Genomic DNA, 57,671 nt, shown 5'->3' with positions numbered 1-57,671 from the left:
GTCGTCCTCGCCGTCGCCGACGAACTCGGCCTGGACGAGACGACGATCTGCCCGCAGGGCGGCGCGATCGCGATGGGCCACCCGTGGGGCGCTTCCGGGGCGATCCTGCTGGTTCGCCTGGCGAGTCAGATGCTGGCCGTCGACGGACCGGCACTCGGCCTGGCCGCGTGCGCGATCGGCGGCGGACAGGGTATCGCCGTGCTGGTGGAGCGGGTGTCGTGAGCGAGATCGTGTTCGAGGCGGTGAGTCACCGCTACGGCGAACGGCACGTCCTGCGCGATATCGATCTGCGCCTGAGCGAACGCCGCATCGGCGTCATCGGAGCGAATGGATCGGGCAAATCCACCCTCGCGCGGATGATCAACGGCCTGCTGACCCCGACCTCGGGCCGGGTCACGGTCGACGGCGTCGACGCGTCCAAGAAGGGCGCGCAGGTCAGGCGGAAGGTCGGATTCGTCTTCACCGACCCCGACACCCAGATCGTGATGCCGACGGTGGGGGAGGATCTCGCGTTCTCGCTGCGCCGCAGCGGGTCGAGCAAGGCGGAGATCGCCGCGCGGGTCCAGGAGATCCTCGAACGTTTCGGACTCGAACAGCACGCCGAACATCCCGCCCACCTGCTGTCGGGTGGGCAGAAGCAATTGCTGGCACTCGGCGCGGTACTCATCCGCAGGCCGTCGGTGATCGTCGCCGACGAACCGACCACCCTGCTCGATCTGCGCAACGCCCGCATCGTCGCGAACGCGCTCGACGCCGTCGATCAGCAGGTGATCGTGGTGACCCATCAACTGGCGCTGCTGGACACCTTCGAACGCGTCGTTGTCGTCGACGAGGGCGCGGTGGTTTTCGACGGCACCCCCGAGGACGCCGTACCCGCCTATCGCGGGATCGTCGAATGATCGGCTACTACCAGCCGGGACGGTCGATCGTGCATCGGCTGCCCGCGGGCACGAAACTGATACTGCTGATCGTCTCGATCGTGGCGGCCACGATATTCGTGCGGACCCCGGTCCAGGCGCTGGCCGTCGCGGGAGGTGTCGCGGTGCTGTTCGCGGTCGCGGGCATCGGCTGGCGCGTCGCCGCGGCGCAATTGCGGCCGATGTTCTGGATGTTGGTGGTGATCGCGGCATTCCAGGTGCTGATCACCTCGTGGTCGCGGGCCGCGGTGGTGTGCGGCGTGCTGATCGTCTCGGTCGCGCTCGCGGCGCTGGTCACCCTCAGCACGCGGGTGAGCGACATGCTCGACGCGGTGACGCGCGCGCTGGGTCCGCTGCGTCGATTCGGCGTCGACCCCGAACGCGTCGGACTACTTCTCGCACTGGCCATCCGGTGCGTTCCGTTACTGAGCGGGATCGTGCACGACGTCGCGCAGGCCCGGCGTGCCCGCGGCCTCGAATGGTCGGTCACCGCGCTGGTCACCCCGGTACTGGTCCGCGCGCTGCGGACCGCCGACGCCATGGGCGACGCGCTCGCCGCGAGAGGAGTCGACGATGACTGATCTGCTGACCGACCGCATCGCCGCGCAGGTCGCCCGCGACCCCGACGCGCTCGCCGTCGTCGCGGCCACCGACAGCGTCGACTACGGACACTTCTGGTCGCGTGTCACGCGCTGCGCGGCGGGTCTGGACGGCATGCGCCGCGTCGCGGTGTTGCCGACCTCGGATATCGAATCGCTGGTTGTGGTCGCCGCGGCGATGCGTGCCGGGGTGAGCGTGGTGCTGCTGCACCGTCATCTGCTGCCGGAACAGCTCGCGCGCGTTCTCGCCGTCGCGGCACCGGGCGCGGTGGTCGCCGCGACCTCCCAGCACCGGCGGCTGCACCGTCTCGGCCGCGACGACGTGATCACCGCGGCGGATCTGGAGAACACGGGACCTTCCGGATCCGCGACGCCGGATTCCGAACTGCTGGTCGGTATCACCTCCGGCACCACCGGCGAGCCCAAACTGTTCGTGCGCGATCAGAAATCGTGGTCGGCGACACTGGACCGCTCCGATCGGACCTTCGACATCGGCGCGGGTGACCGCGTTTCGGTGCCCGGCGTACTCGACCACACCCATTTCCTCTACGGCGCCCTGCACGCCCTCACCCGAGGTGCCGCCGTCGACCTGCGACCCGTGCTCACCGCGCTCGCCGACGAGGTCACGCACCTGTACTCCGTACCGACGATCGCCTGGGACGTGGCCCGGTCCGGGATCGCCCCGGTCGCCGGTGTGCGCGAGGTGCTGTCCTCGGCGGCGCGCTGGCCGAAATCGGGTCGTGAGGCGCTGCGCCGTGTCCTGCCGAACGCTTCGCTCGTGCACTTCTACGGCGCCTCCGAACTCAGTTTCGTCTCCTACGACCGCGATCTGGGAGCCGACGACGAGAACGCCGCGGGCGAACTGTTCGACGGTGTCGATGCTCGGATCCGCGACGGGCTTGTACACGTCCGCAGCGATATGTTGTTCGACGGATACCTCACCGACCACGGAATCACCGGGGGACCGGTCGACGGCTGGATGACGGTCGGCGACCGCGGCCTGGTCGACGGCAGACGACTGACCCTGCTCGGTCGCGACAGCGAAATGCTCATCCGGGCGGGCCTCAATGTCGAACCGGCCGCCGTCGAGACGGCGTTGACCGCATTCCCCGGCATCACCGAGGCCGCCTGCATCGGCATACCCGACGCCCGTATGGGACAGGTCCCCGTCGCCGCCGTCGTGGTCGGGGACGCCGCGCCGAGTTCCGCCGAGATCTGGCGTCACCTGCGCGCGACCGTCCCGAGCCCGAGCATGCCGGTGCGCCTGGTGACGGTGACCGAACTGCCACGAACACCGCGCGGAAAGCTCGACCGCCGCGCGCTCACGGAACTCCTCACCGCCGACTCGCGTACAGAATTGGGCGGTCCGAATCCCGCACCGGCACTTGCCGATCGACACCGCATCGCCCATGTGAGTCGATGACCCGAGGTCCGGGCGAACCGGCGAGTCCGGCACGGGAATGGTCGGCAGCCCCAGGATCGCGCCGGCTTCCTCCGGGGTCGGCGTCGGCAGACTGCCGCGTCCGTGGATGAAGCCGATACCGAGATACACCATCACGCCCGCGCGCAGCCGCGCCTGTTCGGGGCCGAAACCCAGGTCGAGCATCGCCTGCCGATCTGCGATTCCACAATGAGACGCCCAGTTGGACGCCGGGCAAGGGCGAGACACGTTTCGGGGCCGAGAATTCGTTCGGGTGGATGGTCGGCGCACCGCGCGCCGCCGTGAGCGGCACGATCGAGCTCGACGGCGCGAGACACGAGGTCACCGGGCGTGGGTATCACGACCGCAACTGGGGCGTCGGCGATATGAAGAAGATCATCGACCGGTGGCACCGGGGCCGCCTGTACGTCGACGACTACTCGCTGCTGTTCGCCTCGGTCCTGACCCAGCGGAGCCAGGGCGGGCACGAGATAAGCCCGCTGATGCTCGCCCGCCACGACGATATCGTGTTGTCTACCGGCGAGACGATTCTCACCGAAGGCCCCGCCATCTTCGATTCCGTCGCCGGTCGCACCTACCCGGAATGGGCGGAACTGGAAGTGTCGGGCAGCGTCGAATTACGCCTGGTGGTCGACAAGGTGATCCACGCCCACGATCTCCTCGATGACGTCCCCGTCATCCGTTCGCGCCTGATCAAACCGCTGGTGCACCGTCTGGTCGGGCATCCGGGCTATTTCCGGTTCGAGTCGTCGTTCGAATCGACCGTGCACACCGACGGCGGTCCGGACAAACGCGGCGGGTCCACACTGCACGAACTCGTCGCGCTGGCGTGACCGTCTCTCAGATGGCCACGAACGCCGCATTCTGGATGATCGACGGCGTGAACAGCGTCCAATCGTTGATGACGTGCGCGCCGGTGGAAACCCAGAGATTCTTCGTGCGGATATAGGCCAGCGTGAGTACCACGCGCGCGCCGCCGATGACGATGAACGCCTGCGCGACATTCCAGTCGTAGGTCGGCAGGTGCGCCGCGCCGAACCACAGTGAACTCACGATCCACGCCACCACGATCGCGGTCCTGCGCGACACCTTCACCTTCGCGAAGAAGATGTACAGCACTGCCAGCAGCGGGATCATGGTGAAGATCTCCTCACCGACCAGTTGAATTCCGGTGCCCACGTAGAAGGCGATCACATCGATCACGCCGAGGCTTCCGACATCGTCGGTGGCCTCGTTGGCCGCGGTGTCGGAGAACGCTCGGACGATCAGCGCCAGCGACGAACTCACCGCGAGGGTGAGCACCGCGAATCCGAACATCGTCAGCACGTCACGTCGGGTGACCCGCCGGAACAACGCCGTCCAGTACGGCCGCGTGATCAGCGCCAGCGTCACCAACGGGATCACCACGAACAGCGTGCGAGGTATCAACGCGACGAGGTTGTTCGGCTGCGGAGTGAACATCAGCACGGCGATGCCGACCGCCACCGAAACCCACGCGAGGATCCACTGGGGCACCGACAGCGTGGTCGGCTCACCGTCGTAGAAGGGGAAGTCGGCGTCGTCGCGACGTTCGATGAGGTGCCCGAAGCGTTCCGCGCCCGGCGCGGGGGATAGGTCGGGGTCTGCGGTCTCACTCATCGATGACGTCCTTCGTCGAAGCGGAACAAACAATCAGCGAACTCGTACAGCCCGTATCGCTCTTCCTGTGAACCCGGACTCGCGATGCGGACTGTTTGCCGATCCTCGCATATCGAGCCCGAGCCCGAACGTCGTAACATCGCGGCCCTGGTCGGACCCTCCTCGCGAAGAAGTGGTCGTGCCGATGTCCGAGTGCTGTCGATTCGCGCAGGCCGCGCCATCGCACGAGGTGGCGTAGGACGGAGGCCGCGCCGACGCCCGAAGACATCGTGGAATCTGCCGTGCCCGCCTTCGGGCACGGGTTGCCGCCTGGGGGATCGCCGAAAACCGATCGATATGGCCTAACCTCTGGTGGGCACCGATGAGTTTCGAGCGCGTAGGAGGTCTACCCGTCATGAGGAAACTGATCTACGGGTTCGGCGTGTCCTTGGACGGCTACGTCAACGACCGCGACGGCGGCATCGACTGGACCGACCCGGACGACGAGTTGCACCAGTTCCACAACGACCGCTACCGCGATCTCGAGATCTCGCTGCACGGCCGCCGACTGTACGAGTTGATGGCCGAATACTGGCCGCACGTGGCCGAGGACGCGCCGCCCATCGAGCGTGACTTCAGCGAGCTCTGGACGAACAAGCCCAAGGTCGTCTTCTCCCGGACGCTCACCGAGGTCGGGTGGAACAGCACCCTGGTGCGTGAGAACGCGGTCGACGAGGTCCGCAGGCTCAAGGCCGAAGGCGACGGCGTCATGGAGGTCGGCGGCGCGAACCTGGCGGCCTCGCTGATCCCGCACGGGCTCATCGACGAGTATCAGCTGTACATCTCCCCCGTTGTGCTCGGCGGCGGCACACCGATGTTCCCCGCACTGGACAAGCGCATCGGGCTCCGATTGGTCGAGACGAGGCATTTCGACACCGCGGTGTTGCTGCGGTACGTCGTCGACTGAGCCGGCGGGACTACTCCGGCGCGCCGCCGAATCCGAACGAATTGCCGTCGGGATCGCGAAAGACCACCTTCCGGGTGCCGTTGTCGTAGGTCTCCACATCGGTCGGACGCAGTCCTCGCTCGGCCATGGCGGCGAGCCGCGAGTCCAGATCGCTGACGAACAGCAGGTGCACCGCGTGCCCGGCGTCCTCGGCCCCGATGACGATGTAGACGTACTGGTGCTCGCCGACCTCCCACACCGCCTCGCTCTCGTTCGGCAGGAACGAGGGTGGGGCGCCGAGGAGTCGCTCGTACCAGTCGGCCGCCGCTCGGTAGTCGCTGACCGGTATCCCGGCGAAGAGATCCGATGTCATCGAGCCATGATAGGTCGTGGCGTGCGGTTCACCGTGGGACGGTGACCGGGTCCGCGCAACTGGCGATCGCGTCGACGAACGAGCACGGCGCGGGTGCTCGCGTCGGCCGGTAGTCGGCGGGAACGCCGTTCTCGGCGGTGATCCGGGTGTAGGCGGCCACGGCGTCCGTCGGTCTGCGCGCGAGGCCCGGATCGGTCAGCACATCGACGGTGTACAGGCCGAATCGCGGTGTGTAGGAGCCCCATTCGTAATTGTCGGTGATGCTCCAGTAGTTGTAGCCCATCACGTCGATACCGTCGGCCTCGGCGCGCTGCAACCAGTAGACCGTGTCGCGCAGGTTGTCGGCGCGGGTGTAGCCGTCGGCCCGGGGCAGACCGTTCTCGGTGGGGATGCCGTTCTCGACGATGTAGAGCGGTTTGCCCGGGAACAGGCGCGCGTAGTGCTGCAAGGCGTAATAGATCCCTTCCGGCTGCAACGGGTTCTTCCACAGCTCGACGAAATTGACCGTGGTGGTGAGGGTGTCGGGTGAGAGACCGTAGTAGTAGTCGATGCCCACGTAGTCGAGGCGGTCGGCGATGCGGTCGACGAGGGTGGCGCCGTTGACGGCATCCTCCGCCGCCGGGATGTAGGCGACATTGCTGGTGACCATGGCGCCGGGTTGGACGAGATGGATGTGTTCGTAGATGCTGTTGTGCGCCTGCGCGATCCGGTCGAACATGGTCGGCACGGCGGCGGGGGAGAGGCCACCCTGGCGTGTTTCGTTGAGGACGTAGACGGCGGGTTCGTTGAAGGTGACCCACAGGGGGTCGGCGCTCGCGTATCGGTCGACGACGGTTCGGGCGTTGGCGAGCCAGTCCTCGACGATGCCGGGGTTCGCCCAGCCGCCACGGTCGACTTCCCAGCCCGGGTACACCCAGTGGTCCATTGTGATCATGGGCCGCATACCCGCGGCCTCGATGGCGGCTACGACTTCGTCGTAGAAGCGGAATCCGTTCTCGTCCCAGACTCCGGGCGCGGGTTGCACACGGGCCCATTCGATTCCGATGCGATACACCTCGACGCCGAGTCGGGACGCCAGCTCGATATCGGAACGGAATCGGGTGAAGAAATCCACCGTGTCGAGGTACGGGTCGGTCGTCTTGCCCGCGGCGACGTATCGGGACCAGTTGCTGTCCGGAGCGTGCCCTTCGGACTGGTATCCGGAAGCCGCCACGCCCCACAGGAAGTCGGGACCGAGTGGTGCGATCAGCGCCGGCGGGGCGGGACGGGCGTGCGCGGGCGCCGTCGCACCGATGAGGAGCGCGGTGGTGGCGGCCGCGAGGGCTACCAGGGGACGGCGTCGACTCTGTGACCGCATGCGAATCCTCTGTGGCTGTGATGATCGGAAAACCCGACGCCCTTCGTACTGCTGCGGCGTCGGGGGATATCAGGGGTCAGGGTAGTGGTCGGTCGTCGGGATCGGGACGCAATGCCCAACGTGGCGGGGGAGGGGAGCGGTGCCCGCGCACGGCGCCGATTCAGGTGGCGGGGGAGTCGTCTCGACTGTCGCTCCGGACGTGGCGAGGGTGGGAAGCACCGGGCCAGCTCCCAGGTTCCACGGACGCACCATAAAACATTCCGATACGTAGATATGCGCATCTATTAATGAATAGACCCCTCACCCATTTCCACACGTCAGACACCGAACAACAGATTCCAAACAAAGACGCTCAGAGCAGGAGAGGGATCAACCCTGGTCCACACGTGCCGCGACCACCACGTACCCCTTCGGGTCACGCCATTTCTCACCGGGGTGCGCCGCGAACCAGTCGTCGACGTCGTCGCGCAGGTCGTCGAGGATCGCGTCGCGTTCGGGATGGTCGGCAGGGACGCCGTAGAGGCCGAACAGCGATTCGGCGAAGCGGACGAGTGGTTCGGCGCGGTCGAAGACGAGGGCGTTGTCGGATCGGTGCACACGCACAGCGCCGAAGACCTCCGACATCAGGAGCGGGAGACTGTCGGAGTCGACCGAGGCGTGGAAAGTCTCGGTCTGTTCGATCCCGTAGGTGTCGGCGTGGGCGGTGACCAGTTCGACGGTGCGCGGACAGTTCCTGGGGTGGTTGACCACGACCGCCACGGTGCCGCCCGGCCTGGTGGTTCTGCGGAATTCGTCGAGCGCCACCCGGGGATCTTCCACGTGGTACAGCATGTGACGTGCGGTGAGAGCGTCGAAGGTGTTGTCGTCGAACGGGATCCGTTCGGCGTCGGCCAGTACCCCGAGGACGCCGGGGAGCAGGTCGGCGGCGGCGACCATGGCGGGGGAGTTGTCGATCCCCACGAGCCTGCCGTGGTGGCCCGCGGTCACCAGTTCGGCGAGGAAGCGGGCGTCTCCGCATCCGATATCGGCGAGATGTTCGGTGCCGGATAGTTCGAGTGCGGCCAGGACGTCGGCGGTGGGGTGGTTCGCGCTCTCGGAATAGTGCTCGTGGGTGTCGATCCGCACGCGTAGCGGGGCGGGGTCGGCGTATTCGGCATCGATACGACTGGTCATCGGTGGTCGTCCTTCGGTCCAGTGGCCGTGGTGACTCCGGTCTGCCGGGCCCCGTCGGGTCCGGTACTGGCGCAGAGCGTACCCGTCCGAATACGGTCACGAGCGCTTTTCGACCGAGCGGAAGCGTGCCGTTCGCACCGTAGATGTCATTACGGGGCGGTCACCGTCGATAGCTGTCGGAGCGCGCTACAGGATCAGCAGCATCTCGAATTCGGTACGTGGATCGTCGGGCGCGACCGTGCTCCGAATACCTGTGCGGCGGAACCCGTGGCGGTGGTACAGGCGTTCGGCGGCACCGTTGCCTTCGGTGACATCGAGTCGAATCCGGTGGTGACCGGCGGCGACGGCATGGTCTACGGCGGTCGCGACGAGCAGGTCGGCGACGCCGGTGCCTTGGGCTTCGGGCGCTACCCACATCGAGATCAGACCGGATTCGTCCGCCTCGGGTAACAGCCCGACGGTGCCGATACCGGCCTCGCCCGTGGTGGCGAGGAATTGGGTGCGGGTGGCGAGCATTTCCCGCCAACGCGGTTCGGTGTGGTGGCGGGCCGCGTTCAGGGTGGAACCGAAGGCGTACGGTGCGTCGGCGAGCGCGCGGAGCCGGATATCACGGAAAGTCGCCCAATCGTCCGCGTCGAGATGTCTGATGTCGACGGTCGCGAGATCCATCTCCGCATCCTGATGGAATGAGGTGGGCCACGAACGGCCGGGGTGCGGATCCGCGGCGCTACGGTGGAGGGATGACGACGCATCTCACGCACTGGGGCGCGTTCGACGCCGAGAGCGATGGTCGGCGTTTGACGTCGGTGCGCGGGTGGGAAGGCGACCCCGAGCCGTCGCCGTTGCTCGCGAATGTGGCGTCGGCGCAGCACGACCGGACCCGTGTCGACCGCCCGTATGTGCGGCGAGGCTGGCTGGAGTCGGGGCCGGGTGGTGTCGGCCGCGGCGACGAGGAGTTCGTTCCGGTCTCGTGGGAGCGGGCCGAGGAGTTGCTCGCGGGGGAACTGGCGCGCGTGTATCGGGAGTACGGTCCGGCCGGGGTGTACGGCGGTTCGTACGGGTGGGCGAGTGCGGGGCGTTTCCATCACGCGCAGAGTCAGGTGCATCGGTTCCTGAATTGCCTGGGTGGCTATGTGCGCAGTGTGAACAGCTACAGCCTCGGCGCGGCGGAGGTGTTGTTGCCGCATGTCATGGGGAGCATGGATTGGCTCGAGCGGCATTCGACCGCGAAGTCGGTGCTGGTGCGTCACACCGAGTTGCTGGTGGCGTTCGGCGGTATCTCGCCGAAGAATTCCGTTGTCGGCGTCGGTGGCGTGTCGCGGCACAATACGGCGACGTGGGTGGGTGCGGCGCGGGAGCGTGGGTGCCGTTTCGTGTCGATTTCCCCGTTGCGTGACGATATGCCCGCGAACGCGGAGGCGGAGTGGATCGCGCCGCGTCCCGGTACGGATGCCGCGTTGATGTTGGCGTTGGCGCAGGTGCTCGACGCGGAGGGTTTGGCGGACAGCGCGTTTCTGGACCAATACACGGTGGGCTATCCGCGTTTCATCGAGTACGTGCGCGGTGGGGACGGTGTCGTGAAGGATCCGGCGTGGGCCGAGTCGGTGACGGGTGTGCCCGCCGAGCGGATTCGGGGGTTGGCGCGTGAGATGGCGGCGTCGCGGACGTTGATCACGGTGAGTTGGTCGTTGCAGCGGGCGCGTCACGGTGAGCAGCCGCTGTGGCTGGGGGTGGTGCTTGCGGCGATGCTGGGACAAATAGGTGTGCCCGGTGCGGGATTCGGTCACGGCTACGGGTCGACGTGCGCGGTGGGGGAGCCGGCGCGTTCGTATTCGGTGCCGCGCTTGGCGCAGGGACCGAATGGGATCGACCGTTTCATCCCGGTGGCTCGGATCTCGGACATGCTGTTGAATCCGGGGGCCGATTTCGATTACGACGGTCGGCGGCTGACCTATCCCGATATCCGGCTGGTGTATTGGTGCGGCGGTAATCCGTTCCATCACCATCAGGATCTGGCCCGTTTGCGTGAGGCGTTCACGCGCCCGGACACGGTGGTCGTGCACGACGCGTTCTGGACCGCTACCGCGCGCCATGCCGATATCGTGTTGCCGGCGACGATGAGTATCGAGCGTGACGATTTCGGGGCGGGGCAGCAGGATCGGGTGCTGTTCGCGATGCCCGCGCTCACGCGGCCGCACGGTGCGGCGCGCGACGATTACTCGACTTTCGCCGGGGTGGCCGAACGTCTCGGTGTGGGTAAGGATTTCACCGAGGGCAGGTCGTCGGCGGAGTGGTTGCGTCATCTGTATTCGGAGTGGCGCCGGCCGGGTGTGCCGGATTTCGACGAGTTCTGGGCGCGGGGTTCGTGGGAGATTCCGGTGCCGGACGAGGAGCAGGTGTTGTGCGCGGATTTCCGTGCCGATCCTGAGGCCGCGCCGTTGTCGACCCCGAGTGGGCGGATCGAGATCTTCTCCTCGGCCATCGACGGTTTCGGTTACGCGGATTGTCCGGGGCATCCGGTGTGGCTCGAGCCCGAGGAGTGGCTCGGTGGTGCCGCGGCGCGACGTTTTCCGCTGCAACTGGTCGCGAATCAGCCCCGGGCGAAGTTGCACAGTCAGCTCGATGTGGGTGAGTTCAGTCGGTCGGCGAAGGTGGCGGGGCGTGAGGCGCTTCGTCTGCATCCCGACGATGCCGCGGCGCGTGGTGTGCGGGCGGGTGAGGTGGTGCGGGTGTTCAACGATCGTGGCAGCTGCCTGGCCGGTCTGGCCGTCGACGACGCGGTTCGCCCCGGTGTCGCGCAATTGTCCACGGGGAGTTGGTACGATCCGGATCCGTCCGATCCGTCGTTCTGTCGTCACGGCAATCCGAATGTGCTGACTTCGGATCGGCCTGCGTCGTCGTTGAGTCAGGGTTGTACGGGTCAGTTGGCGTTGGTGCAGGTCGAGGCGTTGCGAGGTGTAGTGCCCGCGTTGCGGATCGATCGTCCGCCGGTGATGGCCGAGTAGGGGTTTGTTCGCTCGGGGTGCGGACCGGGCGGTCTCGGTGATGATGGGGGTATGAGGTTTGGTGCCCCTTGGCGATCCGCGCATTGGATGCGTACTGCCCGTCGTGACGATCAGGAGCTTCCGGTCCCGGTGACCGCGAAATGGGAGTGGTATCGCAAGAGCGGTAAGCGGCATCGGCGTTCGTACGGGTTGACCGAGTTGTCGGCGATCGTCGGGGCGGCCGCTATTCCGGTCGTCGCGGTGACGGATCTACCGGCGCTGGTCGTCGCGCTGCTCGGTGCGGCGGTGCTGGTGGCGACGGGGGTGCGTACGGCGTTCGGTCTGCACGAGAGTTGGGTGCAGGACAGTCAGATCCAGTACGCGATCGAACGCGAGGTCGCGCTGTACCTGGTGAAGGCGGCGCCGTACGCGGACGGGTCGGCCGCGGTCCGTCTGGTGGAGGCGGTGGAGGCGATCACCTGGGAGGGGGGCAGGCAGTGGGCGTCGAGGAGATTGCAGATGGCGCCCGCTCCGGCGGTGTCGGTGGAGAAGGGGAGCTGATATCCCTCGGGACCGGCGTGTGGGTGTCGGTCCCGAGGGATGTTGTTCAGCCCGCGTCGATTTCGCTGCGGTCACCGCTCCACAGGGTGTGGAACTTGCCTTCGGCGTCGACGCGTTCGTAGGTGTGGGCGCCGAAGAAGTCGCGCTGGCCCTGGGTGAGTGCGGCCGGTAGGCGTTCGGCGCGCAGCGCGTCGTAGTACGACAGCGAGGAGGCGAACGCCGGGACCGGAATGCCGAGCAGGGTGGCCGTGGAGACCACGCGCCGCCAGCTGTCGATGGCGGTCTCGATGGCTTCGCGGAAGTAGGGCGCCAGGATCAGGCTCGGCAGGGCCGGGTTCTCCTCGTAGGCGTCCTTGATCCGGTTGAGGAATCGGGCCCGGATGATGCAGCCGCCGCGCCAGATGGTGGCGAGGTCGCCGGGGTGCAGATTCCAGTCGTATTCGGCGCTGCCCGCGGCGATCTGGTCGAATCCCTGCGCGTAGGCGACGACCTTGGACGCGTAGAGGGCTTGGCGGATGTCTTCGGTGAATTGCGCGACGTCGGTGGGCTTTTCGGCGAGGGTTCCGGAGGCCAGGCCGATGGCGGCTTTGCGTTGCGCGCGCGAACCCGACAGGGCGCGGGCGAAGACGGCCTCGGCGATTCCGGTGACGGGTACGCCGAGGTCGAGGGCGGATTTGACCGTCCAGCGGCCGGTGCCCTTCTGTTCGGCGGCGTCGACGATGACATCGACCAGTGGATTGCCGGTTTTCGCGTCGACCTGGTTGAGGACTTCGGCGGTGATCTCGACGAGGTAGCTCTCGAGGTCGCCCGCGTTCCACTGGGTGAACACGTCGGCGATCTGTTTGGCGTCGAAGCCGAGCGCGTCGCGGAACAGGTGGTATGCCTCGCCGATGAGCTGCATGTCGGCGTATTCGATGCCGTTGTGCACCATCTTGACGAAGTGTCCCGACCCGTCGGGGCCGATGTGGGTGCAGCAGGGGGTGCCGTCGACCTGGGCCGCGATGGATTCGAGCAGCGGTCCGAGTGATTCGTAGGATTCGGCGGGTCCGCCCGGCATGATCGACGGCCCGTTGAGCGCGCCCTCTTCGCCGCCGGAGATGCCCGCGCCGACGAAGTTGAGGCCGCGTGCTTTCATGGCGGCTTCGCGTCGGATGGTGTCGGTGTAGAGCGCGTTGCCGCCGTCGATGATGATGTCGCCCTGTTCCATGACGGCGGCGAGTTCCTCGATGACGGCGTCGGTGGGATCGCCCGCCTTGACCATGATGAGTACGCGGCGGGGCTTTTCGAGTGCGGCGACGAATTCTTCGATCGTCTCGGTGCGCACGAAATCGCCGTCGTCGCTGTGTTCGGCCAGCAGTGCGTCGGTTTTGGCAATGCTGCGGTTGTGCAGGGCGACGGTGTACCCGTGCTTGGCGAAGTTTCGGGCGATATTGCTACCCATGACCGCGAGGCCGGTGACCCCGATCTGTGCGCGCGCTGCAGAATTCGCCATCAATCAGCTTTCCTTCGTCGACAGGTGGTGTGGCATGCCCGCGCGAGGTGCTCGGCGCGGAACTGTCCGGGCGACCCCCGCTGGGCTGCCTGAACCTTATCTTTCTACTCCCTCTGCCATCGGGCCCTGACACCGCGCCGCCACTGGTGGATCACCGGGCTCGGTGGCGGTCGGTGAACCGCCGAGGATTGCGCATCGTTTGCGCATCGTCGTTTCGGGTACTTCGCGGCTGTCACTCGTAGTGCGTTCGGCACGATCCTCGGGAGGTCGATTCGTATGACCACGCAACTACCGACGCGGACGAGAACATTTCTCGGCGGTTCACCGTATTCGCCCGCGCGCCAGGCAGGCGGATTGATCGTGTCGCTGCTGTTGGTGATCGTCGTGGGCGCCGTCGGGAATCTCGCCGCGGTGTCCTCGGCCGATCAGTATCGGCGGTTGAACCAGCCCGGGTGGGCTCCGTCGAGTTGGCTTTTCGGGCCGGTGTGGACGGTGATGTATGTGCTGATCGCGGTGGCGGCGTGGTTGGTGTGGCGGGGTGAGCCGTGGCGGGCGGTGCGGGTGCCGCTGGCCGCCCATGTCGTCCAGTTGGTCCTCAACGCGGCGTGGACGCCGTTGTTCTTCGGCGCGGAGCTGCGCGGGCTCGCATTCGCGGAGATTCTGGTGCTCGTGGTGGCTATCGCGGTGACCTTCGTGCTGTTGCTGCGTCACAGCCGCGTGGGGGCGGCATTGTTGCTTCCGTACCTGGCCTGGACGGTTTTCGCCGCGGTGCTGACCTTCAGCGTGTGGACGATGAATTCCTGATTCCGTTCGCCGGTGCGCGCCGAGCGCACCGGCGAATTCGATCACTGCCCGCGGCGCAGGTTCTTGTCGATTCCCTCGGTCCGCGTGTTGCCGTAGGTCATCGGCGCTTCGTCGCCGGGGCGGATGTGCTGGGGCCGCTGGTTGGTCAGGCCGGTGTAGCGGGGGTCGATGCCGTAGTGCGCGAACAGTTCACGTTCGGTGTCGGGGCTGATGGCGCGGTCGTCGTCGTGGTGCGGTGCGGACTTGACTTGCTCCTTGTCGACTTTGACCTGGAGCATCTGGGCGTCGGCGTGGTATTCCGCGCCGGCGAGCGGGACCAGGGAGTCGCTGCTGAACAGGCCGGTCGACACCGCTGCCCAGGTGGGGGTGCCCGAGGCGTTGTCAAGGTAGATCTGCTTGATCTTGCCGATCTTGTCGTTTCGGACGTCGTACGCGGTGGCGCCGATCAGTGAATCCGACGTTGCCTTGGTCATGATCCCTCCTACCTGGTCGGGGTGCTCGCACCGGCCCGCTGTGCCGGACCGGCGGCAGCGCCCTCGGGTCGACTGCGATCACTCGTGGTGCCGTGAAAGTTCACGCGGTGGTGGCTACTGCTGGTCACCCTATCCATTTCAGCTATATATCGGCAACTATCATTTATGTCTCGAAACCGAATGTATTCCAAGGAATTACCAGGAGAAATTCGTGATGAAATAGAGATGTTCCATCTTTCAGCTATCGACGGTGAGATGAGACGTGAACACCGCCGCGCGCGAGGGTGTGCCGGGTCTGCGAGGATTCGACGGTGGTGTCCAATCCTCTGGCCGGCCCGGGTCGATGGCTCGGCACGCAGCCGTGGGTGATGCGGACGGCGCGTTTCGTGCTGCCCGCCGAACGGCTGGTCCGCGCGCTGAGCCGCGACCGGCTGGGTGTGCTCGACCTCGCCGGTCTGCCGTCGATGCGGATCACGGTCAGGGGTCGCAAGACCGGGCAGCCGCGCCGGACCTCGCTGCTCTACGTACCGCGCGGCGAGGATTTCCTGGTCATCGGCTCCAACTGGGGCAGCCCGCGCCATCCGGTGTGGTCGGCGAATCTGCGCGCGGTCGAGACGGCGCTGGTCGGGTTACACGGCGAGACGTTCCCGGTGCGGGTCACCGAACTGACAGGTGTCGACCGTGAGCGGGCGTGGCAGCGCGCGGTCGAGTTCTGGCCGGGTTACCGCGTCGAGGAACGGCTCGCGAGTGGGCGCGAGTTCAGAATGTTCGAACTGCGCCGCCTCTGAGGCCGTCACCGGGCGGGCGCGTTACCGTGCGGTGTTGCCGTAGCAGAACGCGGCCGCCGCCAGATACTGACGGCATTGCGGTCCGTGGCCCGCGTGGGTACTGCACAGGAAGCGCGCCAGATCGAGATCGAGATCGGTGGGGTCGGCGCCGCAATCACGGTGCCTGGCGCTCCACAGATCCCTGGTGTCCCGTGATGTCTGCATGATCCATCTCCAACCCGCATGTCGGTGGAGCGTGATGGTGTCCTGTGTCGTGTTTCGTGCGGCGTGACCGGTGCGAACGCGACGCGGGTCATTGCGTCACGAATCGCCATTCGTCGGGCACGCGTGCCGTGGTGACCTGGTCGCCTTCGGCTTCCAGATCCACGGTCACCGACCCCAGCCGCAGATCGCTGAGTTTGATGCGTCCCCATCCCCGCGGTACCCGGGGGCGGACGGTGAGGGTGCGTCCGGGGACATCCGGGTCGAGTCCGAGGAACGAACGCACCAACAGCAGGGGTGCCGCGCTCGCCCACGCCTGGGGCGAACACGATGTCGGATACGGCACCGGGACCGGGAACTGTTCGCGGGAGAAACCGCAGAACAGCTCCGGCAGTCTGCCGCCGAAAGACGCTGCCGCGTCGAGTAATCCGCCCGCGAGTTTCGTCGCGAGGTCCACCGCGCCCGGCAGGTGGCGGTAGCGCAGCAGTCCGGCGACCGCGATGGCGGTGTCGTGCGGCCAGATCGAACCGCAGTGATAGCTCATCGGGTTGTACGCGCCCATCGACGAGGCGAGGGTGCGCATTCCGAAGCCGGTGTTCATCTGTTCGCCGGACAGCCGTTCGATCAGTTCCTCGGCGTGCTCGTCGGTGACGATGCCGGTCCACAGACATTGCGCCGCATTGCTGGTCAGTGCGTCGACGGGGCGTTTGGTCCCGTCGAGGGCCACGGCGAACCAGCCGCGTTCGGGCAACCAGAACTGCTCGGCGAATTTTACCCGCAATTCGGCGGCGCGTTCGCGCATCAGTCCCGCGGTGCGCGTGTCATCGAACGCCTCGGCCAGTTGCGCGCGCGCCAGGTAAGCCGCGTACACATAGCCCTGGACCTCGCACAGCGCGATCGGCGCTTCGGCGAGATGTCCTGCCGCGTCGTTGATTCCGTCGAAACTGTCCTTCCAGCCCTGGTTGATCAGGCCGCGGTCGGTGGCGCGTTTGTACTCGACGAAACCGTCGCCGTCGCGGTCGCCGTGTTCGGTGATCCAGTAGATGGCGGCGTCGGCGGCGGGAAGCAGATCTCGGATCGCCTCCGGATCGGCGCCCCACCGATGCGATTCCGCCAGGAGCATGACGAAAAGCGGTGTGGCGTCGACGGTTCCGTAATAGGTGTCGCCGCCGAGGACCTGACCGCTCGCGGGCCCGCGGCGCATCTCGTGCATGATGCGGCCCGGTTCTTCTTCGGTGAGCGGGTTGAGGTCCTGGCCCTGGAGTTCGGCGAGTTGCTGCAAGGTGCCCACGGCGAGGTCGACCTCCAACGGCAGTGTCATCCACGCGGTCAGCAGGCTGTCGCGGCCGAAGAGGGTCATGAACCAGGGGGCGCCCGCGGCGACGAACGGGCGGCCGTCGCCGGTCTCGTCGTGGATCTGTAGCGCGCCGAGATCGCTTTCCGACCGGCGCAGCACCTGGGTCAGCGTCGGATCGGTGGCGATGATCTTGGTCGCCGTGTCACGCCACGCCGCGATCTTGCGACACGGCGCGCTGCGTCCGTTGTTCTCGCTGGACCCCGACGGACTCAGGGTGTGCTGATTGCCGACCGTCGGTTGGGCGATGATCTCGGTGTGCCAGCGGCCTCCGGGTGGCACGACCACCCGCCAGTGCAGGGTGCCGGGCAGCACGGCGGGTTCGACGGTCGAGGAGATCGAGATGCCGCGCATCCGATCCACCCGGTCGTGTAGCAGCAGTTCGCCTTCGGCGACGGTGATATCGGAGCGGGCGTGCCCGGCACGCCCCTCCTTGACCGCGAAGAGATCGACGAAATCGGCGTCGACGTGGAGTTCGAGCGCGACCGCCGTCGGCTCGCGGCCCATGTTCTCTAACGTGAGCCGCTCGTGCATGCCGTCGGCGATCAGGCGTTCCCGCACGACGAGCAGGGTGCTGTCGGCATACCCCGTCTGGGGCGGCCTGCGCAGCACGAAGCGTGCGGTGAACGCCTCGGGGCTCAGAACCGAAAGCGATTCCGCGGGTTTACCGTCCACCAGCAGTTCCCACCGGGACAGCACTCGGGCGTCCCGGAAGAACAGCCCGTGCGGGCGTCCCGGCTCGACGTCGCCGAGCCGGTTCGACAGACAGAAGGTGCCGCCTTCGACCAAGGTCACCGAACCACCGCAACCGCCGAGTCCGGTCGGCTCGCCCGCGTTCATGGGGGCGGGCGCCTGATTCGGCGTCGCGGGGTCCGGTGCCGTCCCGGGATCAGGGCTCATACGCGTTCGCTCGCCACCGTACGGATGGGCACCGTCTTGTCCAGGCGTGCCATGCGAGTCCTGTTGCGGCCGCGCAGGAGCTGGGAGTAGACCCGCTCATAGCCGCGGCCCAGTGTGCCCGAACCGAAGTTGGCCTCGACGTGGGCGCGGCACGCCGCGGGATCCATGCCGCGCACCTCCTCGATGGCGGCGGGCAACTCGGACGGGTCCTCGCAGATGCGGCCGGTCACGCCGTCGACGATCACCTCGGATACCGCGCCGCCGCGCAGGGCGACGACCGGCGTTCCGCAGACCATGGATTCGATCATCACCATGCCGAACGGCTCCTCCCACCGAATCGGGAACATCAAGCACCGTGCGTTGGCAAGCAGTTTGCGCTTGGCCGTCGCGTCGGCGAGCCCGAAGACGTAGTCGTTCGAGGTGAGCAGCGGACGGACTTCACGTTCGAAGTACGCCTTCTCGATGGCTTCGCTGCACTTACCCGCCAGCACCAGAGGAATATTAGCCTCGTGTGCGGCTTGCAGGGCCAGATGTGGCGCTTTGTCCTCGGTGAATCGCCCGAGGAACAGTGCGTAGTCACCTTTTTCGGCCTGGAACGGCCACTGGTCGGCGTGCAGCGCGTTGTGCACGCGGCCGACCCAGTTCAGGTCGGGGGCGAGTTCCTGCTGCCGGTCGCTGATGGCGACCAGTGACACCTCGGCGCCCAATTCGCGGTAGTAGGTGTAGCAGTCGCCCTGCACCGGGCCGTGCACGGTGAGCACGGTCGGCAGTCCGAGCCCGAAATAGGCCGGGGCGTTGAGTGGTCCGGCGAAGGTGTGATCGTGGACCAGGTCGATGCCGTCGGTGGTGGCGAGCTTCTCGATGGCTCGGCGCACCTTCAGCGCGTGGACGACTTCGGGGAACGGCTCGCCGAGACGTTCGGGTAGCGCGCGATCCCACACGGGAACGAATTTCGCTTTGGTGCCCGGTTCGCCCGCTCCGATGAGGGTGACATCGTGGCCCCGCGCGACCAGGGAATCGACCAGATCCGCGACGACGGCCTCGACCCCGCCGTAGGCCTTGGGCGGTACGTCGAAATACGGCGGAACGACCATCGCGATACGGAACCGTTCGCCTACGTGATCGGTAGAAAGCAAGTCGGACGAGGTGATATGGGTCGTAACCGACTCGGATAAACCAGCGCTCATGACCATCCTTCCAACCGTTTGCACATCCACCCAGCACTCGGTGCGCTGGGCGCCGAACGTGGTGGCCGCCGCGGCGGAGGTGAAGACTAGAGCCTGCACCGCCGTCCATAGGGCTTGGTTGGCCTGGTCACGCTGTCGGCGCGGCCAGGGGGGCCGAGAGAAACGTACCTCGAAACGAAGCCTCGAAACCAGCCGGATGGTCTCAGAATTTCTCTACTGGCAAACTTCGGGCGCGTTAGAGCAGCTCCAGGTCATGCGGTTATCCAAATGTAATTCGAGGATCGGGTGTCGACACAGCGAATTTCAGGCAACAGGGTGACCATCACGCGTCGCGCGAGGGTCCGGGAGGCTGTTCGGCAGGTGATGGACCGGTCCGCGACGACTCCGCGCGCAACGACTCGATCCGGGTGCGCAGATGGTCGAGCAGTTTCTCGACGGACTCGAATTCGCCGGGATCGATCGGTTCGCCGAATCGGATGGTGACCGGATGCCTGCGGTTGACCCGCGGCCCCGATCCGGAGTGCCCACGCAGCGGGAGAAGTCCGTCGGTGCCGGTGGTGGCGACCGGGACGATCGCGACGCCGGTCGCCATGGACAGTCTGGCGACACCGGGCTTGTAGGGTTCGGTCTCGCCCGGCGGCACACAGCGGCCCTCCGGATAGATCAGCAGCATGCCGCCGTGGCGCAGGACCCATTCGCCCGCGTCGAGCGCCTTGCGGCCCGATTCGGCGTCGCGGCGCACCACGGGAATGTGGCCGAGTCGGCGCACCAACAGTCCGACGACCGGCCAGGTCCACAACTCGGCCATCGCGACCGCCATGGCCCGACGGCGCAGCGCGCCCCACAGGAAGATCGCGTCGACCATCGAGAGGTGATTGCTCGCGACCAGCACCGCGCCCTTCGCAGGAACGATCTCGCGATCGATCACGGTGACCCGCACGAACCGCGACCACGCGAGAAACCGCAGCAGCCTGCGCACGAGATGGGTGGTGACCCAGGCCCGTTTGCCCAATCCGATCGGGCGTCGGCGAGTGCCCGAAGGTCCGGAATCATCATGGCGCGTCATCGAATTCCTCCTCCGGTCCGGCCGACACCGGTGTTCGCGTCCAGCCTATGGCAGTCGCGTTCGGCGACGGCCGGGGCGCGAAGTTGCACTGCGCCGCATGAGTGCCGGATGGATCATCGCGATGGTGATCGTCATCGTGGTCGTCGTGCTCGCGGTGGTGGTGTTCGTCGCCCGATTCGCGCTGGCCGGGATGCGTCGCGCGGGCAAATCGGTCGGCCGCGACCTGCTGCGTGGGAGTTTCGACGCCGACAGCGCCGCCTGGTACGTGCGCGATCCGGCGGGATGGCGCGAGGAGATCCAGCGCCGGTCCGCCGGCGCGTCCTGACCGCTTCCGGCGGGTCGGTGTCGGGAGTAAACTGCGAGGTTGCGCGTGGTTTCGATGCGGGGGGCGGCACTATCACGGGACTGAGTCATGCAAACCCACACCGATGAGATCGCAGACGGTATCTATCGCATCTCCACCTGCGTTCCCGAGATCGGACCGACAGGATTCACCTTCAATCAGTTCTTCGTCGACGCCGAAGAACCACTGCTGTTCCACACCGGCATGCGTGCGGTGTTCCCGCTGGTGTGCGCGGCGATCGAGCGAATACGGCCCGTAGAGCAGTTGCGCTGGATCACCTTCGGGCACGTGGAAGCCGACGAATGCGGCGCGATGAATTCGTTCCTCGCCGTCGCACCGCGAGCGCAGGTGGCACACGGCGAACTCGGATGCATGGTCTCCATCGACGATATGGCCGACCGGCCGCCGCGACGGCTCGCCGACGGCGAGGTGATCGACCTGGGCGATCGTCGGGTGCAACATTTCGACACCCCGCACGCGCCGCACAACTGGGAGGCACGGGTGCTCTACGAGCAGACCACCGGCGTGCTGTTCTGCGGTGACCTGATGACGCAATTGGGCGACGGACCCGCGCTGACCGACGACGACCTGGTCGAACCGGCCACCGTCGCCGAGGACCTCTTCCACGCCACATCGCTCGGCCCCGCCGTGCCCGCCACCCTGTATCGGCTGGCGTTGCTGCGCCCGACCACGCTGGCGATCATGCACGGATCGAGCTACAGCGGCGACTGCGCGACGGCCTTGCGCGACCTCGCCTCGGTCTACGACGATCGGATGAAGGTCTGAGCGCGCGTATTTCGCCTGTCACAGGCCGAGTTTGGTGACGGCGTTGTCCTCGAGCGGGTTGGCGGTGCGAATGTAGCCGTGCACGGTGCGCGGATTGGACCAGCGGCCCTGGCGCATGATCTCGCGGTCGCTCGCCCCGCCGAGCGCGGCCTGGGTGGCGAAACCGGCGCGCAGTGAATGTCCGGAGAACAGCGCGGGATCCAGTCCGGCGCGCGCGGCATATCGTTTGACCAGTTCGGCGACCGCGCGTCCCGACATCGCCTCGGTCCCGATCGTGCCGTGGCGGGTGATGGTGGGAAACAGGGGCAGTTCGGTGAGGTCCGCGAGGGTGGTTCCGGCGAATCCGTGGCATCGGTGGATGGCCGCGTCCGATCCCGGTGTCGTCGCCAGCCAGGAGCGCAGTCCCGAGATCCCTTTTCCCGCATGGATTTCGAGCAATCGGATCCAGTCGGCGAACGCGCAGACCGGACAGGTGCGCGGGCGGGTGCCGCGCGGGAGCGCTACCCGCTGTTCGGCGGCGCCGGTCGGATCGGTCTTGGTGGTCGGCAGGTGCACGATCAGTACCGGTTCGCCGGTGGTGTGGTCGAGATTCACCCGGACGTCGGCGATGCGCAGGGCGGCGAGTTCGCTGCGGCGCAGCGCGCCCGCGAAGCCGATGAGCAACGCGAGTCCGTCTCTGCGGCGGGCGGGTTCGGTGGGCCATCCCGATTCGGGCAGTCCCGCGAGCAACTGGTCGAGGGTGTGCAGCAGCACGGGACGTTTACGCGTCGGCGGTGTGCGACGGGTGCGCCGCATACCGCGCAGGGTCAACCGGACCACATCGCTTCGGGTCGGTGAGGCCAGACCGTTGGCCGCGTGCACCGCGGCGATCGCGGCCGATTTGCGCTCGAGCGTGGCCGGACTGAACGCCCATCGGCCGTCCTCGCGCCGCGCGTCCGCCGCCGCGGCCAGATACACCGCGACATCGAGGGCGTCGGCCGGCAATGCCTGGCGACCTTCGGCCGCGCACCAGCCCGCCCACGCGATCCAATCGGTTCGATAGGCGCGCAACGTATTCGCCGACTGCGAGGCTTCCAGATATCGTCGCAGCGACGCGGCCTGGACATCGTCGAATCGTTCCCGCACCAGACGCAACGCGGCGGCATCGACCAGCACGCTGCGCACCCCGCGCCGCAGTTCGGTGCGCACCGATTCCGGCACCGCGACCACCGCGTCCCGCTCACCCACGCGATCCACCTCACCCACCCGATCCGGCCATGTCGTCAGTAAGACTATGCCGTGGATTCGCCGTCGCGCGGTGTCAACGCCGCGGTCGTGTCAGCGGTTTGGCGTCGTAGGTTCGACGCGCGCGCTCGACCTCGTCCAGATTCCGTGACCAGTCGGCCAGTGCGGCGAACAGCGGCGACAGGCTGCGTCCCAGATCGCTGATCTCGTACACGACCCGGGGCGGCACCTCGGCGTAATAGGTGCGCACGACCAGTCCGTCGCGTTCGAGTTGCCGCAGCCGCTGGGTCAGCACCTTCGGGGTGATCGAGGCGATGAGCCGCTGCAACTCGACGAATCGCCGCGGCCCGTACTGGTGCAGCGCCCACAGGATCGGGGTGGTCCAGCGACTGAAGACCACATCGACCACCGGGGCGATCGGACACGCGTTCTCCGGCGTGACCCCCGTCGACATCGGCCACGCCACCTGGCTGTTCGCCGCGGAATCACTCATTTCCCATTACTTTCGTCTAGGTACCTAGTATCCCGATGATAGTAACGTTCGCGTCGACCGAACAGGCGAAGAGAGGCGAACGAAAATGATCGTGGTGACCGGAGCAACCGGCAATGTCGGACAGCCGTTGGTGCGCGCGTTGGTGGACGCGGGAAAGCGGGTGGCGGCGATCTCGCGGTCGGTGACATCCGCGGATGTCCCGGACGGTGTCGCCGTCCGTCGAGTCGACCTGGCTCGGCGAGAGGACCTGGGCTCGGCCTTCGACGGCGCCGAGGCGCTGTTCCTGCTGACGTCGGGCGATTTCGTCTCCGACGGCGGGGATGTCGAGGCGGTCGTGAATACCGCGCGCGGCGCGGGTGTCGAACGGGTCGTCCTGCTGTCCTCGCTGGGGGTGGGCACGGGGACGCACGGCACGGAGATGGAGGACGCCGTCGAGCGGGCCGGGGTGGAATGGACGATGCTGCGACCGGGCGGTTTCGCGTCCAACGCGCGGCAATGGGCCGGGACTGTTCGCGCGGAGCGAATGATCGCCGCGCCGTTCGGCTCCGTCGGGTTGCCGGTCATCGACCCGGCCGATATCGCCGCCGTGGCCGCGGTGACCTTGTTGGAGGACGGACACGGCGGCAGGGCCTACGACCTGACCGGGCCCGAGGCGATCTCGCCGCGGCAGCAGGCCGCCGATATCGGGGCGGCGCTCGGGGAGCCGGTGCGGTTCGTGGAACTGTCCCGCGCGCAGGCGAAAGCGCACATGGTGGAGTTCATGCCCGAGCCGATCGTCGAGAACACCCTCGACATCCTCGGCTCGCCCAAACCCGGTGAACAGCGCGTCGCTCCCGATGTCGAACGACTGCTCGGCCGGGCACCGGGAACCTTCGCCGAATGGGCGGCACGCAACGTCGCCGCCTTCCGATAGATATTCAGCTAGATATTCAGCGCAGCGTGAGCGAGGTCTCCGATCGGATGCGGGTCAGTTTCTCCGGGTTGCGGACGTAGTAGAGGCCGGTGATGCCGCCGTCGTCGACGCGGATGGCCATCACGCCGTCGATCTCGTCGTCCAGGCGGATGAGCAGGGCGGGGTTGCCGTTGACCACGGTCGGGGCGGCGGTGAGCTCGCCCGGGTACTTGCCGAGGCCGCCGATGATGAGGCGGGCGACCTTGTCGGCGCCGAGGATCGGGCGCAGTACCGCCTGTTTGATACCGCCGCCGTCACCGACGAGCACCACCTCGGGTGCGAGCACGTCGAGCAGCCCCTGGATATCCCTGGTCTCGACCGCGCGCTGGAACGACGCGAGGGCCGCGCGAATCACGCCGGGGGAGACGACTTCTCGTGGGCGGCGGGCATCGACGTGTTTGCGGGCGCGCGAGGCGATCTGGCGGACCGCCGCCGGGGTCTTGTCGAGCGCGGCCGCGATCTCGTCGTAGCCGAAATCGAAGGTCTCGCGCAGGACGAAGACCGCGCGCTCGGTCGGGGAGAGCGTCTCGAGTACCAGCATCAGCGCCATCGACACGCTCTCGGCGAGTTCGACGTTCTCGGCCACATCGGGTGAGGTGAGCAGCGGTTCGGGCAGCCAGGACCCGACATAGGACTCCTTGCGGCGCGCCATGGTGCGCAAGCGGTTCAGGGCCTGGCGGGTCGTGATCCGCACCAGGTAGGCGCGCCGGTCCGACACCTGATCCAGGTCGACCTTCACCCACCGCAGCCAGGTCTCCTGCAACACGTCCTCGGCGTCGGCCGCCGATCCGAGCATCTCGTAGGCGACGGTGAACAGCAGGTTGCGGTGCGCGAGGAAGATCTCGGTGGACGGGTCGGTGGTGTGGTCGTTCACTGCACGGCCCCTTCGCTCGGCGGTTCGCGTCGGCTGTCGACGGCCTGCTGGCATTGCATCATGTCGGGTTCTCCCGGAGTCGATCCGTCCCGTCATCGCAGTGGCGGGTCGGTGGTGATGGTCTCGTTCGGGCCCCGGCCGGATGCGTGAGACGTTGTCGGACAACGGGGCTCACGCATCCGGGTCGGGGGGCGCCGGAGTGGGCGCTGTTCTTCAGCGAGCGGCCTTCGCTCGGGCCGTCGCGTCGTCGAGCAGTCGCGCTCGCTTGCGGTCCTTGATCGCCCAGGTGAACGAGCCGGGGTCGCGTGCCTCGTCGGCCAGCTCCTCGACGATGTTCGTGCAGGCGTGCTCCTTGATACGCGCGGCGAGGCGACCGCCGAGGGAGAACCGGTTGGCGATGTCGTCCCTGGAGGCCAGCTGCACCGTGGCCGCGTGACGGCCCAGGCCGATGCACTGGCCGAACGAACCCACGTCGATGACGGCGGGTCGCATGCCCGCGATCCGTGCCAGCACCGTGTCCGCGGCGTGCGCGCCCAGCGGACGCGCGGTCTGGCAGCTCATCCGCAACGGCAGATCCGACGGTGCCGCCGAATCCCCGGCCGCGACGATGCGCGGATCGTCCACGCTGGTCAGCGTCTCGTCGGTGCGTAGCCGCCCGATGGCGTCGGTGCTCAATCCGCTGCGCGCGGCCAGGTCGGGCACACCGAAACCGGCCGTCCAGATGGTCACCGCGCTCGACAGGGTGTGCCCGCCACTGAGCCGCACCGACTCCGAGGTCACCGCCGTGACCTGCGCGTCAGGACCTTCGAGGATCGCGACACCGAGTGCGCTCAGCCGTCCGGCCACCGAACGACGCACCCGAGGATGCAGGTAGGGCCCGAGGACCCTGCCGCACACCAGGTTCACCCGGCGTCCCTGCTCGGCCAGTTCCGCGGCGACCTCGATGCCGGTGGCGCCCGCGCCGACCACGGTCACCGCCGCTGTCGGGGACGCCGACTCGATGACCGGACGCAACCGGCACGCGTCCTCCCACGTCGCCATCGGGTAGGCGAACTCCGCCGCTCCCGGCACGTCCGGGTCCGCGCTGCCGCTGCCCACCGCGTAGACCAGGTAGTCGTAGCCGATGGGGCCGGAGTCGGTCGTGGTCACCGCGCGCTCGGGCACGTCGATACGGGTCGCGGTATCCACGACCAACCGCACCCGATCGGACAGGATCTCCGCGAGGTCGACGACCGCCTCGTGTGATCCGGCAACCAGTTGGTGCAGCCGGACCCGGTTGACGAAGATCGGACGCGGATTGATCAGGGTTACGGTGACGTCGTCACGCTGGGTCAGGCGATTGGCCGCCAGCACGCCCGCGTATCCGGCGCCGACGACGACCACATCGGTGTTCTCGGTCATTGGTGTCTCCTTCGTGTCCGAGGGGTTCGGGCACAAGACACCGCGTGAACGGAAGTTGTGACAGGTTGTGCGAGGAATCGTCGTCGGCCGTGGTGATCTCCACGGTGATCGACAGCGTTCGCGGATGCTCGGAAGTTCGAGTGAGGAGAAGGAGGGAAAACACTCTCTTCCACTTTCAATATATAGCGGACCCGGGGCCTTGCGGCAAGACCCCGGTGGTGATGCACAATCTCCAGCCGAAGCCGGTACCTGCCGAAATGCGGTGACGTGAACGCGGTCGAACGGGACCGGCGGAGCGGAATGACACATCTAGCCGAATGGGGAATTCATGGTCGACGTGATCATCGCCGGTAGCGGACCGACGGGGTTGATGCTCGCCGCCGAGTTACGGTTGCACGGCGTGCGGACGCTGATCCTCGAGAAGGACGCCGAACCGACGAAGATCGTGCGCGCGCTCGGCCTGCACGCGCGCAGTATCGAGGTGATGGCCCAGCGCGGACTGCTGGAACGGTTCCTCGCCCTCGGCACGCGATACCCGCTCGGTGGGTTCTTCGCGGGTATCCGTAAACCGCAGCCCGAACGGCTCGATACCGCGCACGGGTACGTACTCGGCATCCAGCAGACCGTCAGCGATCGACTGCTGGCCGAACACGCCGTCGAAGTCGGCGTCGAGATCCGCCGCGGCTGCGAACTGGTCGGCCTGGATCAGGACGACGCCGGGGTGACCGTCGAACTCGCCGACGGCAGCCGACTGCGCGCGCGCTATCTGGTCGGCTGCGACGGCGGTCGCAGCACGGTGCGCAAACTGCTCGGCATCGATTTCCCGGGTGAGCCGAGCAGGGTCGAGACGCTGCTGGCCGAGGTCGCCTTGACCGAAGAGTTCGACACGATCAACGCGGTGATGACCGAAGTTCGTAAGACCCAGTTGCGTTTCGGCGTGATGCCGCTCGAGGGCGGGATGTACCGGGTGGGCGTGCCCGCCGCGGGCGTCGCCGAGGACCGCACCGTCGCCCCGACCCTCGATGAACTCAAACAGCAGTTGCTCGAGGTCGCGGGCACCGACTTCGGCGCGCATTCACCGCGCTGGCTGTCCCGATTCGGTGACGCGACCAGGCTCGCCGAGCGATACCGCGGCGGGCGGGTGCTGCTGGCAGGCGACGCGGCCCACATCCATCCGCCGACCGGCGGCCAAGGCCTCAACCTCGGCATCCAGGACGCGTTCAATCTCGGCTGGAAACTCGCCGCCGCGATCGACGGCTGGGCGCCGGAGGGACTGCTCGACAGTTACGAGTCCGAACGGCGTCCGGTGGCCGCGGGCGTGCTGGAGAACACCCGCGCGCAGATGCAGTTGATGTCGCTGGACCCGGGCGCCCAGGCGGTGCGCAGACTGGTGGCCGAGCTGATGGACTTCGAGGATGTCAACCGCTTCCTCACCGAGAAGATCACCGCGACCGCGATCCGCTACGACTTCGGCGAAGGACACGAACTGCTCGGTAAACGGTTGCGCGACATCGGGTTGAAACGCGGACGGCTCTACGACATGACCCACCGAGGCCGCGGGCTCCTGCTCGACCAGACCGGACAGCTCTCGGTCACCGGATGGGCCGACCGCGTCGATCACGTGGCCGACGTCAGCGAGGAACTGGACGCGCCCGCCGTGCTGTTACGCCCGGACGGCCACGTCGCCTGGGTCGGTGACGACCAGCAGGATCTGCTCGAACACCTGCCGACCTGGTTCGGCGCCGCCGTCGCCTGACGGGTCCGCCGCCGGAATCGCCTGCCGCCCGCCGTTGTCGGACGACGAGGATCGCCGGTACGCGAACCTGCCGCAGGATCGCGCGAAACCGGTGGCCGAGGCCGAAGCCGAGAAAACTGCGTTCCTGACGAAACAACCCGCGCGCCAACTCCTCGAGCAGCGCGCGATCGGCGAAACCCGCGAAATAGGCCGCCAATCCGGTGCCGGAGGTGCGTGGAGCGTCGTGCGCGCGCCCGTCGACACCCATGCGTTGCACGACGAGCCCGGTGTCGCGATCGCGGTGCACACCCGTGTGATCGGCCCCGGTCACACGGGTGTGCACCGCGATCGCGGCGGCCACGGCCGCCACGTCGGTGGGATAGGCCTCGCCGGGAAAGGTGTCGAGCAGCGCGGTCGGCGAGGCGAGCAATCGCCGTTCGTAGGAGCCGATCAGCGCGTCGTGCCACGACGCGAGGTCGGCCGGAAACCCCGGATCGACCAGCCGTGCCATCCCGAGCGCCAGCGTGGGATTCGAGCACCACGGCCTACCATCTGCTCGTGCGACGCGAGAGGTACGGCTGCTCGCTGGCCGAAGCCGCCGACCGGCTCGCCGCCGCGTACCGACGTGGCCCCAACACTCCGGCCGCGGCACGGATGGATCCGCATGTGGTCGCCGAGACACTGGTGCGCTGGTTGGCGGCCGAGTTTCCCGAAGGCAGAGCAGTGTCAACTGACTGGAGACGAAGCACTATCACTCGTCAATGTCCGGTTGTGGTTGCGGGTCGGGTGACAGTCGTTCATCCGTGGGAAGATCGTCAGGCTCCGGGCGATCGATGACCAAGACCCGCATCGCCCGCCGGGCCGCCTCCTCGGGGGAAAGCGGTTCGCTGCCGGGAGGATAGATCGGCTCCGGACGATCGCCCGACACGTAATCGCGGAAGGCTCGCAGGTACTCGTCCAGGTCACGCTGATCGGCGAACCTGGTATCGGTCGGATCGAACCACTCGTCCGGTGTCGGCTGCCACGCGATCATGAAATCGAGGGCTTCGCGCATCATGTCCCCGTAGGTCGGATCCGAAGCGCAGCGGTTGCGCACCACCGGGGCGGTCTGTCGCATTCCCCGGCCGTTCTCGGCGTGTTGCCTCTGGACCAGCGGCCACAGCAGGTTGTCGATGTGCGGGATCTCGTCCCACCACGTGTTCTTCGTGCGCAGGGTCTCACTGGCCCGCGCTCGCCGTGATCGTGTGGTCGGTGTCGGGTAGTCGACGGGCGCGCCTCTTCGGTCGATCGCGCGGGTCGGCCCGGCTTCGAGGTTCCGGGGTGGATACCACACGCCGCGCCACACCGAGACCCCGAGATAGTGGCGACTCACCGGGAGCGGTTCTGCCAGTGAGATGTCGACGGTAATTCGGCGCACGGGTGGCATCGGTCCGTCGCTGAACAGCTCGGCCACCATCGACAAGCAATCTCGCACGTCGAATCCGGTCACGCCGATGCCCTGCCACCACCATGCGTACTCCTGCGGTTCGAGCTCGATCCAGAACCGCCGCGGCGTACTCATCCGCGTTTCCTTCCATCGCCGTCAATATCGAACGCTGACTCGATGATCCCAGAGCTGATCAGCGCCTACCAGGTCGTTTGCGGACCGCCGCGGGGGAAGTGCCGTCGGTGACTCGGACTCGGGGATACCGAGGTGTGCCGTCTGTGCGCGTATGCCGGGTGGACGAATCAACTTGCCCACGAGACCGCGCGAGCCCTGGATAGTACGGCCGTACCACCGGCCCCAGTTTTCGTCATGATCCGTGGCAGTTACGTTACGTAGCGTGTGATCAAACGAAACGAAATAGAATCGAGCGCTGAACGGGGGAGTCGCGATCCTGACCCCCGATAATGTTCACTTATCGGCGGTCAGAAACGCGATCAGCGGTTTCGAGAGTTCCTACGACCGCGCATATTTCGTTGCGCGTCGATCCGTTGGATACAACGGAACAAACGCTACGATTCTCCGGTGTCCAGCGTATGTAACTACCCCGGCTGTGTCCGCCCCATCACTCGCGGCGGCGGCCCCGGGCGGCCCTCGGAATACTGTGATCACCCCGACCACACCCGATGGCGCGCATGGCGGGAACGTCAACGCCAACAGCAGGAGTCGGAGGCAGGCGACGCCACTGTCACTGTGACACTGCAGGGGCCGGTGACCGTCGCCCGATTACGCGCCGACGAACTGCTCGCGCAGTTCCGCACGCTCGCGGAACAACTCGGCACCAACCTGAATGCCGCGGTCGTGGAACTGTCCACGTTGGCCGACCCGTCCGTCGCCGAACAGCAGGTGCAATCGGTGCAGGCCGATGCCGCCCGGCGGATCGCCGAGGCCGAGATGGCCACCGTCACCGCCGAACAAGTACGGCGCGAAGCCGAAACGGCCCGCGACGCGGCCGAAGCCGTGGCCGAAGACGCGGTGACCGCGGCCGAAGAGGCCGAAAGCCGCATCGCCGAAGCGCACGCGGCCCGCGATGACGCCATGGGCGAAGTCGAACGGGTGACCCGCCGCGCCGCCGACGACGTCTTCGCCGCACGCAGCGAAGCCGAGGCCGAGGTCCGGGCCGCACGACGCGAAGCGAGCGACGATATCGCGCGAGCGCGTCAACAAGCCGAGGAAGACGTCGAAGCCGCGCGGCGCACAGCGAACACCGAGATCGAGCAGGTCAGGCGAGAAGCCGCCCAACAGATCACCGCCGCGGGCGCCGAACGCGATCTCGCGGTACAGCGCGCCGCGGATTCCGAGCGGGCCATCGAACGCGCCGAACAGGCGGTCGCCGAACGGAATCGAGCCGTGGCCGAAGCCCGCGACGATATCGACCGGCTACGCGCCGAACTCGAACGCTCCCGCACCGAACTCACCGACCAGCGCCGCGAGCACGCCTCCGAGTTGGCCGCACTGCGCGCGGAGTCGGCGGCGGCCCTCGAACGGGCGCGCGGCGAAGCGACACAACGGATCACCGCCCTCGACGACGCCCGCATCCAGACACTGGCACGCGCCGAACGCGCCGAACGTCAACTCGACGAATTACTCGCCGAGTCACGTCGCGAACCTGATCCGGTCGGATAGATCCTGGACTCGGTGCGATACGACCCGACGGGGTCATATCCGGATGCGGGTAGCCGCTCGGCGAGCGCGCCACGCCCGACAGCGAAGCGTCCGACCGAACCCAGCCGGTAGGCACGCAAGATCCCGGGCAGCACCTCGTGCTCGATCTCGCCGCGAGGTGTGGGCTCACCCATCCTGTCGGGCATCGGTCAACCCGTTCAACGCTTTTCGGCATCCCGGTCATCGAACTGAGCCACCGCGTGTACGCCACACGAATTACACAGTCGTGCTCGCGCGCACAGCGGTCGCGGCCAGGGTGGTGTATTCCATCGTGAAGGATCCGCCCAGCGAGTCGATGGCGGCGCCGACCGCGTCGAATATCTCGGCGAGTTGGTCGGGACGGAGACGGGTCAGGCCGCCGGTGGTGGGCAGCAAATCCAACCACTGATCGCGCGTATAGCTCTGCTGCCAGTCGAATCGCCACTGTTCGGGCTCGGCGAATTGCGCGGTCTCGCGGATCTGGTCGGTGATTTTCGCGTACCCCGCGAGGTAGAGGTCGAGGAGGCGTCGAGCCGGTTGACCGCTGAACGGGGAATCCGGTGCCACCCGTCGATAGGCGGCGGCGAACGGCTCTGCCACCTCGGCGGGAGGCTCGTAGGCGTGTCCGAAGATCGCCAGCCGTCCGCCCGGACGCAGCACGGCGGCCGCCTTGGCGGTACCGGCAACCGGGTCCACCCAATGCCACGACTGCGCGGCGACGACCGCGTCGAACATCCGATCACCGGGCTGCCACCCCTCGAAGGTCGCCACCTCCACCGGCAGATCGTGGGCTCGTGCGACGTCGGCCATCCGCACATCGGGTTCGACGCCGAGCACCGTGCATCCCGCGGCCTGGAACTGGCGGGCCGCGATGCCGGTACCGCAGCCCACGTCGAGTACGTCCGTCCCGGGGATATCGGTGAGGATCCGGGCCACCAATGCCTCGGGATAGCCGGGGCGGGCATGGTCGTAGCGCTGCGCGTCGGTGCCGAACGATTCGGCCGTGCGTCGGTCCTCCCGCAGGGATGGTTCCGATCCTTGTCGGGGCTGTATGGGCATGCGCCCACTTTAGTGGGCGTGTGCCCACTGAGCAATAATGCTGAGGAATCGACGCACGAAAGGATCCATCAGTGCCGACCGGGGTGCACCTACGCGACGCGCGGCAGCAACTATTCGACGCCGCCGACCGCGTCCTGTTGCGCGACGGTCCGAACGGACTGACCAGCCGGGCCGTCACCGACGAAGCGGGCTGCGCCAAAGGTGTTCTGCACCGACACTTCACCGACTTCGACGACTTCCTCACCGACCTCGTGCTCGACCGCGCCGCACAACTCGAGGCCCAGGCCGGCGAACTGCGCACCTGCGCGGGCACCGACACGGTCGCCACCAATCTGACCCGCGCGCTGACCATTCTGTTCGGGCCCGTTCCCGTCGCGATCCTTCCGCTCATCACCTTCCGTGACGAGCTGCGCGCACGACTGCGCCGTGCCAGACCCGGCGGCGGCACGGCGATCCTCGCCGAAGCGACGACCGCGATCTCCACCTACCTCACCGACGAGCGCGCACTGGGCCGCATCGCGGCCGACGCCGACATCGACTCGCTCACCCTCTCCCTGGTCGGCGGCGGCCACCTCCTGTTCACCGACCGCGACCTCGGTCCACCGACCGGCGCGGCCGTCGAAAGGTTCGTCGCAGCGGTCATCTCCGACACTGTGCGACGCCGACCGACGTGAATTCGACCGGCCCTGTCACAGATTCGGGAAACTCCGGCACCGGACCAAGAGGAAAGGATGAGTTGACGTGACGCGATCGTGGTGGGGCTGGGGGACTGTCGAGGACGCCGCTTCGGAATCCGAGACGAACGAACTGGTGGCGCGGATTTCGGCGTTACTCCCCGGACACGATCTGACCGACCATCCGCCGCCGGACCCGGCCACGCTCGAGGTGCCCGCGCCTCGGATCACACCGCCGGGCTCGTTGGCGCGGCGATGTTCGGCGGATCCGGTGGACCGGCTCGGGCACGCGCGCGGCAAGGCGTTTCGTGACGTGGTGCGCAATCTGCGGGGCGAGATCGGCAATGTACCCGACCTCGTCGCCCGCCCGCGCGAGGAACAGGAGGTCATCGACCTGCTCGATTGGTGCGCGGGCGCCGGGATCGCCGTTGTTCCGTACGGCGGCGGCAGTTCGGTGGTCGGCGGGGTCGAACCACGTTTCGACGGACCCGTTCTCACCCTCGAACTCACCGAGATGGACAAGGTGCTCGAGGTCGACCCGATCGGGCGGGCCGCACGAATCCAGGCGGGTGCGCTGGGGCCGAGACTGGAAGACCAGCTCCGACCACACGGGCTGACCCTGCGGCATTTCCCGCAGTCGTTCGGGTTCTCGACGCTCGGCGGTTGGCTCGCCACCAGGGCGGGCGGTCACTTCGCGACGCTCTACACCCACATCGACGATCTCACCGAATCGATGCGTGTGGTCACCCCGGCCGGGATCAGCCAGTCCAGGCGACTGCCCGGATCCGGTGCCGGGCCCGCGCCGGATCGTTTGTTCCTCGGGTCCGAGGGCACGCTCGGGGTGATCACCGAAGCGTGGATGCGGTTGCGGCAACGCCCACGCTGGCAACTCACCGCGTCGGTGTCGTTCGGCGATTTCGCCGCCGCGGTCGACGCGACCCGCGTCATCGCCCAAGCCGGGTTGTATCCGAGCAATTGCCGACTGCTCGACCCGGCCGAGGCATTGCTCAACGCGAACACCCACGTCACCGGCGGACTGCTGGTGCTCGCCTTCGAATCCGCTGACCACCCGGTCGACGCGTGGCTCGAGCGCGCGGCGCGCATCGCCACCGACCACGGCGGCCTCGTCCTCGGCACCCGCGCCCGCTCCGATTCCGGCACCGGCGACGCCGCGGGCAATTGGCGCTCGGCGTTCCTGCGCATGCCCTACCAGCGCGATGTGCTCGCCCGGCGTTCGATGATCGTCGAGACCTTCGAAACCGCCTGTACCTGGGCAGAATTCGAGAATCTGCACGCGGCGGTGACCGTGGCCGCCCAGCAGGCGATCGCGCGGGTCTGCGGTGGTGGCGTGATCACCTGCCGGTTCACCCACGTCTATCCCGACGGTCCGGCGCCCTACTACGGCATCTACGCCTCGGGACGGTGGGGCGACACGGTCGCCCAGTGGGACGACATCAAAACCGCTGTCTCCGAAGCGATCCACGGCGCGGGCGGCACCATCACCCACCATCATTCCGTCGGGCGCGACCACCGACCCTGGTACGACCGGCAACGCCCCGACCCGTTCGCCGCGGCACTACGCGGGGCGAAAGCGGCGCTCGATCCGGCGGGCATCCTCAACCCCGGGGTGCTCATCGATCCGATTTGAGTGGCATCGTCGGAACGCAGCGGGTTCACTATCTGTATGGCCCCCACCGATCAGGTTCGTAGCTCGGCCCCCTCGGTCCCGGGATCGCTGCGCGCCCCCGCCGAACTGATCGTGGTCACCCACGGCACCTCGGCGCCCCTCGCGCCGAACGTGTTGCGCGACAGTGTCGCCGCCGAGATCCGGCTGTCGGCGCTACTGCCCGCGGGCGCCAGGATGACGAGGATCTTCGGTCCCGCCGCCCGACTGCGCGGCAGGCTCGCCGACACCGGCGAGGAACCGGTCGCCGCGGAGTTCTTGAACTACTTCGCCGTGCGCGATATCGTCGCCGACCTCGGGGAGGTGGCGCAACGGTTGCGCGAGGACGACGCCGTGGACGGCGCCTACATCAAACCCGGTGCCGAACTGCCGATCGCGCCGGGATCGCTCGCGCGCCGCGCCTTCGCGGAAGCGCCCGCGGTGACCCCGAGTTTCGAAGCGCGCCAAGGATATCTGGAAGCCGCGCCGCAGGGGGTCGACGCACGGTGGGCATGGACGCGACCCGGCGGCCGGGGCGCGGGCGTTCGGGTCATCGACATCGAAGGGGCGTGGCGGTTCACCCACGAAGATCTCACCGGCAATCAGGGCGGGGTCATCGGCGGCAATCCGTCCACCGACGCGGGCTGGCGCAATCACGGAACCGCGGTCGCCGGTGAGATCAGCGCAGACGCCAACGCCCTCGGCATCACCGGCATCGCCCCGGAGGCCACCATCAGGGCGGTGTCGATCTTCGGCGGCGGCTCGGCCTCGGCGATCCGGGCGGCAGCGGACGCGCTCGCCCCCGGCGACATCATCCTGCTCGAACTGCACCGCCCCGGCCCGCGCTGGAACTTCCGGAACCGGCCCGACCAATCGGGGTATATCGCCGTCGAATGGTGGCCCGACGATCTCGCGGCGATCCGCTACGCGACCGCGCGCGGTGTCGTCGTGGTGGAGGCCGCGGGCAACGGCGGGGAAGATCTCGACGACACGATCTACAGCGCGCGGCCCGACGATTTCCCGTCGAACTGGAACAACCCATTCCGCGCGGGCGACGAGGGTTCCGGGGCCGTGCTCGTCGGCGCGGGCGCGCCGCCGCCGGGCACCCACGGGCGTGAACACGGTCCCGCGCGTTCACGTCTGGCGTTCTCCAACTACGGGTCCCGCGTCGACAGTCAAGGCTGGGGGATGGAAGTCACCACCACCGGCTACGGTGACCTCCAGGGCGGCGGCGACGAAGACTGCTGGTACACCGACCAGTTCAGCGGCACCTCGAGCGCGTCACCGATCGTCGTCGGCGCCATCGCCTGCTACCAGGGCATTCGCGCACAGGGTGCGGGCATGCGCGGCCCGGCCGAAATCCGTGCTTTGCTGCGGGAAACCGGTTCACCGCAGGCCGCGGCACCGAACCGGCCTACCGCGCAGCGCATCGGAACCCTGCCCGATATCCGGGCGATGGTGGAGGATGCCGAGGTTCCCGTAACCGCCGAAAGAACAACGGATATGGCGTAGCCGCCACACGTTCCGCACAGCACGTGTGGCAGCGTCTTCTGTTGACCGCCGCGCCACCCCACAGGGTTTCCCGCGTGAAAGCCGCTCTCGGCGTGGTGATGGATTCCAGTGCCCGTCTGCGGCCGAGTAGTCCGTCGGGGCCCTGGCCGTCAGCCGCGTCGCGAGGGGGGAATGTGTCACTTTGCCGCCGTAAACGGGGAAGACGCTGTCGTCGCCGTAGTCGCGGGCTCGCAGGTTCCGTAGTCGGTCCATGTCGCCGTCGGTGATCTCGAAGTCGACCCGGGCGTTGCTGCGCATGTGCTCGGAGTCGGCGGTCTTGGGCAGTGACACCCGGGCGGAGTCCACACGGTGTCACCGGGGCGCATCACGATGGTCCCGCCGTCACGGGTGACGACCAAGCCGGTGCCCAAAAGTCCCGAATCGGCCATGTGAGGCGCGGCTGTTCCGAAGCGAGGGGTCGCTAGGGTGGAGTCCCATGGACACCGCGCTGGTCGCCCGTTCGGAGCAGATACCCGCATCCGGCCACGCGCCACGATCCGAGAATTCGCGCGCGGGCAGGGTGATCGTCATCGTGGCCCTGTGCCTGATCCTGGCGCAGGCGGGCCTGCGCTGGTGGGTCGCGCGCAACGGCTATTTCTACTGGGACGACCTCGTCGTCGTCAGCCGGGCCGCCCGGTTCCCGCTGCTGTCGCACGATCTGCTGCTCTACGACCACGACGGCCATTTCATGCCGCTGGCGTTCGTCACCGCGTGGGTGGTGACCGCGGCGGCACCGCTGGTGTGGGCGGGCCCGGTGGTGACGATGCTGGTGGCCCAGCTCGCGGTATCGCTGGCGGTGCTCCGGCTGCTGATCGTGCTCGTCGGCAGGCGGTGGATGATCCTGGTTCCGCTGATCTTCTTCCTGTTCTCGCCGCTGACCCTGCCCGCCTTCGCCTGGTGGGCCGCCGCGCTCAACGCGCTACCCCTGCAATTCGCGCTGGCCTGGGTGATCGGTGACGCGGTACTGCTCGTGCGCACCGGTCGACGTCGCTTCGCGATGTCCGGAATCGTGGTCACGGCCACGGCGCTGCTGTTCTTCGAGAAATCGGTCCTCGTCCCGGTCGTCGCCTTCGCGGTGGCGGCGCTGGCCTGCTACGTCGACGGCGCGGGGGACGAGCGCGGCGTGATGGGCGAACTCGGGCGGTGCGCGCGGTCGGTGTGGCGGCGCGGCGCGGCGCTGTGGATCGGATCGCTGATCGCGCTGGTGTGCTGGTTCGCGATCTACCTGACCGTCATCGACACCTCGTCGGTGCACTACAGCACGAACGAAGTGCGCGGACTGCTGCCGGGCGCGACATCGTTCGGCATGGTCCCGACCCTGCTCGGTGGGCCGTGGACGTGGGAACGTTGGCTGCCGTCGACACCGTGGGCCGATCCGCCCGGTTGGGCGGTCGCGACGGCATGGGCGGGAGTGCTCGCGCTGCTGGTGTGGTCGCTGCGCGCGCGCAGGCGTATGGGGCCGGTGTGGTTGCTGGCCGCGGGGTATGTCGTGCTCGCGCAACTGCCGGTCGCCCTGGCCCGCACCGGACCGAATACCGCGGGCGAGCTGATGCAGTCGCTGCGCTACTTCGCCGATGTCGCCGTGATCCTGACCGCGGCGGCCGCGCTGTTCCTGCGTGCACGCCCGCGCGAGGGGTTCACCCCGCCCCGGGGGCGCACGGTGCTCGCGGTGACGGCTCTGTTCGTGGTGAGCAGCCTGTTCACCACCGTGACATTCGTCCGATCGTGGCGGGTGTCGCCGACAGAGGCCTATCTCGCGAATGTGGCCTCGGCACTGGATGATTGGGACGGCGTCCCGCTGCTCGAGCAGGAGGTGCCGTGGAATGTGCTCAACCCGCTGGCCTACCCGGACAATCTCGCGAGCCGCGTCCTGGCGCCCATCGCGCCGCCCGGCCTGTTCGCCGAATCGACACCGCGACTACGCATGATCACCGACGGCGGCGATATCGTCGACGCTGTCGTGTGGTGGAATCGCGCGATCGTGCCGGGACCGGAACCCTCGTGCGGCTACCGTCTCACCGGCACCGAGCCGATCGACATACCGCTCAACGGCCCGATGCTCGAACACGAATGGACCGCGCAACTGAACTATCTCGCCGAACGCGACGGCCGGATCACCGTCGCGCTCCAGACCGGGACACCGGTCGTCGCCCCCGTGCGGCGAGGACTGAACACCGTTTTCGTCCGGATCGTCGGCAGCGGGTCGGCATTGCGAATCGGCTCCGCCACACCGGGACTCGGCCTGTGTATCGGCGCGGGACCGGTCGGGGTCGCGTCCTACGATTTCTGATCGACGGCACGGCCCGGCCGTGAACGACCGGGCAACAGGCGATGACGGACAGTCGAGACCCTCCTGAACTCTGTGAGGCATCACCGGACCGATACCGCACGCGCCGTCGCCACCTTCGCACCGGTTCTGACCTGCGCACCCTGCCGTTCCGAGATGCCAACGCACACAGCCGAATCGACGGAAAACAGTCCGTGCGGTCGGATCTCGCCGGTACGACGATGACGGTATGGTTCGGCGCGCGGACAGCCCGGGATGCTGTTCGAGAGGCGTGACGTCGAGGAGAAGTGTGGCTGTCGATACCGTGCGCGAGGAGAAGGCGATCCGCCGCCTGACCGAGAGGCTGCTCGAAACCTACCGCGACACCCATCCCGCCGAACGCGTCCAAACCGCGATCGAGGACGCCAGAGCGCGATTCGCCGGGCACCCGGTCCGAGAATTCGTTCCCGTGCTGGTCGAACGGGTCGCGCGCCGCGAACTCGAACCCGACAGCGCGCAGGTCGTCGCGGCGGCGGCGGCCATCGACGTCCCCGCCCCGCAACCAGCGACGTCCGGGCCCCGCGCGTTCCCGCTGCCGAACCGGCGCAATGCCCTGCTGCTCGGCGGAGCGGCCGTGCTGGTCGCCGTGGTCGTGGTGTCGCTGGCGGTGCGTCAGCCCGACTCGCCACCGCCCGCGACGGCCGCGGCGCCCGGGCTCACCCTCGTGCGCGGCGTGGTCGGTTCGGAGAAGATGGCCTTCTTCCAGGATCAGCGAGTGATCGACGCGCTGGCCACCCACGGCGTGCGGATCGAGGTGGAGGCGGCGGGATCACGACAGATCGCGACCTCGATCGATCTGGGCGCCTACGATTTCGTCTTCCCGTCGAGCGCGCCCGCCGCCGAACGGATCCAGCGCGCCCGCAACATCAACACCAAGTACACCCCGTTCTCCTCGCCGATGGCGATCGCGACATTCCAGCCGATCATCGACCTGCTGACCCCGGCGGGCGTGGTGAAGCCCGGCGCGGTGCCCGCCGTCGACATCGCCCGCTACCTGCAACTGGTGCGCGAGAACACCGAATGGGCACAGTTGCCCGACAACACCACCTATCCGGTGCGCAAGAACATCCTGGTCTCCACCACCGACCCCAGGACCTCGAACTCGGCGGCCATGTACCTGTCGATCGCCAGCTTCGTCGCCAACGACAACGCGATCGTGCAGGGCACCCCCGCCGAACAGGCCGTGCTGCCGACGCTGTCGAAACTGTTCGTCGGACAGGGCTACACCGAGACCACCACCGAAGGCCCGTTCCAGGAATACCTGACCTCGGGCATGGGCGCCTCCCCGCTGGCCCTGATCTACGAGGCGCAATTCGTCGAGGCCACCGCCAAGGGACAGATCAAACCCGGCATGGTGCTGGCCTACCCGTCCCCGACGGTGCTGTCCAAACACACCCTCGTCCCGCTGCGCGAGGGCGGCGACACCATCGGACGCCTGCTCACCGGCGACCCCGTCCTGCGCGAACTCGCCGCCGCACACGGTTTCCGCACCGGCGACGCCGCCCGGTTCGCCTCGGCCACCCGCGGCATACCGCTCGCGCCCGAACTGATCGACGTCGTCGAAACGCCGACCTACGACACCCTCGAACACCTCCTCGACGGTGTCACCAAGTCCTACAACTGAATCCGCCGAGAAAGGACTCGGAAAGAAATATCCGGCTCAGCGATGAGTTCGGGAGGGCCGCGCAGTCAGTACTCGTGGACAGCCACGACAGCCCCCTAAGGAGACAGCTATGACTGCCGGCCCGGCCACCTCGGTCAGTGTGCACACCCTCGACGTCCCCGGCGCCACCCTGCACTACGAGATCCGTGGCGCGGGCCCGCTCATCGTTTTCGTCGGAGCCCCGATGGGCGCGGATGCCTTCGCGCCCATCGCCGACATCCTCGCCTCCACCCACACCGTGCTCACCACCGATCCACGCGGACACCAGCGCAGCGTCCTCGACGATCCGGAACAGGACTCGACCGCGCAACTGCGCGGAGCCGACCTCGCCGCGCTGATCACCCACCTCGGCGCGGGCCCCGCCGTCGTGTTCGGATCCAGTGGTGGCGCGGTGAGCGCGATGGCGCTGGTGCAGCAGGACCCCGATCTGGTGACCACCGTCATCGCCCACGAACCGCCCTCGATCGGACTGCTCGATGATCGTGACAGTCTCTTCGACGGCACCACCGACCTGATCGAGACCTATCGCGGCGGCGACACGGTCGGCTCGTGGCGAAAGTTTTTCGCGCAGGCGAATATCCAGATCCCCGACCCTGTGCTCACGCAGATGTTCGGCGGCGACCGGGCACCGGAAGATCTCGCGAGCGAGAAATACTGGTTCGAACACGAGATCGCGCACACCGTCGGCTGGCAGCCCGATCCCGCCGCCCTCGCGGCCGCACCCACCCGCGTCATCATCGGCCTCGGCGCGGAATCCGCCGGTCAGCTGTGCGCGCGCACCTGCCACGAACTGGCCAGCCGTCTCGACACCACCCCGACCGTATTCCCCGGTGGTCACACCGGTTTCACCGAGGACATCGCCGCGTTCGCCGCCCGGCTGCGCGAGGTGCTGCGCACTGTGTGACGCGTTACCGGCGCAGGGTGCGGTCGAACAGGGCCAGCAGTTCGCGGTAGTGCCGTTCGGCGGCCTGCTGGTCGTAGTCGGAGGTGTCGGCCTGGGTGAAGCCGTGGCGGGCACCTCCGTAGACCTCGGTGCGATGGCGGACCCCGCAGGTGGTGAGTGCCTCGTCGAAACGGGCGATATGTTGCGGGGTCATGTGGTGATCGTCGCCCGCGTGGGCGAAATACAGTTCCGCCGTGATGTTTCCGACGACCAGGTGCGGACTGTCGGGGGTGTAGGTGACGAGCGGTCCGCCGTGGAATCCCGCCAGCGCCGCCACCTGATCGGGGAACATGGCCGCCGCCAGCACCGCCAGCCGCGCACCCATGCAGTAACCGGTGACCCCGACCCTGCCCGCCGTGACCCGCGGCGACGCCGCCAGCCATTCGAGGTACGCGCCGACATCGGTACGCAGCAGTTCCGGTGTGAGCTCGCGGATCATCGGGAAGACCCGCTGGAAGATATCCGGCCGCTGAACCGGGTCGATGAAGTCCGGCAGTTCGATCACCGGCGCGGGCCCGTGCCGGTAGTAGGCGTTGGGCAGCAGGACGGTGTAGCCGTGCGCGGCGAGACGATCGGCCAGCGCCCGCAGGCTCGCCCGCACGCCGAAACCGTCCTGAACAACCAGAACTCCCGGATGGGCGGCACCGTCGTCGGGGTGGGTGAGATACGCGTCGGCGACACCGTCGGGTGTCGGTATTTCTATGGATACACCGTGTGTGGGGGCCATTGTCGAATCCTTCCGTCGTGAATGATGTCGTGGATCGACACGAAGAAGGCGGGGCCCGCGCGATACCGCGCGACCCCTGATCGAGAAGCGAACCGACACCGGCCCGCGCGGCGCTCAGAACAGCACCGGGTAACCAATCCGTGTGTGGCGCAACGCCGTCCCGGTAGTCATCGCCTCACACCGTAGCCGACCGGACAGCTCCGATGTCAACCCTGGGAGTACCGTGCGCGGATCAGGACTGCACGCGCCTGCGGCGACGACCGCGGGCGATGAGTTCGGGGTCGAAATCGGGGTCGGACCATTTCTCGGCGAGGGTGATGCTGAGTTCTCGGCCCGCGGCGATGTGGGCGAAGGCGGAGGTGGCCGCCTCGTCGGCGGCGCCCGAGGCGATATGGCCGTAGAGCTCTTCGTGTTCGGAGCACTGTTCGACCGGGTCGCGGGACGCGGTGAGGCGGAACAGCCATTCGGTGCGCGCGGCGAGCGGTCCCATCACGTTGCTGAGCAACGGGTTCGAGGCCATGGCGATGATCTCGGCGTGGAAGGCGGCGTTGGCGGCGGCGATGCGGGGCAGATCGCGGGAGACGGTGGCGGTTCGGGCCTCGGCCATGCGGTGGGTGAGCGGGGCGAGGGTGTCGGGGGTGGCGCGCTCGGCGGCCAGTCGCGCGGCCAGGGATTCGAGGACTTCGCGGATATCGAACAGATCGCGGACATCGGCGGGGGAGAAGGTCGCGACCAGCGCGCCCTTGGCCGGGACCAGGAGTACCAGTCCCTCCGTGGCCAGCATCCGCAGCGCCTCGCGCAGTGGGATACGTGAAACGTCCAGCTCAGCGGCCAGATCGCGTTCCACCAGACGGGCGCCGGGGCGCAGTTGGACTTCGACGATCCGACGTTTGAGGGTCTGGTACGCGTGATCGCGCAGCGAGGCGGGGGCAGTCACGAGATTCCACATTAACCGCACCTGCGATGGGTTTTCCCAGACGAAACATCGCGGGAACGCGCGCGCCACACGCGACCGCGAAGTTAACGGTATACCAATAAGGAGGTGGACCGTGGCGGTGGCTCTGGAGATGACCGGCGTCGGAAAGACCTACGGCGCGGTGCGCGCGCTGACCGACGTCGACTCGGACTGGTGACGCTGGTCGTGCACGAGGAAGGGCTGCTGCGTCAACCGGTGACCTCCGCCGACACCCTGCCGCAATCACCGCCGCTGGTTCCCGGCGCACGGCTGCCGCTGCTCGGACTCCAGGGCTCACCCGCCACCATCGCCGTCGTCCTGGCCGTCATCGCGGCCGTCGTCGCGGCGATCGTGCTGCGCCGCACCGCGATCGGCACCCGCCTGGCCGCGGTGGGGCTGTCCGAACCGGCCGCGGCACGTCTGGGTCTGCCGGTCGCGTGGCTGAAATTCGGTTCCCTCGCGGTCGCGGGCGGGCTCGCCGGTATCGCCGGAGCCGGACTGGTGGCGACGGTGCCGTTCGTGCTCGCCGAACATTTCACCTCCGGCTACGGCTTCGCGGCACTCGTCGTCGGACTGCTCGCACGCGGCTCGCTCACCGCCGTCTGCGGGATAGCGCTGGCCTTCGGACTGCTCGCCTCCGGCGGCATCGATCTGCAACTGGCCGCCGGTGTTCCGGCGTCGTCGGTACAGATCGTGCAGAGCGTCCTGATCATCCTGATCGCCGGCGCGGTGATCTTCCGAAGGGCAGGCGCCCGATGACCATCGGAGAGGACGTGGCGCGATGAGCGCGACCGGAGAACTGCTCGACGGCGGTGTGCGGCTGGCGCCGACGCGCACGCCTTCTCGGCGCCAGCCGCGCACCCGTCGCACTCACCCGTCCCTTCCTCCGAGAGGCCAAGGCCCGATGACGCTCATCCTCACCCGCTCCGACGTGCTCGCGATGATCGCGCTGCCCGAGGTCACCGCGGCGGTCCGCCGAGCCCACGCCGATCTCGCCCGCGGCGTCGCGGTCTCACCCGCGCCGCCCGCCATGCGCCTGCCCGGATCGGAATCCACCTTCCTGGCCATGGTCGCCGCCTCACGTCCGGCGGGGCTGGCCGCGGTCAAACTGCTCGCCGACGTCCCGGGCAACCGTGACCGGGGACTACCGCCGCAACGGTCGACGATCCTGGCGGTCGCCACCGAGGACGGCTCGTGCGAAGCGCTGATCGACGGCGGCGCGGTCACCCGCGTGCGCACCGCCGCCGCTCGGCCGTCGCCACCGCGGAACTCGCCCGGCCCGAAAGTCGCGTGCTCGGATTCATCGGCGCGGGCGCGCTCGCCCACACCCATGTGGAAGCCCTGCGGCCGATACTCGACGTCGATCGCGTTCTGGTCTGGAGCCGCACCGAGGCCACCGCGCGCAAATTCGCCGACAGCACCGGCGCCGAGGTGGTGAATTCGGCCGAGGATGTGGTGCGCGCCGCCGACGTGCTGTGCACCCTGACCCCCGCGAAGGACCCGGTGGTGCGCGGCGCCTGGTTCCCGCCGGGCCTGCACGTCAACGCGGTCGGCGCGCCGCCGCGCCCCGACCACCGCGAAATCGACACCGAAGGTATCCGGATGGCCCGCGTGGTGGTCGACAGCAGGCTCACCGCGCTGCACGAATCCGGGGACGTCCTGATCCCGTTGGGGGAGGGCGCGATCGACGCCGACCATTTCGGCGACGAGATCGGCGAGGTCGTCGTCGGCGCGAAACCCGGACGCAGCGCACCCGAGCAGATCACCCTCTACAACTCCCTCGGGATCGGATTGCAGGACCTCGCGGCCGCGCGGCTGTTGATCGACGCGGCCCGACGGCGCGGGATCGGCACCGAGATCGAGATGGCGAGCTGAGATGGATCTGCTGTTGCGCGACGCGCGGATGTGGGGCGCGGACAAGGCCGTCGATCTCCGCGTCGCCGACGGTCGGCTGGTCGAGATCGTCGCGCGAGGATCTGTCGAGACCCGTTCGCCGACCGAACATCAGCGCACCATCGATCTCGCGGGCGCGCTGGTGTTACCCGGTCTCGTCGACGCCCACTGTCACCTCGACAAAACCCTGTGGGGCGGTCCGTGGGTGCCCAATACGGCCGGTAGCGCGTTGCGCGACAAGATCGCCTACGTCCAGCGTCGACGAGCCGAATTCGGTGTCCCCGACGCCGACCGCATCACCGCTTTGCTGACCTCGATGCTCGCCGCGGGCACCACCCGCGTGCGCACGCACACCGATATCTGCCCCGAACTCGGATTGGACGGGTTCGTCGCGCTCGCCGCCGCCGTCGAACGTCTGGAAGGGCGGATCACGGTGCAGCAGGTGGCGTTCCCGCAGTTCGGGATGCTCACCAATCCCGGCACCGTCGAACTGATAGATCGGGCGTTGCGCACCGGAGCCGCGCAGGTGGTCGGCGGAATCGACCCCGCCGGTGTCGACCGCGACCCGGTCCGTCACCTCGATACCGTCTTCGGACTGGCCCTGGAACACGACGTCTCGATCGAAGTGCACCTGCACGACCGGGGCACCCTGGGCGCGTGGCAGTTCGAGTCGATCATCGAACGCACCCTGGCCACCGGCATGAACGGCCGCGTCACCGTCGGTCACGGCTACGCCCTCGGTGACATCGACGCGGCGCACCGAGCCGACCTGATCGCGGGGCTGGCCGAGGCCGGGATCAGCCTCGCGACCTGCGCCGCCCACGACGACCCCGTCGCGCCCCTGCGTGAGATGCACGCCGCAGGCGCGAATCTCGCGATGGGCAACGACGGGATCCGGGACCTGTGGTCGCCCTACGGCGACGGCGACATGATGCACCGCGCGCACCGGCTGGCCGAGCGGGCGCAGTGCTACGCCGACGGGGACATCGAACTCGCCCTGCGCGCGGCCACCTACGGTGGCGCGACCGCCCTCGGTCTCACCGACTACGGCCTCACCGCGGGCGTCCGCGCCGACCGGGTCGCGGTCGAGGCCGACACGGCCGCCGAAGCGGTGATCGCCCGGGCACCCCGGACCTTGGTGCTGTGCGACCTGGTCAAGCCTGCGGCTCCGAAGCCGGATTCGCCGGCTACGTCAAGAGCGAAATCGGCGCCGAACTCGAATTCGCCGTCGACGCCGTCCTGAACGACACCTTCGCCGCCGAACAGGTCCGCTTCGGCATCGCCTCGGCCACCGGAGCCACCGACTTCGTCCTGTGCGACGCCGCACCGGAGACGGCGGCCACCATGGACAAGGTCAAGGCCGATCTGGCATCCGGAGTGATCGTCATCCAGTAGGGTCACGCCGGTACGCAACACTCACGACTGCCACCCTCTCAGGCCCGCAGCCGTGAGTGTTGCGTACTCCGGCGTTCGGCGGCGATCAGCGGACGAAGGTCGATGCCCGCTCGGTGAGATCGAGCAGCGGCTGGGGCAGGATGCCCAGAACCAGGGTGGCGGCGGCGGTTCCGGCGACCACCATGGAGGTCAGCACCGGGGTCACGACCCGGGGAGCGTCCGCCGGGGGATCGGTGAAGAACATGAGGACGATGACGCGGACGTAGAAGAAGGCCGCGATCGCGCTGCACAGCACACCGACGATCACCAGATAGATCGCGTCGGCCGAGGCCGCCGCACCGAATACCGCGAACTTGGCGACGAAACCGCTGGTGAGCGGCAGACCGGCGAACGAGAGCAGGAACAGCGCGAACAGTGACGCCAGGAGCGGACTGGTGCGCCCGAGACCCGCCCATTGCGCCAGGCCGGTCGCCTCGCCGCCGTCGGCGCCGCGGACCAGCGAGACCGCGGCGAACGCGCCGATCGTGCTGAGCCCGTAGGCGACGAGGTAGAACAGCACCGCGCTGACGCTCGCTTCGTCGGCCGCGGCCAGGCCGGTGAGAATGAAACCCGCGTGGGCGACCGACGAATACGCGAGCATGCGCTTCATATCGGTCTGGGTGATCGCCATGACCGCGCCCGCCACCATCGTGGCGATCGCGACGGCGGCCAGGATCGGCCGCCAGTCCTCACGCAACTCCGGCACCGCCACTTGCAGCACACGCAACAACGCACCGACTGCCGCGATCTTGGTCGCGGCGGCCATGAACGCGGTGATCGGTGTCGGCGCGCCCTGGTACACATCGGGCACCCAGGACTGGAAGGGCACCGCGCCGATCTTGAACAGCAGACCGACCGAGAGCATCGCTGTGCCCAGCAGTGCGAGCACGGCGTCGTCGGAGGGCTTCCCGGCGATGGCGGCGGCGATGCCGGGCAATTCGACGGTGCCCGCCTGGCCGTAGAGCAGGGCGACACCGTAGAGGAAGAACGCGGAAGAGAACGCACCGAGCAGGAAGTACTTCAGCGCGGATTCCTGGGACAGCAACCGATTCCGGCGCGCGAGGCCGCACAACAGGTACAGCGGCAGCGACAGCACCTCGAGGGCGACGAACATCGTCAGCAGATCATTGGAAGCGGGAAAGAGCAGCAGACCGCCGATGGCCAACATGGTCAGCGGGAACACCTCGGTGGTGGCCGCACCGGCCCGGTCGGCCGCCGCTTCGTCCGCGCTGCCCGGCACCGCCGCCGCCTGCGCGGTGAAGGCGTCTGTGCGATGACCGCCACGTTCGGCTGTCGCGGCGGCACGACTCCAGGTACCCGGCCCCGATCGCGCGACGGCCCGGCGTTCGATGCCACGTTCGGCGATGAGCAGCAGACCCAGGATCGACACCACCAGGATCGTGCCCTGCAACAGCAGCGTCACCCCGTCGATCGCGACCGCGCCCGACACCGCCGTCTCCGAGGTGCCCGCGAGCAACACGACCGCCGCCAGCGCCGCCGCCAGCGCGGCGACTCCGAGCACCACCTGGATGCCGTAGCGGAAGCGGCGTGGCGCGAACGCCTCGACCAGCACACCGGTCACCGCGGCGCCGAAGACGATCAGCATGGGGGACAGGGTGCTGTATTCGATACTCGGCGCCGGCACGGTGGCGGCGAGCACGGTTCCGTAATCCTGGGAAGTCACTTATGCCGTCCTTGTCAGGGAGACCCGGGTCGCGAGGTTGATCAGCCCGGCGACGAGCAGCAGGAAACACAACGGCCTCACCGGTGCCCACCTCCCGGCCGATCCGCCGCGCCCGCTTCGGGCAGCGCGGGCACGGACGGTTCCGGATCGTTTTTCCCGATGGTGGTGAGGGTCTGGCCCACCGCGGGATCGATGAAATCCAGTACCGGTTTCGGGTAGACGCCGAGGAAGATCAGCGCGGCGATCAGCGGGGCCACTACGATCATCTCCCGTGGCACCAGATCGGAGAGGTGCTCGTTGCCCTTCGTCACCGGACCGGTCATCATCCGCTGGTAGAGCCACAGCACATACAGCGCGGCGAGCACCAGCGCGATGGCGGCCACGACCGCCGCCGCCTGATAGCGGCTGAAAGTGCCTATCAACACCAGGAATTCGCTGACGAACGGTGCCAAGCCTGGCAGCGACAGTGTCGCCAGACCGGCGATGAAGAAGGTGCCGGCCAGCACCGGCGCGACCTTCTGCACACCGCCGTATTCGGCGATGACCCTGGTACCGCGGCGCGACACCAGGAATCCGGCGATCAGGAACAGCGCCGCCGTGGAGATGCCGTGGTTGACCATATACAGCGTCGCCCCGGTCTGGCCCTGGCTGGTCATGGCGAAGATGCCGAGGATGATGAACCCGAAATGCGAGATCGAGGTGTAGGCGATCAGCCGCATCACGTCGGTCTGACCGATGGCGAGCAGCGCGCCGTACACGATGCCGATCACCGCCAGCGTGATCACCAGCGGCGCATAGGTACTCGACGCCTCGGGGAACAGCAGCAGGCAGTAGCGCAACATGCCGAAGGTGCCGACCTTGTCGACCACCGCCATCATCAGCACCGCGCTCGACGGGGTCGCGGCCACCGCGGCGTCGGGCAGCCAGGTGTGCAACGGCCACAGCGGCGCCTTCACCGCGAAGGCGAACATGAATCCGAGGAACAGCGCGTTCAACACCGCGGGAGCCGCGCCGAGCTGCCCGGAGTTGGCGGCCGCGATCACGTCGCGCAGATCGAAGGTGCCACCACCGCCCGCACCGAGACCGTCACGCGCGGTGACCACATACAGTCCGATCACCGCGGCGAGCATGATCAATCCGCCGAACAGGTTGTACAGCAGGAACTTCACGGCCGCGCGCGAACGCTGCTGCCGCGCCGAGGGATCGGCGTCGCGCGCGCCGAAACCGCCGATGAGGAAATACATCGGGATGAGCATCGCCTCGAAGAACACGTAGAACAGCAGGATGTCCAGCGACACGAACGAGATCAGCACCATCGCCTCGACGAGCAGGGTCAGCGCCATGTAGATGTGCGCGTGCCGGGTCGGTGCCGCGTCCTCGGGCGCGCCGCCGAAAACCCGATCGTCGTGCCAGCCCGCCAGAATCAGCAGCGGCACGAGCCCGGCGGTGAGCAGCACGAGAACCATGGCGATGCCGTCGATTCCGACGGTGTAGCCCGCTCCGAACGCCGGAATCCATTCGCGTGCTTCGACGAACTGGAACTGCTCGCCTCCGGGCTCGAAGAGCACCGCGACCACGACGCCGACGGCGAGAACCGCGATCGAGAAGCAGAGCGCGACCGCGCGGGCGAGGGTGCGCCGCGCGGCGGGCATCGCCAGGGTCACCGCCGCACCGATGACGGGCAATACCCACAGCGTCGTCAACCAAGGAAAGTCACTCACCAGAGCCTCACTGCCAACAGGGCCGCGGCGACCAGGGCCGCACCGGTGAACATGGACAGGGCGTAGGACCGCACGAATCCGGTCTGGACCCGGCGGACGCGGGCCGAGAGTCCGCCGATCGTCGCGGCGGTGCCGTTGACGACGCCGTCGATTCCGCGAGTATCGAGAAATACCAGCGACCGCGTCAGATGCTGTCCCGGCCGCATGAAGGCGCCTTCGTTGATCGCGTCGCCGTAGAGATCGCGGCGCGCCGCGACGGTCAACGCGTTCACCGGTTCCGGCGCGGTCGCGGGCACCCGGCGTCGCGCGTACTGGAAGTAGGCGACACCGACACCGACCGCGACCACGATCAACGCCAGCGTGGTGACCACGGCCGCGGGCACCGTCGGTTCACCGTGATGGGCGCCGACGACCGGTTCCAGCCAGTTCTGCAACGAGGAACCGAGCACGAACAGCAGACCCGAGGCCACCGAGCCGACAGCGAGCAGAATCATCGGGCCGGTCATCACGACGGGGGATTCGTGCGGGTGGGTGTCGGGTTTCCAGCGACGCTCACCGAAGAACGTCATCAACATCACCCGCGTCATGTAGAACGCGGTCAGACCCGCGCCGAGCAGCGTGATCGCGCCGAGCGCCAGACCGTTGACCCCGCCCTGGTCGAACGCCGCCTCGATGATCTTGTCCTTGGAGAAGAATCCCGCGAACGGCGGCACCCCGATGATGGCCAGATAGCCGAGTCCGAAGGTGACGTAGGTGATCGGCAGCAGGGTGCGCAGGCCGCCGTAGCGGCGCATATCGGTTTCGTCGTCCATCGCGTGCATCACCGAACCCGCGCCGAGGAACAGCCCGGCCTTGAAGAAACCGTGGGTGAGCAGATGCATGATCGCGAAGGCGTATCCGGCGGGGCCGAGTCCCGCGGCCAGCACCATGTAGCCGATCTGGCTCATGGTCGAGGCGGCGAGCGCCTTCTTGATGTCGTCCTTGGCGCAGCCGATGATCGCGCCGAACAGCAACGTCACCGCGCCGACCAGCACCACCGCGAGCCGGGCGTTCGGCGCCAGGTCGAAGATGGCGTTGGAGCGGGTGATCAGGTAGACGCCCGCGGTGACCATGGTGGCCGCGTGGATGAGCGCGGAGACCGGTGTCGGGCCTTCCATCGCGTCCCCGAGCCAGGATTGCAGCGGCACCTGCGCGGATTTGCCGCAGGCGGCGAGCAGGAGCAGCAGGCCGATCGCGGTCAGCGTACCCTCGCTCGCGCCCGGAGCCGCGTCGAAGACGGGACCGAAACCGACGGAGCCGAACGTGGCGAACATGACCATCATCGCCAGCGCCAAACCCATGTCACCGACCCGGTTGACCACGAAGGCCTTCTTGGCCGCCGTTGCCGCCGAGGGCTTCTCGCTCCAGAAACCGATCAGCAGGTAGGAGGCGAGGCCGACGCCTTCCCAGCCCAGGTACAGGACCAGGTAGTTGTTCGCCAGGACCAGCAGCAGCATGGCGGCCAGGAACAGGTTGAGGTAGGCGAAGAACCGCCGCCGCGCCGGATCCTGGGCCATGTAGCCGATCGAGTAGATGTGGATCAGGGTTCCGACGCCGGTGATGAGCAGCGCGAAACAGATGGAGAGCTGATCCATCTGGAGTCCGAAGTCGACCCGGAGACCGGCGACGGGCACCCATTGGAACAGGTCGAGATGGATCGCGCGGTCTTCGCCGTCGCGGCCGAGCATGCCGAAGAACGCCCACACCGCGACCCCGAACGAGGCCAGCGCGGTCGCGCACGCGAGCAGGTGACCCCATCGTCGTCCATAGCGCCCGATCAGCAGCAGGAAGACGGCGCCCGCCAGCGGCAGGGCGGGCAGCAGCCAGAGCGTTGCCGTATCCACGTCAGAACTTCAGCAGATTGGCGTCGTCGACCGAGGTCGAGCGGCGGGCGCGGAAGATGGTCATGATGATGGCGAGTCCGACGACGACTTCGGCCGCGGCGACGACCATCGTGAAGAACGCGAACACCTGCCCGTCCAGGTCGGCGTGCATCCTGGCGAAAGTGACGAATGCGAGATTCACGGCGTTGAGCATCAATTCGATGCACATGAAGACCACGATGGCGTTGCGTCGCAGCAGCACGCCCGCCGCCCCTATGGTGAACAGCAGGGCGGACAGGAACAGGTAGTTCTCGGGATTCACCGGTTGCCTTCCTCGTCAGTGGACTCTCGAGGGGGTGTAGCGGGGGTGCCGACCGAGAGGACTGCGGCCTCGGTCGATGCCCGGTTCCTGCGGTGGCGCAGGATGGTGCTCACCGACAGCTCCTCGAACGAACCGTCCGGCAGCCGGGCCGGAATATCGACGGCGTTGTGGCGGGCGTACACGCCGGGGGTCGGCAGCGGAGTGGCTCGCTTGTCGCGGTCGCGGAAGCGGCGGCGCGACATCTCGCGCTGATCGGGCTGCGGTTCGAACCGTTCGCGGTGCGCGAGCACCATCGCGCCGATAGTGGCGGTGATGAGCAGTGCCCCGGTGAGTTCGAAGGCCCACACGTAGCGCACGAAGATCAGTTCGGCCAGTTCGGCGATCACGTCCCGCCCGGGGAAACCGGTGGCGGGGAAGGCGATATCGGAATCGCGTACTCCGGTGGCGATTCCGCTGATCAGCAGGATGCCGAAGCCGAGCCCGACCGCGGCGGCGGCCAGGCGTTGCCCACGCAGCGTCTCCTTCAGCGATTCGGTGGAGTCGACGCCGACCAGCATCAGCACGAACAGGAACAGCATCATCACCGCGCCGGTGTAGACGACGATCTGCACGACGCCGAGGAACAGCGCGTCCTGGGCGATGTAGAACGCGGCGAGGGTGAGCATGGTGGCGGCCAGGCACAGCGCCGAATGCACCGCCTTGGTGGAGAACACCATGCCGAGCGCGCCGACCACGGCCACCGGGGCCAGGATCCAGAACAGGACGGCCTCGTCGGTCGAGGTTCTCGCGAGCGGTTCGGCGGCGAGCAGCAGTGTCGTCGCGGTCATCGCGCACCTCCTTCCGCGCCGACGGTCGCGGGCGCCGTGGTCGCGCCGGGACCGTGGCCGCCGGGAATATCGCCGCGGTAGTAGTCGCCCTCGGTGGTGCCGGGATGCATGGCGTGCGGGACCGGGGACATCCCCGGTTCCATCGGAGCGAGCAACTGTTGCTTCTCGTAGATCAGGTCGGCCCGGTTGTCGTCGGTGAGTTCGTACTCGTTGGTCATCGTCAACGCCCTGGTCGGGCACGCTTCGATGCACAGGCCGCAGCCGATGCAGCGCAGATAGTTGATCTGGTAGACCTGCCCGTAGCGCTCACCCGGTGAGAAGCGTTCCGCTTCGGTGTTGTCCGCGCCCTCGACGAAGATCGCGTCGGCGGGACATGCCCACGCGCACAGTTCGCAGCCGATGCATTTCTCCAGCCCGTCCGCGTACCGGTTCAGCTGGTGCCGTCCGTGATACCGCGGCGCGGTCGGCACCTTCTGTTCCGGATAGGACTCGGTATTGGGCTTCTTGAACATGGTGCGCGCGGTGACGGCGAAACCGGCCAGCGGTTCGAACAGGCCCGCCTCGGGGCTGTCGCTTCCGTGGGCGCGGGCGGGCAGCGGCGGGGTCGGGAACCCCAAGAAGACACCGGACACACCGGATCCGGTCGGTTCCGGGTCGGGTTCGGGCACCGGCTTGCCGACGGCACGGCCCGCGCGCAGGAACCGCCACACCATGAGCGCGGTGATGACGAGTCCGCTGACGACCAGCGCCGGGGCCTGGATGTGGACGCCCTCGATGTCGAGCACCCGGATCCCCGCCACGACCATCACCCACAGCAGCGACACCGGAATCAGCAGTTTCCAGCCCAGCGCCATGAACTGGTCGTAGCGCAGCCGAGGCAGGGTGCCGCGCAACCAGATGAAGACGAACAGGAACGTCCACACCTTGAGGGTGAACCAGAGCAGTCCCCACCAGCCGGAGTTCGCGCCCGACCACATGTTGACCGGCCACGGTGCGTGCCAGCCGCCGAGGAAAAGCGTGGTGGCCAGCGCCGACACCGTGACCATGTTGATGTACTCGGCGAGCATGAACATGGCGAATTTGAGCGAGGAGTACTCGGTGTGGAATCCGCCGACGAGTTCGCCTTCGGCCTCGGGCAGGTCGAAGGGCGCCCTGTTGGTCTCGCCGACCATCGACACGCAGTAGATCAGGAACGACGGCAGCAACAGGAAGACGAACCAGGTGCCGTACTGCGCGGACACGATGCCGGAGGTGGCCATGGTGCCCGCGTGCAGGAAGACCGCGGCGAAGCACAGCGCCATCGCGATCTCGTAGGAGATCACCTGCGCGGTGGAGCGCAGACCGCCGAGCAGCGGGTAGGTGGACCCGGAAGCCCAGCCCGCCAACACGATTCCGTACACCCCGATCGAGGTGATGGCCAGGATGTAGAGCACCGCGACCGGGAGATCGGTCAGCTGCAACGCCGTCGTGTGCCCGGCGATGGAGACCTCACCGCCGAACGGGATGACCGCGAAGGCCATGTACGCGGGGGTGATCGCGATGATCGGCGCCAGGATGTAGATGGGTTTGTCGACGATGGCCGGGATGATGTCCTCTTTGAGGGCCATCTTCACGCCGTCGGCGACCGCCTGCAACGATCCGCCCGGCCCGACCCGGTTCGGACCGAGCCGCATCTGCATGCGCGCCACGATCTTTCGCTCGGCCACCACCGCGATCATCGGGGTGAGCAGCAGGAACGCGAAGATCGCCAGGGATTTGGCGATGATCAGCCACAGGGGGTCGTGGCCGAACAGGGCGAGCGAGTCGGGGCCGTAGCCCGCGGCGCGCGTCACCACCGAGGGCCCAGCGGGAGCCGTCGCGAACAGCGCGGGATCACTCATGACGGTGCTCCTTCATCCTCTCGTCGGCGCGCCGGATCGCGACGACGCCGCCGGGACGGGCGGCGAGTTGCTCGTAGACGGAGCTGCCGGGCGAATTCATCGGCAACCAGACCACCCGGTCGGGCATCTCGGTGATCATCAGCGGCAGGGTGACGATGCCGCGATCGGTGCCGACGGTGATCGCGTCGTTGTCGGCCGCGCCGATCTCGGCGGCGGTCGCCGCGGACAGTCGCACCACCGGCGGTCGAGCGACACCGGCCAGATTCGGCTCGCCGTCCTGCATGCGGCCCTGGTCGAGCAGCATCCGCCACGACGCGAGTACCGCCTCGCCCTGTTCGGGGTGCGATACCGGATCCGCGCCGTATTCCGGCGGTGGGACGGGCAGTCCGTCCCAAGCGCCGAGGCGGACGAGTTCGGCGCGCGCCGACGCGGCGTCCGGCAGGCGCAGCGGGACCGACATCTCCTCGGAGATAGCGTGCAGCACACGATGATCGGACAGTTGCGCGGCGCGGCGCAGTACCGTCGAATCGCCGAGCGCGGCGTCGAATCGGCGTGGCCTGCCCTCCCAGGTGCGGAAGGTGCCCGCCTTCTCCATCGCGGTCGCGACCGGGAACACGACATCGGCGCGGTCGGTGACGGGGCTGTGCCGCAGTTCCAGACTGACCACGAACCGGGCCGCGTCGATGGCCGACAGTGCCGCGCTCGGATCGGGCAGGTCGGCGATATCGACACCGCCGATCACCAACGCGCCCAGGAAGGGAGCGGCATCGAGGATCGCCGCGGTGTCGCGGCCGGGGGTCGCGGGGAGGTCATCGACCTGCCAGAAGTTGCGAACCTGTTGGCGTGCGGCCGGATCCGTCACCGGGCGACCGCCTGGCAGCAGGCCGGGCATGGCGCCCGCCTCGACCGCGCCGCGTTCACCGGCGCGCCGGGGCACCCAGACCAGGTCCGCGCCGGTCTCCTCGGCCAGCCGCACGGCGGCCGAGAACGCGCCCGGCACCGCCGCCATCCGTTCGCCGATCAGGATCACCGCGCCCGGTTCGCGCAGTGCCCGCGCCGCCGCGCTCAGTCGCTGCGGATCGGTACCCGCCAGCAGGGCGTCGCGGGTGCGCAATGCCTCGAGCACATGGGTTTCCGTGCCGGGGACGCAGGTGAGCAGCGATCCCGACATCCGTTCGAGTCCGCGCGTGGCGAAGGGCGCGATCCCGTAGACCCGCAGGCCTCGGACGCGGGCGGATTTGCGCAACCGCAGGAAGACGATCGGGGATTCCTCTTCCGGCTCGAATCCGGCGAGCAGCACCATCGGCGCGCGGTCGAGGCTGTCGTAGTCGACGGTGACGCCCTGACCGGCCACCCGCGAGGCGAGGAAGTCGGCCTCCTCGGCGGAATGGGCGCGGGCACGGAAGTCGACATCGTTGGTGCCCAACGCGATTCGAGCGAATTTCGCGTAGGCGTAGGCGTCCTCCTCGGTGACGCGCCCGCCGACGAGCACCCCGGCGTTACCGTGGGCGGCGGCCAGACCCTGGGCCGCGGCGGTCAGCGCCTCGGACCAGGACGCCGGATGCAGACCGCCGTCCCAGCCGCGTACCAGCGGGGTGGTGAGGCGGTCGCGTTCGGTGGCGTAGGCGAAGGCCCAGCGGCCCTTGTCGCAATTCCACTCCTCGTTGATCTGCGGATCGTCACCGGCCAAGCGCCGCAGCACTTTTCCGCGCCGGTGATCGGTGCGCTGCGCGCAGCCCGACGCGCAGTGTTCGCAGACGCTCGGACTGGACACGAGGTCGAAGGGCCTGGCGCGGAATCGGTAACTGGCGCCGGTGAGCGCGCCGACCGGGCAGATCTGGACGGTGTTGCCGGAGAAGTAGGAATCGAAGGGTTCGGCTTGCGCGGTACCGACCTGCTCCAGGGCTCCGCGATCCATCAGTTCGATGAACGGGTCGCCCGCCACCTGCTGGGCGAAGCGGGTGCACCGGGCGCACAGCACGCAGCGTTCCCGGTCGAGCAGCACGGCGGTGGACAGCGGAATCGGTTTGGGATAGGTGCGTTTGACGCCTTCGAACCGGGTTTCGGGCCGGCCCGACGACATCGCCTGGTTCTGTAGCGGACATTCGCCGCCCTTGTCGCAGACCGGGCAGTCCAGCGGATGGTTGATGAGCAGCAACTCCATCACGCCCTCCTGCGCCCGCTCGGCGACCGGCGAGGTGAGCTGGGTGTGGATCACCATGCCCTCGCTGACCGTCTGGGTGCAGGAGGCGACGGGTTTGCGCTGCCCCTCCACCTCGACCAGGCATTGGCGGCAGGCCCCGACCGGATCGAGCAGCGGATGGTCGCAGAAACGCGGGATCTGGATGCCGACGAGTTCGGCCGCCCGGATCACCAGCGTGCCCGCGGGCACGCTGACCGAGGCGCCGTCGATGACGACGGTGACCAGGTCGGCCGGAACCACCCCGCTGGTTCCGGCGTTCACGGTGGCTGTCATCGCACCCCTTCTTCCTGACCGAGCGCTTCGTGGCTGTGCGCGGAGTCGGCCCATACGGTGGACCGCGCCGGGTCGAACGGGCAGCCGCCCAGTCGCAGGTGGTCCAGGTATTCCTCGCGGAAGTACTTCAGCGAGGACAGGATCGGGCTGGCGGCGCCGTCACCGAGGGCGCAGAACGACTTGCCGTTGATGCTGTCGCTGATATCGAGCAGTTTGCGCAGATCCGATTCGGTGCCGCGGCCCTGCTCGACGCGTTTCAGCAACTGCACCAGCCAGTAGGTGCCTTCGCGGCACGGCGTGCATTTCCCGCATGATTCGTGCGCGTAGAACTCGGTCCAGCGCAGGACCGCGCGCACCACGCAGGTGGTGTCATCGAAGATCTGCAATGCCTTGGTGCCCAACATGGATCCCGCGCCCGCGACACCCTCGTAGTCGAGCGCCACATCCAGGTGTTCGTCGGTGAACAGCGGCGTGGACGAACCGCCAGGGGTCCAGAATTTCACGCGATGCCCGGCGCGCACCCCGCCCGCGTAGTCGAGCAGTTCGCGCAGGGTGATGCCGAGCGGCGCCTCGTACTGGCCCGGCCTGGCGATGTGCCCGGACAGGGAGTAGATGGTGAAGCCGGGGGATTTCTCGCTGCCCATGGAACGGAACCAGTCGGTGCCGCGCTGGATGATCGGCGGGACGCTGGCGATGGATTCGACATTGTTCACCACCGTCGGGCAGGCGTACAGGCCCGCGACGGCGGGGAAGGGTGGACGCAGTCGGGGCTGGCCGCGGCGTCCCTCCAGCGAATCGAGCAGCGCCGTTTCCTCGCCGCAGATGTAGGCGCCCGCGCCCGCG

The 57,671-nt window shown here is 67.9% G+C and carries 51 protein-coding genes and 1 pseudogene (2 of these 52 running past the window's edge); 25 read left to right on the top strand and 27 right to left on the bottom strand.

The features are described 5' to 3' along the window. The 5 genes from OG225_RS15965 to OG225_RS15945 all read left to right on the top strand — a co-directional run. Positions 1-222 carry the 3' end of a thiolase family protein gene (locus OG225_RS15965; RefSeq protein ID WP_405182367.1) on the top strand. 900 nt of this gene lie to the left of the window's left edge, so 222 of the gene's 1,122 nt are visible here — the last part of the coding sequence; its start codon lies beyond the left edge, outside the window; it ends in the stop codon at positions 220-222. Then, complete coding sequence (locus OG225_RS15960; RefSeq protein ID WP_405182366.1) at positions 219-899, top strand: energy-coupling factor ABC transporter ATP-binding protein; 681 nt, start codon at positions 219-221, stop codon at positions 897-899. Before OG225_RS15965 ends, OG225_RS15960 begins: the two co-directional genes overlap by 4 nt. Next, the gene (locus OG225_RS15955; protein ID WP_405182365.1) at positions 896-1,498 is read left to right on the top strand and encodes an energy-coupling factor transporter transmembrane component T family protein; all 603 of its coding nucleotides are present in this window, start codon (positions 896-898) and stop codon (positions 1,496-1,498) included. The genes OG225_RS15960 and OG225_RS15955 overlap by 4 nt, the downstream gene beginning before the upstream one ends. Beyond that, on the top strand, positions 1,491-2,939 hold the full coding sequence (locus tag OG225_RS15950) for an AMP-binding protein (RefSeq protein ID WP_405182364.1): 1,449 nt from the start codon (positions 1,491-1,493) through the stop codon (positions 2,937-2,939). The genes OG225_RS15955 and OG225_RS15950 overlap by 8 nt, the downstream gene beginning before the upstream one ends. 275 nt (positions 2,940-3,214) lie before the next feature. Next, positions 3,215-3,790, top strand: coding sequence for a hypothetical protein (locus tag OG225_RS15945; RefSeq protein ID WP_405182363.1), 576 nt, complete (start codon positions 3,215-3,217; stop codon positions 3,788-3,790). A gap of 7 nt (positions 3,791-3,797) precedes the next feature. Here the strand turns inward: OG225_RS15945 and OG225_RS15940 are convergent, their stop codons facing one another. Continuing rightward, entirely contained in the window at positions 3,798-4,595 is a 798-nt protein-coding gene (locus OG225_RS15940; protein WP_405182362.1) for a CPBP family intramembrane glutamic endopeptidase, read from the bottom strand. 394 nt (positions 4,596-4,989) lie between these two features. Between OG225_RS15940 and OG225_RS15935 the strand changes: the two genes are divergently transcribed. Further along, positions 4,990-5,541 (top strand): dihydrofolate reductase family protein, encoded by a 552-nt coding sequence (locus OG225_RS15935; protein WP_405182361.1) that lies wholly within the window; start codon positions 4,990-4,992, stop codon positions 5,539-5,541. A gap of 10 nt (positions 5,542-5,551) precedes the next feature. Here the strand turns inward: OG225_RS15935 and OG225_RS15930 are convergent, their stop codons facing one another. The 4 genes from OG225_RS15930 to OG225_RS15915 form a co-directional block, all read right to left on the bottom strand. Continuing rightward, positions 5,552-5,893 (bottom strand): VOC family protein, encoded by a 342-nt coding sequence (locus OG225_RS15930; RefSeq protein WP_405182360.1) that lies wholly within the window; start codon positions 5,891-5,893, stop codon positions 5,552-5,554. A gap of 28 nt (positions 5,894-5,921) precedes the next feature. Further along, a complete protein-coding gene (locus OG225_RS15925) occupies positions 5,922-7,250 on the bottom strand; it encodes a family 1 glycosylhydrolase (RefSeq protein WP_405182359.1) in 1,329 nt (442 codons plus the stop codon). 369 nt (positions 7,251-7,619) lie between these two features. Continuing rightward, entirely contained in the window at positions 7,620-8,423 is an 804-nt protein-coding gene (locus OG225_RS15920; RefSeq protein WP_405182358.1) for a class I SAM-dependent methyltransferase, read from the bottom strand. A 186-nt stretch (positions 8,424-8,609) separates the two neighbouring features. Then, the gene (locus OG225_RS15915; protein ID WP_405182357.1) at positions 8,610-9,092 is read right to left on the bottom strand and encodes a GNAT family N-acetyltransferase; all 483 of its coding nucleotides are present in this window, start codon (positions 9,090-9,092) and stop codon (positions 8,610-8,612) included. 71 nt (positions 9,093-9,163) lie between these two features. On the opposite strand from OG225_RS15915, the gene OG225_RS15910 reads away from it, so the two are divergent. Further along, positions 9,164-11,428 carry a molybdopterin-dependent oxidoreductase gene (locus OG225_RS15910; protein ID WP_405182356.1) on the top strand — a complete coding sequence of 755 codons (2,265 nt, stop codon included), beginning with the start codon at positions 9,164-9,166 and terminating at the stop codon, positions 11,426-11,428. A gap of 87 nt (positions 11,429-11,515) precedes the next feature. Continuing rightward, a complete protein-coding gene (locus tag OG225_RS15905) occupies positions 11,516-11,968 on the top strand; it encodes a DUF4231 domain-containing protein (RefSeq protein ID WP_355085954.1) in 453 nt (150 codons plus the stop codon). Positions 11,969-12,014: 46 nt separating this feature from the next. On the opposite strand, the gene gndA is transcribed toward OG225_RS15905, so the two are convergent. Beyond that, a complete protein-coding gene (gndA, locus tag OG225_RS15900) occupies positions 12,015-13,460 on the bottom strand; it encodes an NADP-dependent phosphogluconate dehydrogenase (RefSeq protein ID WP_405182355.1) in 1,446 nt (481 codons plus the stop codon). A 276-nt stretch (positions 13,461-13,736) separates the two neighbouring features. On the opposite strand from gndA, the gene OG225_RS15895 reads away from it, so the two are divergent. Beyond that, positions 13,737-14,264, top strand: a complete 528-nt coding sequence (locus tag OG225_RS15895) for a TspO/MBR family protein (protein ID WP_405182354.1) — start codon at positions 13,737-13,739, stop codon at positions 14,262-14,264. A 41-nt stretch (positions 14,265-14,305) separates the two neighbouring features. Here OG225_RS15895 and OG225_RS15890 read toward each other — a convergent pair whose 3' ends face one another. Next, entirely contained in the window at positions 14,306-14,737 is a 432-nt protein-coding gene (locus OG225_RS15890) for a PRC-barrel domain-containing protein (RefSeq protein ID WP_405182353.1), read from the bottom strand. Between the two features lie 311 nt (positions 14,738-15,048). On the opposite strand from OG225_RS15890, the gene OG225_RS15885 reads away from it, so the two are divergent. After that, positions 15,049-15,525: a nitroreductase family deazaflavin-dependent oxidoreductase gene (locus tag OG225_RS15885; protein ID WP_405182352.1), complete on the top strand. Its 477-nt coding sequence runs from the start codon at positions 15,049-15,051 to the stop codon at positions 15,523-15,525. A gap of 21 nt (positions 15,526-15,546) precedes the next feature. Here the strand turns inward: OG225_RS15885 and OG225_RS15880 are convergent, their stop codons facing one another. The 4 genes from OG225_RS15880 to OG225_RS15865 all read right to left on the bottom strand — a co-directional run bounded on the left by OG225_RS15880 (position 15,547) and on the right by OG225_RS15865 (position 20,233). Continuing rightward, complete coding sequence (locus tag OG225_RS15880) at positions 15,547-15,729, bottom strand: hypothetical protein (protein ID WP_355085963.1); 183 nt, start codon at positions 15,727-15,729, stop codon at positions 15,547-15,549. A gap of 88 nt (positions 15,730-15,817) precedes the next feature. Beyond that, positions 15,818-17,920, bottom strand: coding sequence for a glycogen debranching N-terminal domain-containing protein (locus tag OG225_RS15875; protein WP_405183281.1), 2,103 nt, complete (start codon positions 17,918-17,920; stop codon positions 15,818-15,820). A gap of 56 nt (positions 17,921-17,976) precedes the next feature. Then, entirely contained in the window at positions 17,977-19,074 is a 1,098-nt protein-coding gene (locus tag OG225_RS15870; protein ID WP_405182351.1) for a glycosyltransferase family 4 protein, read from the bottom strand. Positions 19,075-19,489: 415 nt separating this feature from the next. After that, a complete protein-coding gene (locus OG225_RS15865) occupies positions 19,490-20,233 on the bottom strand; it encodes a lysophospholipid acyltransferase family protein (RefSeq protein WP_405182350.1) in 744 nt (247 codons plus the stop codon). A 97-nt stretch (positions 20,234-20,330) separates the two neighbouring features. On the opposite strand from OG225_RS15865, the gene OG225_RS15860 reads away from it, so the two are divergent. Together OG225_RS15860 and OG225_RS15855 are read left to right on the top strand one after the other, a co-directional pair. Continuing rightward, positions 20,331-20,558 carry a hypothetical protein gene (locus tag OG225_RS15860; protein WP_405182349.1) on the top strand — a complete coding sequence of 76 codons (228 nt, stop codon included), beginning with the start codon at positions 20,331-20,333 and terminating at the stop codon, positions 20,556-20,558. Positions 20,559-20,645: 87 nt separating this feature from the next. Continuing rightward, positions 20,646-21,362 (top strand): MBL fold metallo-hydrolase, encoded by a 717-nt coding sequence (locus OG225_RS15855; RefSeq protein WP_405182348.1) that lies wholly within the window; start codon positions 20,646-20,648, stop codon positions 21,360-21,362. An 18-nt stretch (positions 21,363-21,380) separates the two neighbouring features. Here OG225_RS15855 and OG225_RS15850 read toward each other — a convergent pair whose 3' ends face one another. Both OG225_RS15850 and OG225_RS15845 read right to left on the bottom strand, forming a co-directional pair. After that, positions 21,381-22,589 (bottom strand): site-specific integrase, encoded by a 1,209-nt coding sequence (locus OG225_RS15850; RefSeq protein ID WP_405182347.1) that lies wholly within the window; start codon positions 22,587-22,589, stop codon positions 21,381-21,383. A gap of 73 nt (positions 22,590-22,662) precedes the next feature. Then, positions 22,663-23,079: a winged helix-turn-helix transcriptional regulator gene (locus OG225_RS15845; RefSeq protein ID WP_405182346.1), complete on the bottom strand. Its 417-nt coding sequence runs from the start codon at positions 23,077-23,079 to the stop codon at positions 22,663-22,665. Between the two features lie 85 nt (positions 23,080-23,164). Between OG225_RS15845 and OG225_RS15840 the strand changes: the two genes are divergently transcribed. Further along, the gene (locus OG225_RS15840; protein WP_405182345.1) at positions 23,165-23,992 is read left to right on the top strand and encodes an NAD(P)H-binding protein; all 828 of its coding nucleotides are present in this window, start codon (positions 23,165-23,167) and stop codon (positions 23,990-23,992) included. Between the two features lie 16 nt (positions 23,993-24,008). On the opposite strand, the gene OG225_RS15835 is transcribed toward OG225_RS15840, so the two are convergent. Next, complete coding sequence (locus tag OG225_RS15835) at positions 24,009-24,959, bottom strand: RNA polymerase sigma-70 factor (protein WP_405182344.1); 951 nt, start codon at positions 24,957-24,959, stop codon at positions 24,009-24,011. 159 nt (positions 24,960-25,118) lie between these two features. Continuing rightward, entirely contained in the window at positions 25,119-26,306 is a 1,188-nt protein-coding gene (locus tag OG225_RS15830) for an NAD(P)/FAD-dependent oxidoreductase (protein WP_405182343.1), read from the bottom strand. 328 nt (positions 26,307-26,634) lie between these two features. On the opposite strand from OG225_RS15830, the gene rox reads away from it, so the two are divergent. Continuing rightward, a complete protein-coding gene (gene rox, locus OG225_RS15825; protein WP_405182342.1) occupies positions 26,635-28,062 on the top strand; it encodes a rifampin monooxygenase in 1,428 nt (475 codons plus the stop codon). Positions 28,063-28,792: 730 nt separating this feature from the next. Here the strand turns inward: rox and OG225_RS15820 are convergent. Next, positions 28,793-29,602, bottom strand: coding sequence for a hypothetical protein (locus tag OG225_RS15820; RefSeq protein ID WP_405182341.1), 810 nt, complete (start codon positions 29,600-29,602; stop codon positions 28,793-28,795). A gap of 615 nt (positions 29,603-30,217) precedes the next feature. On the opposite strand from OG225_RS15820, the gene OG225_RS15815 reads away from it, so the two are divergent. Further along, positions 30,218-31,150 carry a hypothetical protein gene (locus OG225_RS15815; RefSeq protein ID WP_405182340.1) on the top strand — a complete coding sequence of 311 codons (933 nt, stop codon included), beginning with the start codon at positions 30,218-30,220 and terminating at the stop codon, positions 31,148-31,150. Between the two features lie 255 nt (positions 31,151-31,405). Here the strand turns inward: OG225_RS15815 and OG225_RS15810 are convergent, their stop codons facing one another. Then, positions 31,406-32,227 carry a class I SAM-dependent methyltransferase gene (locus OG225_RS15810; protein ID WP_405182339.1) on the bottom strand — a complete coding sequence of 274 codons (822 nt, stop codon included), beginning with the start codon at positions 32,225-32,227 and terminating at the stop codon, positions 31,406-31,408. 71 nt (positions 32,228-32,298) lie between these two features. Here OG225_RS15810 and OG225_RS15805 point away from each other — a divergent pair, with 71 nt between their 5' ends. The 6 genes from OG225_RS15805 to OG225_RS15780 all read left to right on the top strand — a co-directional run bounded on the left by OG225_RS15805 (position 32,299) and on the right by OG225_RS15780 (position 41,008). Then, positions 32,299-32,901, top strand: a complete 603-nt coding sequence (locus OG225_RS15805; RefSeq protein ID WP_405182338.1) for a TetR/AcrR family transcriptional regulator — start codon at positions 32,299-32,301, stop codon at positions 32,899-32,901. 67 nt (positions 32,902-32,968) lie between these two features. Further along, positions 32,969-34,549 carry an FAD-binding oxidoreductase gene (locus OG225_RS15800; RefSeq protein ID WP_405182337.1) on the top strand — a complete coding sequence of 527 codons (1,581 nt, stop codon included), beginning with the start codon at positions 32,969-32,971 and terminating at the stop codon, positions 34,547-34,549. A 36-nt stretch (positions 34,550-34,585) separates the two neighbouring features. Then, positions 34,586-36,076, top strand: coding sequence for a S8 family serine peptidase (locus OG225_RS15795; protein WP_405182336.1), 1,491 nt, complete (start codon positions 34,586-34,588; stop codon positions 36,074-36,076). A 475-nt stretch (positions 36,077-36,551) separates the two neighbouring features. Further along, a complete protein-coding gene (locus tag OG225_RS15790; RefSeq protein WP_405182335.1) occupies positions 36,552-38,405 on the top strand; it encodes a hypothetical protein in 1,854 nt (617 codons plus the stop codon). Between the two features lie 286 nt (positions 38,406-38,691). Further along, complete coding sequence (locus OG225_RS15785) at positions 38,692-40,065, top strand: three-helix bundle dimerization domain-containing protein (protein ID WP_405182334.1); 1,374 nt, start codon at positions 38,692-38,694, stop codon at positions 40,063-40,065. Positions 40,066-40,174: 109 nt separating this feature from the next. Continuing rightward, the gene (locus OG225_RS15780; RefSeq protein ID WP_405182333.1) at positions 40,175-41,008 is read left to right on the top strand and encodes an alpha/beta fold hydrolase; all 834 of its coding nucleotides are present in this window, start codon (positions 40,175-40,177) and stop codon (positions 41,006-41,008) included. A 4-nt stretch (positions 41,009-41,012) separates the two neighbouring features. On the opposite strand, the gene OG225_RS15775 is transcribed toward OG225_RS15780, so the two are convergent. Further along, a complete protein-coding gene (locus tag OG225_RS15775; RefSeq protein WP_405182332.1) occupies positions 41,013-41,774 on the bottom strand; it encodes a dienelactone hydrolase family protein in 762 nt (253 codons plus the stop codon). A 232-nt stretch (positions 41,775-42,006) separates the two neighbouring features. Continuing rightward, positions 42,007-42,711: a GntR family transcriptional regulator gene (locus tag OG225_RS15770; RefSeq protein WP_405182331.1), complete on the bottom strand. Its 705-nt coding sequence runs from the start codon at positions 42,709-42,711 to the stop codon at positions 42,007-42,009. A gap of 192 nt (positions 42,712-42,903) precedes the next feature. Here OG225_RS15770 and OG225_RS15765 point away from each other — a divergent pair, with 192 nt between their 5' ends. From OG225_RS15765 to OG225_RS15750, 4 genes and pseudogenes are all read left to right on the top strand, one after another. Next, positions 42,904-43,488 (top strand): ABC transporter permease subunit, encoded by a 585-nt coding sequence (locus tag OG225_RS15765; RefSeq protein ID WP_405182330.1) that lies wholly within the window; start codon positions 42,904-42,906, stop codon positions 43,486-43,488. Positions 43,489-43,510: 22 nt separating this feature from the next. Then, a pseudogene (locus tag OG225_RS15760) lies at positions 43,511-44,604 on the top strand (ornithine cyclodeaminase family protein). A gap of 1 nt (position 44,605) precedes the next feature. After that, a complete protein-coding gene (locus OG225_RS15755; RefSeq protein WP_405182329.1) occupies positions 44,606-45,865 on the top strand; it encodes an amidohydrolase in 1,260 nt (419 codons plus the stop codon). Continuing rightward, complete coding sequence (locus OG225_RS15750; protein WP_405182328.1) at positions 45,766-46,017, top strand: hypothetical protein; 252 nt, start codon at positions 45,766-45,768, stop codon at positions 46,015-46,017. Before OG225_RS15755 ends, OG225_RS15750 begins: the two co-directional genes overlap by 100 nt. Before the next feature lie 85 nt (positions 46,018-46,102). Here OG225_RS15750 and nuoN read toward each other — a convergent pair whose 3' ends face one another. The 8 genes from nuoN to nuoF form a co-directional block, all read right to left on the bottom strand. Further along, complete coding sequence (nuoN, locus tag OG225_RS15745; RefSeq protein WP_405182327.1) at positions 46,103-47,740, bottom strand: NADH-quinone oxidoreductase subunit NuoN; 1,638 nt, start codon at positions 47,738-47,740, stop codon at positions 46,103-46,105. A 77-nt stretch (positions 47,741-47,817) separates the two neighbouring features. Further along, positions 47,818-49,461, bottom strand: coding sequence for an NADH-quinone oxidoreductase subunit M (locus tag OG225_RS15740; protein ID WP_405182326.1), 1,644 nt, complete (start codon positions 49,459-49,461; stop codon positions 47,818-47,820). Further along, entirely contained in the window at positions 49,458-51,344 is a 1,887-nt protein-coding gene (gene nuoL / locus OG225_RS15735; RefSeq protein WP_405182325.1) for an NADH-quinone oxidoreductase subunit L, read from the bottom strand. The genes OG225_RS15740 and nuoL overlap by 4 nt, the downstream gene beginning before the upstream one ends. A gap of 1 nt (position 51,345) precedes the next feature. Beyond that, positions 51,346-51,645: an NADH-quinone oxidoreductase subunit NuoK gene (gene nuoK / locus OG225_RS15730; RefSeq protein WP_063048808.1), complete on the bottom strand. Its 300-nt coding sequence runs from the start codon at positions 51,643-51,645 to the stop codon at positions 51,346-51,348. Next, a complete protein-coding gene (locus OG225_RS15725; protein WP_355086031.1) occupies positions 51,642-52,472 on the bottom strand; it encodes an NADH-quinone oxidoreductase subunit J in 831 nt (276 codons plus the stop codon). Before OG225_RS15725 ends, nuoK begins: the two co-directional genes overlap by 4 nt. Then, entirely contained in the window at positions 52,469-54,352 is a 1,884-nt protein-coding gene (gene nuoH / locus OG225_RS15720) for an NADH-quinone oxidoreductase subunit NuoH (protein WP_405182324.1), read from the bottom strand. The genes OG225_RS15725 and nuoH overlap by 4 nt, the downstream gene beginning before the upstream one ends. After that, a complete protein-coding gene (locus OG225_RS15715; protein WP_405182323.1) occupies positions 54,345-56,828 on the bottom strand; it encodes an NADH-quinone oxidoreductase subunit G in 2,484 nt (827 codons plus the stop codon). The genes nuoH and OG225_RS15715 overlap by 8 nt, the downstream gene beginning before the upstream one ends. Further along, positions 56,825-57,671, bottom strand: partial view of an NADH-quinone oxidoreductase subunit NuoF gene (gene nuoF / locus OG225_RS15710; protein WP_405182322.1) — the 3' portion only. It continues 503 nt past the right edge of the window; only the last 847 of its 1,350 coding nucleotides appear in the window; its start codon lies off the right edge, out of view; its stop codon occupies positions 56,825-56,827. The genes OG225_RS15715 and nuoF overlap by 4 nt, the downstream gene beginning before the upstream one ends.

The sequence above is a fragment of the Nocardia sp. NBC_01377 genome (genome assembly GCF_045040005.1).
GTDB classification, from domain to species: domain Bacteria; phylum Actinomycetota; class Actinomycetes; order Mycobacteriales; family Mycobacteriaceae; genus Nocardia; species Nocardia noduli.
This window is presented reverse-complemented; position numbering and strand designations above follow the sequence as displayed.

Bases quoted from the DNA above. Each gene is read 5' to 3' on its own strand.
- OG225_RS15955 (WP_405182365.1), top strand. From the start codon at position 896: ATGATCGGCTACTACCAGCCGGGACGGTCGATCGTGCATCGGCTGCCC.
- OG225_RS15845 (WP_405182346.1), bottom strand. From the start codon at position 23,079: ATGAGTGATTCCGCGGCGAACAGCCAGGTGGCGTGGCCGATGTCGACG.
- OG225_RS15890 (WP_405182353.1), bottom strand. From the start codon at position 14,737: ATGACCAAGGCAACGTCGGATTCACTGATCGGCGCCACCGCGTACGAC.
- OG225_RS15715 (WP_405182323.1), bottom strand. From the start codon at position 56,828: ATGACAGCCACCGTGAACGCCGGAACCAGCGGGGTGGTTCCGGCCGAC.
- OG225_RS15895 (WP_405182354.1), top strand. From the start codon at position 13,737: ATGACCACGCAACTACCGACGCGGACGAGAACATTTCTCGGCGGTTCA.
- OG225_RS15830 (WP_405182343.1), bottom strand. From the start codon at position 26,306: ATGACCGAGAACACCGATGTGGTCGTCGTCGGCGCCGGATACGCGGGC.
- OG225_RS15910 (WP_405182356.1), top strand. From the start codon at position 9,164: ATGACGACGCATCTCACGCACTGGGGCGCGTTCGACGCCGAGAGCGAT.
- OG225_RS15925 (WP_405182359.1), bottom strand. From the start codon at position 7,250: ATGCGGTCACAGAGTCGACGCCGTCCCCTGGTAGCCCTCGCGGCCGCC.
- OG225_RS15870 (WP_405182351.1), bottom strand. From the start codon at position 19,074: ATGGTCGTTCCGCCGTATTTCGACGTACCGCCCAAGGCCTACGGCGGG.
- OG225_RS15920 (WP_405182358.1), bottom strand. From the start codon at position 8,423: ATGACCAGTCGTATCGATGCCGAATACGCCGACCCCGCCCCGCTACGC.
- OG225_RS15820 (WP_405182341.1), bottom strand. From the start codon at position 29,602: ATGAGTACGCCGCGGCGGTTCTGGATCGAGCTCGAACCGCAGGAGTAC.
- OG225_RS15795 (WP_405182336.1), top strand. From the start codon at position 34,586: ATGGCCCCCACCGATCAGGTTCGTAGCTCGGCCCCCTCGGTCCCGGGA.
- OG225_RS15860 (WP_405182349.1), top strand. From the start codon at position 20,331: ATGAGTGCCGGATGGATCATCGCGATGGTGATCGTCATCGTGGTCGTC.
- OG225_RS15950 (WP_405182364.1), top strand. From the start codon at position 1,491: ATGACTGATCTGCTGACCGACCGCATCGCCGCGCAGGTCGCCCGCGAC.
- OG225_RS15810 (WP_405182339.1), bottom strand. From the start codon at position 32,227: ATGCCCATACAGCCCCGACAAGGATCGGAACCATCCCTGCGGGAGGAC.
- OG225_RS15790 (WP_405182335.1), top strand. From the start codon at position 36,552: ATGGACACCGCGCTGGTCGCCCGTTCGGAGCAGATACCCGCATCCGGC.
- OG225_RS15835 (WP_405182344.1), bottom strand. From the start codon at position 24,959: ATGCCAGCAGGCCGTCGACAGCCGACGCGAACCGCCGAGCGAAGGGGC.
- OG225_RS15855 (WP_405182348.1), top strand. From the start codon at position 20,646: ATGCAAACCCACACCGATGAGATCGCAGACGGTATCTATCGCATCTCC.
- OG225_RS15875 (WP_405183281.1), bottom strand. From the start codon at position 17,920: ATGAACGCGGGCGAGCCGACCGGACTCGGCGGTTGCGGTGGTTCGGTG.
- OG225_RS15725 (WP_355086031.1), bottom strand. From the start codon at position 52,472: ATGACCGCGACGACACTGCTGCTCGCCGCCGAACCGCTCGCGAGAACC.
- gndA (WP_405182355.1), bottom strand. From the start codon at position 13,460: ATGGCGAATTCTGCAGCGCGCGCACAGATCGGGGTCACCGGCCTCGCG.
- OG225_RS15945 (WP_405182363.1), top strand. From the start codon at position 3,215: ATGGTCGGCGCACCGCGCGCCGCCGTGAGCGGCACGATCGAGCTCGAC.
- nuoH (WP_405182324.1), bottom strand. From the start codon at position 54,352: ATGAGTGATCCCGCGCTGTTCGCGACGGCTCCCGCTGGGCCCTCGGTG.
- OG225_RS15840 (WP_405182345.1), top strand. From the start codon at position 23,165: ATGATCGTGGTGACCGGAGCAACCGGCAATGTCGGACAGCCGTTGGTG.
- OG225_RS15880 (WP_355085963.1), bottom strand. From the start codon at position 15,729: ATGCAGACATCACGGGACACCAGGGATCTGTGGAGCGCCAGGCACCGT.
- OG225_RS15775 (WP_405182332.1), bottom strand. From the start codon at position 41,774: ATGGCCCCCACACACGGTGTATCCATAGAAATACCGACACCCGACGGT.
- OG225_RS15935 (WP_405182361.1), top strand. From the start codon at position 4,990: ATGAGGAAACTGATCTACGGGTTCGGCGTGTCCTTGGACGGCTACGTC.
- OG225_RS15865 (WP_405182350.1), bottom strand. From the start codon at position 20,233: ATGACGCGCCATGATGATTCCGGACCTTCGGGCACTCGCCGACGCCCG.
- OG225_RS15940 (WP_405182362.1), bottom strand. From the start codon at position 4,595: ATGAGTGAGACCGCAGACCCCGACCTATCCCCCGCGCCGGGCGCGGAA.
- OG225_RS15905 (WP_355085954.1), top strand. From the start codon at position 11,516: ATGCGTACTGCCCGTCGTGACGATCAGGAGCTTCCGGTCCCGGTGACC.
- rox (WP_405182342.1), top strand. From the start codon at position 26,635: ATGGTCGACGTGATCATCGCCGGTAGCGGACCGACGGGGTTGATGCTC.
- OG225_RS15780 (WP_405182333.1), top strand. From the start codon at position 40,175: ATGACTGCCGGCCCGGCCACCTCGGTCAGTGTGCACACCCTCGACGTC.
- OG225_RS15915 (WP_405182357.1), bottom strand. From the start codon at position 9,092: ATGGATCTCGCGACCGTCGACATCAGACATCTCGACGCGGACGATTGG.
- OG225_RS15755 (WP_405182329.1), top strand. From the start codon at position 44,606: ATGGATCTGCTGTTGCGCGACGCGCGGATGTGGGGCGCGGACAAGGCC.
- OG225_RS15930 (WP_405182360.1), bottom strand. From the start codon at position 5,893: ATGACATCGGATCTCTTCGCCGGGATACCGGTCAGCGACTACCGAGCG.